Source organism: Streptomyces sp. WM6372, assembly GCF_001279655.1.
GTDB lineage: Bacteria > Actinomycetota > Actinomycetes > Streptomycetales > Streptomycetaceae > Streptomyces.
In genome coordinates, this window is the sequence record NZ_LGDB01000217.1 from 1 (window position 1) to 57,671 (window position 57,671).

Here is a 57,671-nt window from a genome sequence, read left to right on the forward strand (position 1 = left end):
GGACTACATGAACTCCCGCTACGGCAGCCCCGTCGGCGCCTGGAACTTCTGGCAGACCCACCACTGGTACTAAGCCACCAGCGGACAGCACACGCACGAAAGCGCCCGACCGGAACCTCCCGGCCGGGCGCTTTCGCGTGAGCGAGCCCGTACGACCACGTGGCCCGATCGCCTGGCGCGCCCGTGTGGCCCGGGCGTGGCCCGACGACCTGGCCCGACGGCCTGGCCCGGCCACCTGGCCCGGCCACCTGGCCCGGTCAGGCGACCAGGCGCAGCCAGGCCTCCGCGAGTGCGGCGTGACCGGCCGGCGTCGGGTGCACGCCGTCCGCGGCCCAGTGCTCGGGCCCGCTCGCCGCGGCGAGCTCGGCGAACATGCCGTCGGCGGCGAGCAGGTGCGCGCCGTACCTGCGGGCGAGCTTGCACACGACGTGGATCTTCGGGTCCAGGTCGGCGCGCCATTCCTCCCGCTCCTTCTCCCCGATGGCCACGCCTGCGACGCCGGCCTCGACGGTGCCGTGGATCGGCAGGAGGAACGGCTCGATGAGGACCAGCCGCGTACCCGCCTCGGCGAGGGGCGCGAGCAGGCGCTCGTAGCCCGCCTCGAACTCCTCCGCGGGGATCACGTACCCCTTCGGGTCCATCGTGTGCCAGCCCATGTCGTTGACCCCGACGAGGATCGACACCACGTCCGGGCGGGCGTCGAGCACGTCCGTCTGCCAGCGGGCTTCGAGATCCGTCACCTTGTTGCCGCCGATCCCGGTGTTCAGCCACGTCACGGGCCGGTCCGGGTGCCGGAGCCCCCACTCGCCCGCGACCCGCAGCGGGTAGCCGGACCCGAGGCCGTCCTCGCTCTCCAGCCGCCGGCAGTCGGTGATCGAATCGCCGGTGAACAGCACGGTGCTCCCCGGCCGGATGGTGATCGTCATACGCGCTCCTCGGATCCTGGACCCACGGCCGGACGGGCACCCGGCCGGACCCCTCGAAAGGTGTCAGCCCCCACCGACAGGGGGCCGACACCCCCGACGCCCCACCGACGAGTGCCGGATCGTCAGGCGACGGCCGCCCGATCCGGGACGTGATGGAGTCCGGGATGTCCGCCGGGGGGTGTGCGCCCGGGCGTGTGTTCGTACGCGCGCGCCCGGCGTACACCACCGCACTGCCGCGGACACCGCTCCCGACCCCGCCGCCACGGGCCGGAAACGTCAAGGGTGATTGTCACTCTATTCCCGCCTATGGATGGCTTGCGTAGGTTCACGGATCTTCGCGTGCTTATGCTTCACGCGCTATGACGGAAAGTCAGAACTCCCGCGCCTTACGGGAATCAGCCGACGTGATCGTCCTCGGTGCCGGTCCGGCCGGGCTCGTTCTCGGAATCCTGCTGCACGCAGCCGGGATCGACTGCGTTCTCCTCGAACGCGCCTCCCGCACCCATGTCCAAACCCGGGCCCGCGCCGGGTTCCTCGCCCCGAACACCGTACGGATCCTGGACCGCCACGGCCTCTCCGACGGCCTGCACCGTGACGGCCGCCGCCACGGCACGTGCGAGTTCCGTACGGAGGACGGCCGGTTCCGGATCGACTACGGCGCCCGCGGCCAGGGTGGCCGGCACCACGTCTACCCGCAGCAGAACCTGGTCACGGACCTCCTGACGCACTACCTCGACCGCGGCGGACGCATCCGCTTCCAGACCGAGGCGCTCGCCGTGCGCGATGCCGACGGCGCCGGCGGCGCCCGGCCGTACGTCATGACGCGCGAGCCCGACGGCCGTCGCACGCGGTGGAGCGCCCGCTACGTCGCCGGCTGCGACGGGCGGCACGGGGCGGCCCGCCGCTCCCTGCCGCCGGGCGCCGTCCGCCACCACCACGACCACGGCGTGACCTGGCTCGGCCTGCTCGCCGAGGCCCCGCCGAGCCTCGACGCCGTCGGTTACGCCGTCCACGACCGAGGCTTCGCCGGACACATGGCCCGCACCGCGGACGTCACCCGCTACTACCTCCAGTGGCAGCGCGGCGTCACCGCCGACGCCTGGCCCGAGCAGCGGATCTGGGACGAGCTGGACGTCCGGATGCGCGCCGCGGACCACGGACCGCTCCACCGGGGCGCGCTGCTGGAACGCGGGATCTTCGACCTCACCTGCGACGTGATCGAACCGCTGCGCCACGGCTCGCTGTTCCTGGCGGGCGACGCGGCGAGCCTGCTCGCCCCGGCCGCCGCGAAGGGCGCGAACCTCGCGGTCCTGGAGGCCGAGATCCTGGCCGCGGCCCTGACCGACGCCTTGACCCGGGGCGACACCGCGGGACTCGACGGGTACTCGGACCGGTGCCTCGCGCACATCTGGCGGGCGCAGGAATTCACCGGGTGGATGACCCGGCTGCTGCACGCGGCTCCCGACGGGGACCACCCGAGCGCCGGATCGTTCTTCCACGCCGGCCTGCGGCGCTCCCGGCTCGCTTCGCTGCGCACCTCGCGCATCCACCAGGACTGGTTCGCCGAGAACTACGTCGGCGTCTGACCGCCGCCCCACCCCGCACGCCCCACCCCGCACGACCCACCCGGCGAAAACGCGCCCTCCACCCGGCCCTGCCCGGCCCCACCTGGCCCCACCCCGCTCACCCGGCCCCACCCCGCTTCGCCCTGCCCTGCCCAGCCCGTACCGGCCCGAGGACACCCCCACGATGACGACGACGCTCCCCGACGAAACGATGCTCCTGGACGACACGGCCCGCCTGCGCGCGGCAGCCGAGTTCGTCCGCGAGCACGACAGCGCCGCCCTGTTGCCCCTCCTCCTGCCCGGCCTCGACGGACCGGACCTGCGGGATCTGGCCGGCCACTGCCGGTTCGCCCACGCGGGGCTGCTGCTCTTCCCGCCGGACGCGGACGGCCTGCGGGCCCAGCTCGCCGCGTGCGGGCTGGCCGTGGACACCCCCTCCCACCCCAGCGTGGTGGTCCGCGAACGCCTCGCCCGGCGCCACCGGCGCGATCCGGCCGAGCTCGACGTCCGCATCCTTCGCCCGCTCGTGCCCGGCTGCGCCGGAGAGCGCCGCGCGGTCGAGGTGTTCGCCCTGACCGTGCCCCCGCACTCCGGCCTGGAGCGGATCGCCGCGTACGAACGCACCCGCCGGCACGAGGCGCACCTCGCCTTCGAGATCGAGCACTCGGACCCGCTGGCGCTGCGCGGCCTGTGCGCGATCCTCGTCCGCCACGGCGCACGCCCCGACGGCGGCGGCTACAACCCGCACGAGGACGGCACGGTCCTGTACTTCCCCCCCCCCGCCGATCCGGCCTGCGGCTACCGGCGGCTGGAACTCTACGTACGCGGCGACCACCGCGCCGCCGCCCTCGCCGCCCACCTGGACCACTCCGACGGGCACCCCCATCCCGCCGAGCACCCCCACCCCCACCGCACCGCCGGGCAGCCCGCCGAAACGCTCCTTCGCCTCCTCACCGGCGCGTGGACCACACAGGCACTCGCCGCCTTCGCCCGGCTGCGCCTGCCCGACGCCATGGACACCCGTACCGCGCACCGCACCGAGGACCTCGCCCGGCTGACCGGCACCCACCCCCGGGGCCTCGCCACGCTCCTGCGCTACCTGGTCATGCTCGGCGCGGTCGCCCAAGACCACGAGGAGGACGGCTTCCGCCTGACCGAACTCGGCGCCCTGCTGCACTCGGACACGCCCGGATCGATGCGACCGCTGGCCCTGATGTACGGCGGCCCGTTCTACGGCTCCTTCGGCGAACTCGACCACGCCGTGCGGACCGGACGGCCGGCCTTCGACCGCCTCTTCGGCGAGAACCACTTCGACCACTTCGCCCGCGACCCCGAACTCGCCGCCCTCTTCGACCGCTCCATGGCCGCGAGCTCACGGATGTTCGAGCCGCTCCCCGACCACCCGGTCATCACCGCCGCCGCCCGCAAGTCCGCGGCGGCGACCGCGACAGAACCCGCGCCCGTGCCCGCGCCCGAGCCCGCGACCGTCGTCGACGTCGCCGGCGGGAACGGGGAGCTCCTCGGCCGCATCCTCACCGCGCACCCGGGCCTGCGCGGCGTCCTCCTCGAACGCCCGCACGCCGTCGAGGCAGCCCGCCGCCTGCTCGACGCCGCGGGCTGCGGCGCGCGCTGCGACTACCGCTCCGGCGACTTCGCCGACGTGCCGCCCGGCGGCGACGTCTACGTCCTCTCCCGCGTCCTGCACGACTGGGACGACGACCGCTGCCGGGAGATCCTGCGCCACTGCGCCCGCGCCATGCCCGCCCACGCGGACCTGCTCGTCGTGGAACGGCTCCTGCCCGCCGACGGTTCCCCCTCGCTGGCCACCGCCTGGGACCTGCACATGCTGTGCAACGTCGGAGGACGCGAACGCCGCGCCGACCACTACGCACGCCTGCTCGCCGACGTCGGCCTCCAGCTCATCGGCCACAGCCCCCTGCCCCTGGACGCGCACGTACTGCACGCCCGCAGGGCGGCCGTCCCGGACCCCACCGCCCGACGGAGCTGAGCCGGTACCCCCCGTACCCCTCCGTACCCCTCGTACCACGCGAACACCAGCACCCCGCCGGCTACGCCCGATCGTCGCGGCCGCCGCCCGACTCGGAGAGTTCCGCCTCTCCGGGGAGGAAGGCGACCGCCGCGGCCGCCGCGACCATCACGGCCGCGCCCACGTAGAACGCGGCCGAGACGGCGGTGGTGACCGAAGCCTTGAGGGCCGGGATCAGGTCGGCGGGGATCCCGGCGGGCAAGGGCGAACCCTGCTGTGTCGCGGCCACCGCCTTCCCGATGGACCGCTCGACCTGGTCGAAACGCTCGGGCGGGATCCGGCCGTCCCGTCCGAGGATCCGACCCAGGTGCGCGCCCTCGCGATGCGCCACGATCGCGCCCATGACCGCCAGACCCAGCGCCGCGCTGATTTCCCGGGCGGTCTGCAACAGCCCCGCCGCGCCGCCGCGCATCCCCTTGGAGGTGCCGTTGAGCGCGGTGACCCAGGCCGGGCTGACGCAGAGCCCCATGCCGATGCCCATCACGCAGTAGAAGGGCGCCAGCCAGACGTAGTCCTGCCGGTGCAGCTCCACCGCCGAACAGAGCAGTGCCCCCACGCACAGGACCATGCCGATGCCCAGGGGAACGCGCGGCCCCAGGTGGTCGTACAGCCTTCCGCCCAGCGGCGCGAACACCACCGTGGGGAGGGTGAGCGGCAGCACGGCGAGACCGGCTTCGAAGGGAGACATCCCCACGACGTCCTGAAGCCAGATGACCCCGAACACGGCGAATCCGACGAACGCGAAACGCACCGTCGAGATGACCGCCGCCCCCACCGAGAATTCCCTGCTCGCGAACAACCCGAAGGGCATGAGCGGATCCGGATGCCGCCGCTCGCGCACCACCAGGAGCGTCATCAGTACGGCTCCGGTGGCGAGCAAGGAGATGACGGCGGCCGAGGACCACCCCCAGTGGCGCGCCTGCATGAGCGGGAGCACCACGCACACCAGACCGCCCATCAACAGGGGTGCGCTCGACCAGTCGACGTGTTTGCGCCGTGGTGGCTTGCTCGTGAGCAGAAGATGCGCGAGGACCAGTGCGCCGATGCCCAGGGGCGGGTTGACGAAGAAGATCGCGCGCCAGGAGAACGCCGTCGTCAGCAGACCCCCGATCAGGGGGGCAGTGCCGTACAGCACGGTGGAGACACTGGACGAGATGCCCATCGCCCGGCCCCGCTCCCGGCGACCGAATTCCTCGATGATGAGCACCTGGCAGGCGGGCCGGAGGATCGCCGCACCGGCTCCCTGGGCCGCGCGCGCGGCGATGAGCCAGGCCTCGGACTGGGCCAGGCCCGCCGCCGCGGAGGCCACGACGAACACGAGGGCTCCGAGGCGGAAGGCGCGTTCGTACCCGAAGACGTCGCCGATGCGTCCGCCGAGCGGGCTCACACAGGCGAAACTGAGCAGATAGGCATTGATGATCCACTGCACTCCGGTGGTCGAAGCGCCCAGACTCCGCTGGATGGTGGGAAGGGCGACCAGTACCACCAGGGCATCGATGGCGATCATCGACGAGGCGCAGGTCATCACGCCCAGCACCCACCAGCGGTGACGCTCGCCCACAAACCGCTGTCGCCGTGTCACGGTGTCCCTTCCGCCGAATTCGAGCGGACGGGAGCGCATACCGCCGCCCGGTCTTCCTACACGGTTGTGTCGCCGCTCTTCCGTATTCGTGCGGGACACCCCGCAGCGTGGTGCCGCAACGGACACGACGACCGAGGAGCGGGCACGGGCATGACACGGCTGAGCGCACCACGACGGGCGGCGATGCCAGTACCGGGCGGCCGGGCGGCGGCCACCGCCGACGGCGTCGACGCCGAACGGGCCGGGCTCGGCGGCAGCCCGCCCGCGACGGCGACCGGGCCGTACGGGACCTCGCCACCACGCTGCTCGGTGACCTCCCGCACGCCCTCGACCGCTTCGCGCGCGGCGACACGGGCCCCTGCTACGTCTGTTCTGGGGGCTGGGGGCCGGGGGGCGGGAGGCGGGAGGCGGAGGGAACTACGCCTCGGTGCGCGGCAGCGCCGAACCGCTGCAACGCGCCCGGGGACGGCTCGCCCCGAGGACGAGGAGCAGATCCTCAGCACGCTCGTCACCGAGACCGTCGGCCTCGACGACCTCGTCCGCGAGCTGGTCGAGCTCGCCGCCGACCGTTACACCGGCGAGGAGGCCGAGGCGGTCGAACTGACGGCCGCCGCCGTGGACGCCGCCCACCGCTGCCGGCAGCGCACCGGCCGGCCCTACTGCGGCTTCGGGCCCTTCATCAGCTTGCTGAGCTCTTCCAGCTGGCCTTCCTTCATGCCCCGGACGTAGTCCCAGCCGTTGTGGTCGCCGCCCTGGATCTCGTGGATCGTGACCTTGATCGGGCCCTTGCCGAACTGCTGCTGGAACTTCTCCATCCGGTCGCGGCCGCCCTCCTTGGTGCCGTACTGGAAGAAGACGTTCACCTCGGGGCCCTTGGCGTTGATCAGCTTCGGGGCGAGCTTCTCGGGGTTGTTCGCGTCCATCTCCGCCTGGTGGCCCTTCCAGAGCGGGGAGTCCGGGACGATCTCACCGCCGTTGGCGATGACGGCCCGGAAGCGGTCCGGCTTCTGCAGGAGCTGCTTGAGGCCGACGAAGGCGCCGGAGGAGTTGCCCATGAAGGCCCAGCCGTCGCGGGACTTGTAGGTGCGGAAGTTGGCCCGGGCGAGATCGGGCACGTCCTCGCCGATCCAGGTGCCCATCTTGGCCTGGCCGGGGATGTCGGAGCCGTCGTAGTAGTACTTGGCGTCCGGGTTGAGGATCGGCATGACGACGATGAAGGGGAGACTCTTGCCGGCCGCGGCGCCCTCGGAGATGGCTGCCTGGAGGCCCAGCTTCGGCAGGGTCGCCCAGTAGTTGTCGGCGTTCCCGTTGCCCCCGGGCAGCGCGATCATGACGGGGAAGGCGCTCTTCGCGTACTCCGGGCGGTCGTACTCCTTCGGCGTCCACACCCAGACGCTGCCGTCGAAGCCGGACTTGGCGCCCTTCACCTTGGCCTTGGATATGCGGGTGCCGTCGTCCAGCTTGACCGTCTGCTTGAACTCGGTGAACGGGCCGGTGGGCAGGGACACGTCCGGGTCCGCGCTCGGCGCGGAAGCCGGCTTCCCGTCGCCGGTCTCCTTGCCCTTGTCCTTGTCCTTGTCCGCACCCGCGGAGGGCTTCGCGTAGCTGACGGACTCCCCGTTCCCGTCGAACCAGTCCGTCTTCCAGTAGACCAACCCGGAGCCGGCCCCGGCGAGCAGGGCCACGGCCACTGCGGAGCCGATCCACACCTTCTTGCGGGATCGCCTGGGCTGCTGCGGCTGCGGGTACTCGTGCACGAACTTCGCTCCGAACAGTTGTGGCTGCCCTCAGGGGCAGAGCGGTTGGGTCCTCTTCTCGGTTGATGCATTTACCGACCCTGGAGGTTGCAAAAAAGGGCAACAAATGTCGTTTAGCTTTCAAATGGGACCCCTGCGTCGGCGCCGGAGACCCCGAAGGCGGACCGAGTGGTTCCGGACAGGTTTTGCGCACCGTGCGTGATGTTCCGGCCGATGATCGGGGCGCCGGGAGGTGCCACGGCCGGGCGTTGGCGAAATGCGGTCCATGGGATGCCTGGCTGGTAATCGCCCCATCTGCACCCTTCACATCCTTTTGCGGGCCAGGTGGAGTGATCCCTACGCTACGGTAACTTCGCTTTCTGTTACGGGGATGTCCATGGAGAACGCGGAGCATGAACACCAGCACACTGAATCGCCACAGCCGGTTAGAGGCACTGGGGGCCCACGTCCCCGAGACCGTGATGACCACCCGGGAGCTGACCGAGGGGATACCCGCCGTCCGTGACGCGGACCTCCAGCGGATCACCGGAGTCGCCGAGCGCCGGGTGTACGACCCGGATCCGGCGGCCGCCGAGAACTCCTTCTCGATGGCCCTGTCCGCCGCACGGGACTGCCTGGAGGCCTCCCGCTACGAGGCCGCCGACCTCGACGTCGTCATATCGGCCTCGATCACCCGCTTCACGGACGGCGGCCGCTTCACCTTCGAACCGTCCTTCGCCTCGATGCTGGCCCGCGAGCTGGGCGCGCGACGGGCCGTCCACTTCGACGTGTCCAACGCCTGCGCCGGCATGATGACCGGCGTCTACCTGCTCGACCGCATGATCCGCTCCGGCGCGGTACGCAACGGCCTGGTCGTCAGCGGCGAGCAGGCCACCGCGGTCGCCGAGACGGCGGCCCGCGAGGTCACCGACTCCTACGACCCGCAGTTCGCCTCGCTCTCCGTCGGCGACTCGGCGGCCGCCGTCGTCCTGGACGCCTCCACCGACGAGGCCGACCGGATCCACTACGTGGAACTGATGACCTGCTCGGAGTACTCGCACCTGTGCATGGGCATGCCGAGCGACCGCAGCGAGGGCATCGCCCTCTACACGGACAACAAGAAGATGCACAACCGCGACCGGCTCAAACTGTGGCCGCGGTTCCATCAGGACCTCCTGGCCAAGCAGGGACGGGAGTTCGCCGACGAGGACTTCGACTACGTCATCCAGCACCAGGTCGGCACCCGTTTCATCGACTACGTGAACCAGACGGCCGAGGCCGAGTTCGCGGCCCCGATGCCCACCTCCCTCGCGGTCGTCGAGAAGTACGGCAACACCGCCACCACCTCCCACTTCCTGACGCTGCGTGAGCACATGCGGGCCGGCACCGCCCGCCCCGGATCCCGGTTCCTCATGGTCCCCGCCGCCTCCGGCGTGGTGACCGGCGCCCTGTCTGCCACGATCACGAACATGGGGGTCTGAGCCATGGGAATGGTCATCGCCGCAGCCCACACCGCCACGCCCCACGGCACTGCCACGCACCGGAGCACCGGCCCCGGCACGCACCCCGGCACCGGCACCGGCCCCGGCACGCACCCCGGCCCCGGCCCCGGACCCGCCTCCGCCGTCGAACTCGCGAGCCGCGCCGCCCGCGCCTGCCTGTCGCAGGCGCAGGTCTCCCCGTCGTCCGTCGGCGTCCTCATCAACGTCGGCGTCTACCGGGAGTCCAACACCTTCGAGCCCGCCCTCGCGGCCCTCGTCCAGAAGGAGGTCGGTATCAACCTGGACTACATCGCCGACCCGAACCCCGCCGCCGGCTTCTCCTTCGACCTCATGAACGGCGCCTGCGGTGTCCTCAACGCCGTACAGCTCGCCCAGAGCCTCCTCGACACCGGCAGCGCCGAACGCGTCCTGATCACGGCCGCCGACGTGCACCCCGGCGGCGACGCCCGCCGCGACCCCGACTACCCGTACGCGGACCTGGCCGGCGCCTTCCTCCTCCAGCGCAGCGCCGACCCCGACGCCGGGTTCGGCCCCGTGTCCGTGTACGCGGGCGACGGGCCCACCGACACCGAGGGGTACCTCGACACCGCGGCCATGGGCAGCGGCGGCCGCTCCCGGATCACGGTGTGCCGTACGGAGGGACACGGGGCGCGGCGCAGCGCACTCGCCGCCGCCTGCACCGTCGGGTACGCCCGCCAGCACGGCATCGACCTGGACCGCGCCCTCGTGGTCGGCCCGCACGCCGGAGCGGACACGCGGGCCGCGCAGGACGAGGACGGCGCCGGCGAGCCCCACACCGCGGCGCCGATCCTCGGCTACCTCCAGGCCCTGGCCGCCCCGCGCCCGAAGGACCGCGACCGGCTCCTCATGGTCGCCGCCGGCGCCGGCCCCAGCGCCGCCTGCGTCTCCTACCGGCCCGAAGGCTGGTGAGGTGACGCCATGAGCACCGTTCCCCATGCCGCGACCACCGCGGGCCTGGCCGACTGCCTGGAGCGCAACGCCGCCGCGTTCCCGCACAAGGCGGCCGTCATCCACCCCGACGGCCGCGAGCCCGGCGGCGGCCCGCGCTACCGCGAAGTCACCTACGGGGAGTTGCAGGACTCGGTCGAGGAGATCGCCCACGGTCTCGCCCGCGCCGGGATCACCCGCGGGACCAAGACCGTACTGATGGCACCGCCCGGCCCCGAGCTGTTCGCCCTCGCCTTCGCGCTCTTCCGGCTCGGCGCCGTCCCCGTCGTCGTCGACCCGGGCATGGGCGTGCGCCGGATGCTCCACTGCTACCGCGCCGTCGGCGCCGAGGCGTTCATCGGGCCACCCCTCGCCCACCTCGTACGCGTCCTCGGCCGGCGCACCTTCGGCCGCGTACGCGTCCCCGTCACCCTGGGCCGCCACCGGCTGTGGGGCGGCCACACCCTCGCCGCGCTGCGGACCGCGGCGGGCCCGCGGACCCCCGCCGCCGACGTCGGCGGCGACGACCTCCTGATGATCGGGTTCACCACCGGAAGCACCGGCCCCGCCAAGGGAGTCGAGTACACCCACCGCATGGCGCTCGCCATCGCCCGCCAGATCGAGGCCGCCCACGGGCGCACCCGCGACGACACCTCACTGGTGACCCTGCCGTTCTACGGCATCCTCGACCTCGTCTACGGCTCCACCACCGTCCTCGCCCCCCTGGCACCGGCCAAGGTCGCCCAGGCCGACCCCGCCCTGCTCGTGGACGCGCTGGAACGATTCGGCGCGACCACCATGTTCGCCTCGCCCGCCCTCCTGCGGAACCTCGCCGACCACCTCACCGCCCTGGGCCGCCCCCCGCGGGACCTGCGCTGCGTCGTCTCCGGCGGCGCGCCCGTCCCCGACTCCGTCGTCGCCGCCCTGCGCACCGTCCTCGACGAGAAGACGTCCGTCCACGTCACGTACGGGGCCACCGAGGTCCTGCCGATCACCTCGATCGAATCCGAGGAGATCCTCGGCGAGACCTCCGCCGGCAGCGCCCGCGGAGCCGGGACCTGCATCGGCCGCCCCGTCCCCGGCACCCGCGTCCGCATCGTCCCCGTCACCGACGGCCCGCGCCCCCGCCTGTACCCGGAGACCGCCCTGCCCGTCGGCCGCGTCGGCGAGATACTCGTCGAGGGCGAGTCCGTCAGCCCCCGCTACCACGACGCGCCCCGCTCCGACGCCCTGCACAAGGTGCACGAGACCCGGCCCGACGGCACCGCGCTCACCTGGCACCGCACCGGCGACCTCGGCTACCTCGACGACCGCGGCCGCCTCTGGTTCTGCGGCCGCACCTCCCAACGGGTGCGCGCCGCCGGCCGGGACCTGCACACCGTGCGCTGCGAGGGCGTCTTCAACTCCCACCCCCTGGTGCGCCGCAGCGCCCTCGTCGGCATCGGCCCGGCCGGCGCCCAGCGCCCCGTCGTCTGCGTGGAGAGCGACGTCCCGGCCGACAGCGCCGCCTGGCAGGACCTGGTCGCCGACCTGCGCGCCCTCGCGGCCGAACACGCCCCCACCCGGGGGCTGGAGGAGTTCCTGCACCACCCCGCCTTCCCGGTCGACGTCCGCCACAACGCCAAGATCGGCCGCGAGCAACTGGCCCGATGGGCGCAGCGGCGCCTCGCCCCGCCCCCGCCCCCGTTCTCACGGGCCCGGGCGGCCCGCCTCGTACCGCTCGCGGGCTGGGCCTACCTCCTCGGCGGCGCGATCTGGGCCGCCGCCGCCGACGTGCCCGACGTACCGCTGCTGCGCTGGCTCTGGTGGGCCGACGCCTTCCTCAGCATCCCGGTGCACGCCGCGCAGATCCCCCTCGCACTGCCACGGGGCAGGGCCGCGGGCCACGGCGGCGCGGCCACCGCCGCACTGACCATGCTCTACGGCGCGACCTGGTGGCGGGCACTGTGAACATCCTGATCACCGGGGCCACCGGCTTCCTCGGCGGCCACCTCGCCGACGCCTGCCTGCGCGACGGCCACCGGGTCCGCGCCCTGGTCCGGCCGGGCAGCGACACCGCCCGCCTGAGCGCCCTCGGTCCGGGACTCGACCTCGTGCCCGGCGACCTCGCCGACACCGCCTCGCTGGCCCGCGCCGCCGTGGGCTGCGACACCGTGCTGCACAGCGCCGCCCGCGTCGTCGACCACGGCAGCCGCGCCCAGTTCGAGGAGGCCAACGTCACCGGAACGCAGCGGCTGCTGGCGGCGGCCCGTGCGGCGGGCGCCACCCGCTTCGTCTTCGTCAGCAGCCCGAGCGCGCTGATGCACCTGCGCGAGGGCGACCGGCTCCGGATCGACGAGAGCACCCCGTACCCCACCCGGTTCTTCAACCACTACTGCGCGACGAAGGCCGCCGCCGAACAGTACGTACTGTCCGCGAACACACCGGACTTCACCACCTGCGCGCTGCGTCCGCGCGCCATCTGGGGCCCGCGCGACCACGCGGGCTTCCTGCCCCGCATGATCGCCTCGATGCGGGCGGGCCGGCTGCCCGACCTGTCCGGCGGCAAACGGGTACGGGTCTCGCTGTGCCACGTCGACAACGCCGTCGACGCCTGCCTGCGCGCGACGGCCGCCCCCGCCGAACGCATCGGCGGCAAGGCGTACTTCGTGGCCGACCGCGAGGAGACCGACCTGTGGGCCTTCCTCACCCGCGTCGGCTCCCTCCTCGGCTGCCCGCCGCCCCGCCCGCGCGTCCCCGTCGCGGCCACCCGCGTCCTCGCCGAGGCCGTCGAGGCGGCGTGGCGGCTGCGCCCGTCGGCCGGTACGGGCCCGCCGCTGAGCCGCTACACGGCGGCCCTCCTCACCCGCTCCACCACGTACGACACGGGCGCCGCCCGCCGCGACCTCGGCTACGACCCGCCGCGCGCGCAGGAGGACGGCGTGAGCGGGCTGCTCCGCTGGATCCACGGCATCGGCGGCGTCGACGCCTGGACACGCCCGGAGCACCCGCCCGCGTCCCCTCGTACCGACGAAGGAACCACCCCACGATGACACCCCCTCACAGCACGTACCGGCGGGCGGGATCGCCGACGGAACACCTCTACCTGGCCGCCGGGCACGCGCGCGGCGCCATGGCCCTGCGCATCGTCGTCGAAGGGCACACCGCCCCCGGACCGGCGGCCCTGCGGGCGGCGGTCGCCCGGGCCGCCGAAACCTGCCCCGGCTCCCGCCTGGTACGGCGCGGGCCCGTCTGGACCGCCGAGGGCCCGCTGCCCACGATCCGGTACGCCGCTCCCGCCGCCGGCGCCGTCGACGTGTCGGACCCGGCCACGGCGGCGCTCCTCACCGGCCGCGCGCGCCGGAACGACCCGCCGGGGTGCGAGGTCCTGGTGATCCCCGCCGACACTCCCGCCGGCACCGCCACCGGCACCGCCACCGGCACCGCCACGCTCGTGTTCAGCGCCTCGCACGCCCTGATGGACGGTCACGGCGCGCTGATCTGGGTACGGGAGGTCTTCCGCGCCCTGCGCGGGGAGCCCGGCCGCCCCGCCCTCGCCCCGGACACCGACCGCGGGCTGCTGCGCCGGCTCGGCGGCTCCGCCCGCCGCCCGGCCCTCGTCCCGGACCGCCCGTCCCCCCTGGGTCGCCCGGGCACGGGCCCCGAGCAGACGCTGTGGCTCCGCCGCACCCTCCCGGGCCACCATCCGGCCCTCACGCCCCGGCTGGCCCAGGCCCTGACGGACGGCGCGGCCACGGACGGCGGCGCCACCCGGGTCATGATCCCGGTCGACCTGCGGCGCCACCGCCCCGGCATCGCCTCGACCGGCAACCTCACCCTGCCGGTGTTCCTGGACCTGAGCCCCGGGCAGGAGTGGCCGAGGGCACAGGTCACCCTGCTCCGGGCCCTCGCCGAGAAGCGGGAGCTCGCCGAGGGCTTCGAGTCGGCCCTCCTCCCGCTGCCCCCGGCGGCCGCCCGCCTCATGCTGCGGGCCGCCCAGGCAGGCACCGTACGGGCCGACCGCCACCTCGCCTCGGCCGTCGTCTCCCACCTGGGGCGCCTGGACCCGGCCGAGTTCTCCGGCGGGGGCTTCACCGCGACCACCGTGTACGCGCTGCCCGTCCACGCCCCCCTGGTCCCCGTCTCGGTGGCCGCCAACGAGACGGACACCGCCACGGAGCTCACGATGGGCGTCCGCGGCGGCCCCGGTCTGGCCGAACGCGCCACCCGCCTCCTGGACGAAGTCCTGACCCGACTGCCGGCCTCCGCCGCACCGCTGCCGCCACCGGCACCCGCACCCGCACCCGTGTCCGTATCGGCACCCGCATCCGCGCCCGCATCCGCGCCCGCATCCGCGCCCGCATCCGCGCCCGGGGCCGCGCCCGCGCCCGGGGCCGCGCCCGCATCCGCATCCGCATCCGCACCCGGGTCCGTACCGTCCCCCGCCACCGTCGTGGAACTGTTCCGTGCCCGGGCCGCCCGTACGCCCGCGGCACCCGCGCTCGACGGCCCCGACGGCGTGGTCACGTACGCCGAACTGGACCGCCGTTCCGACGCCGTGGCCGCCGGGCTGCTGCGCCGGGGGATCGGCCGTGAGGACCTCGTGGGCCTGGTCGTCGACCGCACCCCGGCCGGGGTCTGCGCCCTGTGGGGGATCCTCAAGGCGGGCGCCGCCTACGTGCCGCTGGACCCCGCCCACCCCGCCGCGCGGACCGCCGAGATCCTCCGCGCCTGCGGCGCCCGGCTCTGCCTGACCCAGCGTCACCTCGCCGAAGCCCTCGGCGCGCTCGCGCCCTGCCCCCTGCTCGCCGCCGAGGACCTCCTCACCGGCCCGCCGCCCCGGCCGCTGCCCCCGGCCCCCGCGCCCGGGGACCTCGCGTACGTCACCCACACCTCCGGCTCCACCGGCCGCCCCAAGGGCGTGCAGATCGAACACCGCGGCCTCGCGGGCTTCGTCCGCTGGATGACGCAGGTCTGCCGCGTGGACGCCCGGACCCGCTTCGGCTTCGCGTCCTCCTACGGCTTCGACATCTCCTGCTTCCCCCTCTTCCTGCCCCTCCTGGCCGGCGGCACGGTCGTCCTCGAGCCCGACGCGCCCTCGCGCGCCACCCTGCGCCGTCTCGTCACCGACCACCGGGCCGACACCCTCGCCCTCACCCCCTCCCACCTGGCCCTGCTGCCCGACCACGGCGACGTACGCACCCTGCTGCTCGGCGGCGAACCGCTGACCCCGGCCGCCGTACGCACCGCCCGTACCGCCTTCGGCCCCGACTGCCGCATCATCAACGGCTACGGCCCCACCGAGGCGACCGTCGCCTGCCTCGCCCACGTCGTGGACGACGCGCGGCCCACGACCGCCGCCACCCTCCCGATCGGCACCCCCGGCCCCTACGCCCACATCCACCTCGTCACGGAGGACGGCGGGCGCATCGGCACCGGGGCCGAGGACACCGGCCGCACGGGAGAGATCGTCGTCACCGGCCCCCAGGTGGCCCGCGGCTACCTCGGCCCGCCGGACGGCCGCCCCTCCCCGTTCACCGAGCACGAGGACGGCACCCGCAGCTACCGCACGGGCGACCTCGGCCGGCGACTTCCCGGCGGTGCGGTCGAGTTCGCCGGGCGCATCGACGGCCAGCTCAAGATCGCCGGGCACCGCATCGAGCCCGCGGAGATCGTCGCCGCGCTCGAAGCCCGGCCCGAGGTGAGCCGCGCCGTCGTGGCCGCCCGCCACCGCCCGCACACCACCACGCCGGTCCTGTGCGCGTACGTGGTCCCGCGCGCCGGGGGTGCGTACGGTACGGGCGACGGCCCGGAGAACCGGAACGATCCGGGCGATCCCGGTGACCTCCCCGCCACCCTGCGCTCCGCGCTCACCGCCCTGCTGCCCGCCGCCATGGTCCCGGCCCACGTCATCACCGTGGACGCCATCCCCAGCACGGTCGCGGGCAAGGCCGACCTGGACGCCCTGCCCGACCCCTTCGCCGTCGCCCACGACACCCCGGAACCGGCCACCACCCTCCAGGCACGGGTGGCCGCCCACTGGTCCGCGATCCTCGCGGTCGATTCCACACGACTCTCCGCGGAATCCGACTTCCAGGCCCTCGGCGGAGACTCCCTCGCCCTGGTGGAAATGCTCACCGCCGTCTCCGAAGACCTGCTGGAACCCGCCCAGGCCCGCCGTTTCATGGCCGGCCTCGACTGCCTGGTACGGAACCTGACGCTCGCGCAGGTCTGCGCCCACCTGACATCCGCCCGAGAGGAGCCGCCCGCATGATCTTCGTCGGAGACGGCGCACTGCTGCGCCGGGCCGTCGCACACGCCGCGGCGCAGGGCCACCCCGTGGACCTCGTCTGCTGCGAGGACCCCCAGGACGCCGCAGGCGCCCGGCACTTGCACCTGCCCGCCCCCGAGGACATCAACGCCCACGCCGACGTCCTCGCGCGCGCCTGCACCGACGGCGTCGTCTGGTCCCTCAACAACCGCCGGATCTTCCGCGCACCACTGCTCTCCCGGGGCCTGCGCATCCTCAACATCCACAACGGCCTGCTGCCCCGCCACCGCGGACTGCCCTCCGTGGCCGTCCTCTTCGCCCTGCTGAACGGCGAGCACGAGTACGGGGCCACCCTCCACGAGGTCGACGCGGGCATCGACACCGGCCGCGTCCTGGCCGAGCACCGCTTCCCGATCGCCCCCGACTCCCGCCACTTCCAGGTCATGCTCCGCGGTGTGCGCGCCTGCCAGGCCCTGTTCGAGGAGACCCTGCCGGCGATCGCCGCGGGCAGGCCCCTCCCGCCCCCGCCCGCCCCCGCGGGCCCGCCCGCGTACTACGGAACCCGCGCCCTGACCCGCCTGGCGGCCCACCGCGACCACCCGGCCTACCCCGCCGCCACGGACCTGGGGCCCTTCGCCACCCACGCCCCCGAACTCGCCGCAGCGATCAGCCCGGAGCCGACAATGGATCCGACCTCCCTGCCGCCCGGACCCATCGATCCCCAGAACAGGACCCCGCCATGACCGAAGCCCTCGCACGTCTCGCCGAAATCGCCCCGGCGCCGGGCGAGTCCCGCCGGAAGGACTGGGGCGAGGTCGAGCGCCGCCTCGGGGTCGAGCTCCCCGCGGACTACAAGGAGCTGATCCACCTCTACGGAGGAAGCAACTGGGACGACTACCTCTACGTCCTGGAGCCCGGCTGCCCCAATGAAAACTACGACCTCATCGCATGGGCGGCGCACCAGGCCGAAGACCTGGAAGGTCTGTGGGAACACGAGCGGAAGCCGGCCGAACTGGAGGTCGAGGGATCCCGGGTCGTCCCGTGGGCGACCACGGACAACGGGGAATGCCTCTACTGGCTCGTTCGGCCCGGCCTTGAGCCGGACCGATGGACCGTCATGGTGAACGAGGCGCGCGGCGACCGGTGGGAGCATTTCCCCGTATCCTGCACGCGATTCCTCGCGTCTTCCCTGGACGGAGAGCTGGAGTCGAACCTCCTCTCGTCCTTGTTCCCCCGCGCCGCACATGAATTCCGCCGGCTCGGTCCGGTATGACGGCGCGGCGATTTCGCGCTATGACTCCGGGCCCATCCAGGCCGGGGACTCGATGCCCCATGCCTCGTTCCAGACCAGGCAGTGCTCGCGCGAACGCGGGCCGACGAGCGGCCGACGAAGCCGAGCATCTCTCCTGCACCCCGCCGACCAGGCAAGATGCCGCTCCCGGAGCCTTGTGCGCGGGTCCGGCTGCCGGGGCCGCGCGCGCGTGGTCCGCGTGGTCGGGAGCGCCTCGGGGCGAGTGGTTCAGAGGCGGACGATGACGAGGGCGGAGTCGTCGGTGGCGCCGCCGGGTGGGAGGAGGTCGAGGAGGATCGCGTCGGCGAGGGTCTCGGGGTCGGTGTCCTGGTGGCGGGTGAGGGCGCGGGCGAGGCGGGCGAGGCTCGTGTCGATGTCTTCGCGGCGGCGTTCGACGAGCCCGTCGGTGTAGAGGACGAGGGTGTCGCCTTCGGCGAAGCCGGTGGCCGCCTGGGGACGCGGGACGTGTTCCGGGCGGGCGCCGAGAGGGGGGTCGGTGGCCCGGTCGAGGAACTCGACACCGCCGTGGGCGCGGAGCAGGGCGGGAGGGAGGTGGCCGGCGCTGCTGTAGGTGAGGGTGCGGGTGTCCCAGTCGATGTAGGTCTCGACCGCGGTGGTGTTCTCGGCGCCTTCGACGGAGCGGGCGTACAGCCCGAGGACCTCCAGGGCCTGGGCGGGGCCGTCGGAGACGAGGGAGGCGGCGCTGAGGGCGCTGCGGAGCAGGCCCATGATGCCGGCTGCGTGCAGGCCGTGCCCGACGACGTCGCCGACGGCCACCGCGATGCGGTCACCGGGCAGGTCGACGAGGTCGTACCAGTCGCCGCAGACGTTGAGGGCGCCGACCGCGGGCCGGTAGCGGACGGCGGCACGGTGGTGGCCGATGTTGGCGGGGGTGGGCAGCATCGCCTCTTGCAGGGCGAGGGCGATCTCGCGCTCGCGGGCATGGGCCTGACGCAGGCGTTCGTTGACCTCCTGGAGCTCCCGGGCACGGGTGTAGAGCTCGGCTTCCAGGACCCGGGCCCGGCTGCCGTCGGGGGAGCCGCGGGCCGCGATGAGCTCGGTGACCTCCTCGACCCGGTGCACGATCAGGATGACCCGCCCGTCGGGGCCGAGCACGGGGGCGTTGACCGGGCTCCAGTACCGTTCCTCCCACTCGCCGGGCCGCAGCATGGACTGGACGTCGTAGCGTTGTAGGGCCATGGTGTCGCGCTCGCCGGTGGCCAGCACCCGCTGGAGCGAGGCGTGCAGGTTGCGGGCGCCGCTGGCGGTGGGATCGTTCGGGTTGTCGGGGAAGACGTCGAACAGGTAGCGGCCGATCACCTGCTCGCGGGTGCGCCCGGAGGCGCGCAGGAACTCTGCGTTCGCGTCCGCGTACACCAGCTCAGGGGTCAGCAGCGCCACCATGCCCGGCAGCGTCTGGAACACCGCCGGGTAGTCGATCTCCAGATCCGTCATGCCAGCTCGCTTCGGCGCCTGCCGTCCCCGCTCATCCACGATAGGGTCCCGCCGGTGTTCGCGCCGCCCGAGACCACGCGCCGGCCGCCCGGGACCGAGCCTCCGCGGCCTCCGACGCCCCGGGGCCGGGGCACCCGCCACCGGCACCCGGCACCGGCACCCGGCACCGGCACCCGCGCACCCCGGCACCCCGCCACCGGCACCCCGGCACCCTGGCGAGTGACCGCGGGGGCCGTGCCGCGACCCCCGCGGAGACGTGCGTCAGGACACCACGGGAGCGGCGTCCACCTCGGTCAGCCGGACCGTGCACAGCCCGCCGCGCTCGCTCTTCACGTCCGTCACCTTGAGCTGCGTGCCCGGCGTGAGGATGTACTCCTCCTCCCCGGTGAAGGCGGAGAACCTCCTGATCCCGACCGCATGGGCGGGCGTCACCTCGAAGAGCGTCCGCTTGCCGCGGCTCCCCAGGAAGGACCGGGCCACGCTCAGCTGGGAGGTGCACGAGGAGACGCCCCACCACGTGACCGTCCGGCCCACCGGGTACTGCGCCCGCAGGTCCAGCGACACACCCCGCCACAGCGGCTGCGTGTGTGCGGGCAGCCCCGACACCGCCGAGAACAGCAGCCGCAGGTACGGCAGATAGGGAGCGACCCTGGTCCGGTCGGGGGAGCGGAGGACCGCGTTGATCTCGCGGTAGAAGGCGGACTCGCAGGTGTAGAGGTAGAGCGCGGCGATCGCGTCGGCGGACAGGCCGGCGGACGTCTCGTCCGCCCGCCGCTTGCCGAAGTCGCGTGACCGGTCGATGTGTCCGGCGAGCCCGGACAGGGTCTTGGCGACCGGAGCGACGGCGTCCTGGAAATCCATCAGCGGGGTGTCGAACACGCCGGTGATCGCGGGGAGGACCAGGCCCTCGTCCTTGACGCTGGTGAGGCGCTCCAGGTACAGCTGGTGCAGGTTCATGGTCGACTCGATGAAGGCGCCCATCCGCGCAGCGACACCCCCGTCCGCACCGGCCGCCGCCCCCTCGTTCCACCCCTTGCTCGGCAGCCAGTCGATCACGTCGGCACCCAGCGACGCGAGAGCCTCGTTCACCAGGGCGAAGTGGTCGCCCTCGCAGAAGACGTCGCCCTGCGCCGCCGGGTTCACGTGGTCGATGTGCCGCACCTCGACGTCCGGGTACTTCTCCTGGAGTCGCAGGACGACCCTCTTCAGGTTGCGGGCGTGCGCCCCCCACCAGGCGAAGACGATCCCGCGGTCCTCCTCGTCGGCGTCCTGCTTGGCCTTGAGGATCTCCTCGACGATCCGTTCGGCGACGGGCCGCCAGAACGCCGTGTGCCGGTCGGTACCCATCGCTCCGTCGCCGCTGGCGGTGAGCGAGGCGTTCAGCAGCAGCACGCCCTGGGTGAGCATCGCCTGGAACCACTCCGGCGGCTGGACGGTGTCCCGCTCCTTCAGCAACACGCGTACGTCGGCGATGGGCGTCTTCTTGGCCATGCCGTACTTCCACATCGCCGCGGCCTTGATGAGGCAGCGGATGCTGACGACCCTGCCGAACTGGCTGTCCTTCCAGTCGCTGAAGGTGTTGTCGAACATGGCGATGCCGGTCGCGCTCTCCGGCCGCGGGTAGGGGTTCTGGCCGAAGGCGACGACCTTCCACTTGTGCGGCGGGTTGGGCTTGAGGGCCTGGAAGGTCAGCTCGCGCACCGGGACGACCTCCGGGCTGCGGCCCTTCCCGATGAACCGGGCGGCGTCCGGCTGCGCCTCGATGACGGGCTTCAGGAGCGGAAGCCAGGGCTCACCGCCGCCGTCGAAGAGTTCGGTGAGGGCCAGGGGGTCGTTCGCGTCGGTCATGGGGGAGGGGCTTTCGTTCGTCGTGGACGGGGGAGGGACGTGGCCGGCCGGATCGCCGGCCGGATCGCTGCCGCCGGGGACGGGCGGGACGGCCTTCGGCGCGACGATGCGTACCCGCTCCTCGACGGGGGCGTCCTCGATGCCGCTCAGCTGCGTGAGGATGGTGGCGCGCAACTCGTCGTCGTCCTCGAACCAGTGGTCGTGGAAGAGCGTGTAGCCGGTCCACATGAGGTTGGCGCACACCCTGGCCGGGACCCGCCCGGTCTGCGCGCCCATCCCGACCAGCGCCACGGAGCGGATGCTGCCCGGGACCTGCCGGTTCTGCCGGTGGACGGCCTGGAACGCGGCGGCGCACGCCAGCGCCACGTTCAGCGTGGCGCTCACGTTCTGCGAGGAGCCCACCATGGTCGGCGTCGATATCAGGTAGCGGGGGAAGGTGGCCCCCGACGGGACGCAGACCGCGCTGCCCACCGGGAGGGCGCCGGCGAACCGGTCGCGGATCGCGCGCTGCACGCGCAGCTGGATGCCGGATCCGAGGTGACGCTTGATGGCGGCGTCGACCCCGCCGTCCATCCGGCCCCGGGAGTTGGTCGGGGTGACCCAGGCGTCGACGTCCTCGTCGAGGATCGAACCCCTGCGGATCTCGATGCCGGGCGTGTCCGCGAACGCCGCTCGCCATGCCTCCACGACGCGCTCGTTCACGTCCGTCAGCACCACCCTCAGCGTGGGCTGAGCACTGCTCTCGGTCATCGTCCACTCCTGTCGGGAAACGGCTCCTCGCAACACCCCGAACGTAACCGGCGCCACTGACAACGGCGCTCCGGGAAGGGGCTGATGACCAGCCGTCATGACACCAAGCTGCCAGGCAGCACGGTGCCAGCCCGAACCCCTTCCGGGTCGCCCGCCCCGGGCAGCAAGATGTTGATCACCGGGACGGCGGGGCAGGAAGCCCCACCCCAGGCCAGGGCCGAAAGGCCGGACCGGAGCAGCGCGCACCACCGCTACCGCACCGCACCGGATCGCCTTCACGCTCGGGGGAACGTCATGTCTCGCACCACGCACTTCATCGCTGCCGCCGGCCTCACCGCCCTGTTCTCGATCGGCGCCGCCTCCGCCGCCGTCGCCGCACCCGCCGCGGGCCCCGGCGTGATCGGCTGGGACTCGTACCCCGCGGTCTCCGCCTCCGCCTCCGCCTCCGCTTCCGCTTCTGCTTCCGCTCCTGTCATCGGGTGGGACTCCGCGGCCGCGGACAAGCGCGTCATCGGCTGGGACTGACGACACGTGCGGGTGATCCAAGCCTCCCTGCACCGCACCCTCCCCGGCCCGGCCCCCGCAGGGTCCTCGCACCTCATCCACGACCTGCTCTGGGCGCACGCCACCCAGGCCGAGGGCCTGGAACACATCCGGCCCCGCCCCACCGAGCACGGCCTGGACCTCTTCCTCTTCGTACGGGCCCACAGCGACGCCTCGGCCCTCCAGCAGATGCGCACCCTGCTCACCCGGGTCGACACCCCCATCGCCGCACACGGCTACACGGTCGCCGGCGCCTGAGCCGACGGTCCCTCACCAGCCGTACCGGCACGCCGCTTCGCCGCTTCGCCGCTTCGCCGCCGGGCCGTTCCGGGCTGCCCCGACGCGCCCTCGCCCGCCCGGCCCACCGCCTTCTTCAACTCACCACTCCGGAGTTCTTCGATGTCTCGCTCCCTGCGCCGTTCGTCCGCCGCCGCCCTGCTTGCCGCGGGCCTCGCCTCCGTCGTCCTGACCACCACGGTCCCGGCGCAGGCCGCAGACGTTCCCACGGCGCCGGCCGGCTCGCAGTCGGCTCAGGCCGACACCGGCACGATCACGCCGTTCACCCCGACCGTGCCCAACCCGACCACCGCCACGAAGGCCGAGCTGGACGCGGCCGCCGCCAAGGCTGCCAAGACCGCCAAGACCGGCCGGATGTTCCTGGCCCCGCAGGCACAGTCCGCCGCCGACTCGAGCGTGGGCGGCCAGATCAGCCGGAGCGAGGTCATAGCGCGGGCCAAGACCTGGGTGGCCGCGGGCGTCCCCTACAGCATGACCAGCTACCGCACCGACGCCAACGGCCGCTACCGCACCGACTGCTCCGGCTTCGTCTCGATGGCCTGGCACCTCGCCTCCTCCTCGGCCAACAACTACGGGGAGACGACGGGCACGCTGCTGGACTTCACGTCGTCCATCGGCAAGGACTCCCTCAAGCCGGGCGACATCATGCTCAACCCGGACCCGGGTGCCAGCGGTCACGTGGTCATCTTCAACGGCTGGGCCAACGCCGAGCACACCCGGTACGACGCCTACGAGCAGGCGGGCAGCGTGGGCGCGGTCCACCGCGAGATCCCGTACCCGTACTTCTCCGGTCACGGCACCTTCAGCCCCCGCCGCTACGACAAGATCGTCGAGGACGTCCAGCTGAACAACTCCCAGACGGCCGGTGCCGATTTCAACGGTGACGGTCAGGCGGACATCATCGCCCGCGACGGCTCCGGCAACCTGAAGATGTGGACCCACAACGCCGGCGGCTACTTCAACGCCCCGGTGCAGGTGACGGCCGGCTGGAACTTCACGCAGACGGTGGCGGCGGACTTCGATGGTGACGGCAAGGCCGACCTGATCGCCCGTGACGGTTCGGGGAACCTGAAGCGGTGGAGCGGCCGTGGCGACGGTACGTTCGGTGCGGCGGTCCAGGTGACGGGCGGCTGGGAGTTCACGCAGACCGCGGCCGCGGACTTCGACGGTGACGGCAAGGCGGACCTGGTCGCCCGCGACGCCTCCGGGAACCTGAAGATCTGGGCCGGTCACGGTGACGGTACGTTCGGCTCGGCCGCGCAGCTGAGTTCCGGCTGGGACTGAAGATGTGGACGCACAACGCCGGCGGCTACTTCAACGCCCCCGTGCAGGTGACGGGCGGCTGGGACTTCACGCAGACGGTGGCGGCGGACTTCGACGGCAACGGCAAGGCCGACCTGATCGCCCGTGACGACAACACCGGCAACCTCAACATCTGGGCCGGTCACGGCGACACCACCTTCGGCGCCGCCGCCAAGCTCACCGGCGGCTGGTAACCCCCGCCCCACGCTGCCGCCCGGGAGCACCCACCCGGGCGGCGGCCCCGAGACAGCCCGATCCCACCCCATCTCTGCCTTCAAGGGGATTTCCAGCATGTCGCTCCGACCCTTCTCCTCCCGCATGGCCGTCGCGTCCGCCGCCGCGCTCGCCGCCTGCACCACCGTCCTCGGCCTCGTCGCCACGGCCGGCACCGCTCAGGCCGCCGCCGTCAGTACCTGGGACAAGGTCGCCCAGTGCGAGTCCGGCGGGAACTGGGCCATCAACACGGGCAACGGCTTCTACGGCGGAGTGCAGTTCACGCAGTCCACCTGGCAGGCCTTCGGGGGCACCACGTACGCCGCCCGGGCCGATCTGGCCACGAAGAAGCAGCAGATCCTGATAGCCGAGAAGGTCCTGAAGGTCCAGGGCCAGGGCGCCTGGCCGAACTGCGGGCCGGCGGCCGGTCTCGGGGCGGACCACGCCGATCCGTACCCCGAGGACAGCCTGCCCGCCCCGGTCAACTCCCAGACGGCCGGTGCCGATTTCAACGGTGACGGTCAGGCGGACATCATCGCCCGCGACGGCTCCGGCAACCTGAAGATGTGGACCCACAACGCTGGCGGCTACTTCAACGCCCCGGTGCAGGTGACGGGCGGCTGGAACTTCACGCAGACGGTGGCGGCGGACTTCGATGGTGACGGCAAGGCCGACCTGATCGCCCGTGACGCCTCCGGCAACCTGAAGCTCTGGAACGGCCGTGGCGACGGTACGTTCGGCGCGGGCGTCACGGTGACGGGCGGCTGGAACTTCACGCAGACGGTGGCGGCGGACTTCGACGGCGACGGCAAGGCCGACCTGGTCGCCCGCGACGCCTCCGGGAACCTGAAGATCTGGGCCGGTCACGGTGACGGTACGTTCGGCTCGGCCGCGCAGCTGAGTTCCGGCTGGGACGCCGACTTCAACGGCGACCACCAGGCCGACCTCATCGCCCGCGACGGCTCCGGCAACCTCAAGATGTGGACGCACAACGCCGGCGGGTACTTCAACGCCCCGGTCGCCGTCACCGGCGGCTGGGACTTCACCCAGACGACCGCGGCCGACTTCGACGGCAACGGCAAGGCCGACCTCATCGGCCGCGACACCGCCACCGGCAACCTCAACATCTGGGCCGGCCACGGCGACACCACCTTCGGCGCCGCCGCCAAGCTCACCGGCGGCTGGTAACCCACCGCCCCAGCCCCCGCCCCCTACCCGCTGCCGCCCGGTGCCACGACGCCCGGGCGGCAGTGCCGTCCCCGACCCGAGGAACCCTCCGATGTCCTTCCCGAGACGCACACTCCGCCGGATGCGGACCACGGCCGTGCCGCTGGTCCTCTCCCTGGCCGCCGGCGGGCTGGTCACCGCCACCACCGCCCCCGCGCACGCCGCGACGTACGGCACCGTGCGCGAGGCGTTCAACAACACGGCGATCAGCCCGGACGGCGAACCCGGCGCGGCCGACTTCGACGCCGCGGGGCGCAGCCTGTCGGCCACCGACCTGGACAGGGCCGGCTGGCTGCGGGGCACGCGCGTCACGCTCAACGGAACGACCTACACGCGGGCGGACGTCGCCCCCGGCCGGCCGGACAACGTGCTGGCGACGGGCCAGACCCTCGCCGTACGGGGCTCCGGCAACGCCCTCGGGTTTCTGGCCTCGGCGACCTCCGGCTCCGTCGCCGCTCCCGTCACCGTGACCTACGGCGACGGCACTTCGGCGCAGCAGACCCTGGAGGTCGGCGACTGGAGCGCGGGAGGGACGGCGACCGCAGCGCTCAGCCTGGACCACCGGAACACCGCATCCGGACAGCAGGCGGGCCCGGCCCGCCTCTACGCGGTCACCGTGCCCCTCGATCCGGGGAAGACCGTCACGTCGGTGACGCTGCCGAAGACCGGCAGCGCCGCCGCCCCGGGAACCCCGGCCCCGGCCGCGGCCCTGCACGTGTTCGACATCGCGGTACGCAGCACGCCCGCGGCTCCGGGCGGAAAGTTCTGGGCGGGCAGCTGGGGCGCGGCCTTCGGCTCGGCCCCGCAGACGGCCCCGCAGGGCTGGTCCCAGCAGACCCTGCGCATGGTCGTGAACCCGCACACCAGCGGCGGCACGGCGCGCGTCCGGTTCGCCAACACCTTCTCGCCGCAGCCGATCCGGCTCGGCCACGTGACCGTGGCCGCCCAGGCCCAGGCGGGCGGCGCGGCCGCAGCGCAGGCACCCGTCTCCCTGACGTTCGGGGGCGGCCAGGAGACGACCCTCCCGGCCGGCGGCGAGATCTACAGCGACCCCGTCACCTTCCCCGTGACCGCCGGGAAGAACCTCCTGGTCAGCATCTACCTCCCCGACCCGGTCACCGTCGTCCCCACGCACGACTACGCCCTGACGACCTCCTTCATCAGCGGCCGCCAGGCGGGCGACCACACCGCGGACACCGGCGCGACCGCCTTCCCGGGCACCCTCCCGAACTGGGCCCTGGTCAGCGGTGTCGACGTCGCCGCGGCCGAGAACATCGGAACGGTCGTCGCCCTGGGCGACTCCCAGACCGACGGGGCGCACTCCACCCCGGACAAGAACCAGCGCTGGCCCGACCACTACGCGGCGGCCCTGAACGGCACCTCCCAGACGGCCGGCGTCGTCAATTCCGGCATCAGCGCGAACCGTCTGCTGAGCGACCGCGCAGACGCCGCGGGACCCGGCGCACTGAGCAGGCTGGACCGCGACGTCTTCGCCCAGAGCAACGTCCGTACGCTCGTCCTCTACGAAGGCATCAACGACCTCGCCCACGACAGCGCGTCCGCGGAGTCGGTGAAGGACGCCATCCGCCGCATCTGCGCCCAGGCGAAGGCGCGCGGCATCCGCGTGGTCGTCGCCACCATCCCGGCCTTCGGCGGCTACTCGGCCTACAGCGATGCCAAGGAGAACGCCCGCCAGCAGGTCAACGCCTTCATCAGGACGATGACCGAGGCCGACGCCCGCACCGACTTCGACCTCGCCACCCGGGACCCCGACATGCCCTCGCAGCTCCTCGCCGGGACGCTGAAGCCGGGCGGCGACGACCATCTCCACTTCGGCGACGCGGGCACCAAGGTCCTCGCCGACACCCTGCTCCGGGGGACCGACGGCCCCAGCGTGAACATGTCCCAGACCGCGGCGGCGGACTTCAACGGGGACGGGGTCCAGGACCTCGTCGCGCGACAGGACTCCACGGGCATCCTCAAGATGTGGCTCGGGCGCGGCAACGGCACCTTCGCCTCCGCCGCCGACGTGACCGGCGGCTGGCGCCCGTTCTCCCAGACCGTGGCGGCGGACTTCACCGGCGACGGCAAGGCCGACCTGATCGCCCGTGACGCCTCCGGCAACCTGAAGCTCTGGAACGGCCGCGGTGACGGTACGTTCGGCGCGGGCGTCACGGTGACGGGCGGCTGGGACTTCACCCAGACCGCGGCCGCCGACTTCGACGGCGACGGCAAGGCCGACCTGATCGCCCGCGACACCTCCGGGAACCTGAAGATCTGGGCCGGTCACGGCAACGGCACCTTCGGCTCCGCCGCGCAGCTGAGTTCCGGCTGGGACTTCACCCAGACCGCCGCGGCCGACTTCAACGGCGACCACCAGGCCGACATCATCGCCCGCGACGGCTCCGGCACCGTGGCGGCCGACTTCACCGGCGACGGCAGGACCGACCTGATCGCCCGCGACGACACCACAGGCGACCTCCGCAGCTGGGCCGGCCACGCAGACACCTCCTTCGCGAGCCCCACCACCCTGACGGGCGGCTGGTGACCGACCAAAAGGACACGCGCTGGCCAGGAGACCCCGGCCGGCTGCTCCCACGGGGCAGCCGGGCCCTGGTCAGATCGTGACCGGGCCGTGGGCGGTGGCGAACTCGACCGAGACCAGGCCCGGTTCCTCATCCTCGGCCCAGGTGACGTCGATCTGGTCGAGGGGGTGGTCGGCCGGTTCGCCGAGGAATTCGGCGATGGAGGCGGCGTCGCCGGCGATGGAGACCCCGTGGATGGTGGTGGACGTGCGCGGGTCGGCGCTCGGGCGCTCCTCATGGGGGACCAACCACTGCAGGAAGTAGGGCAGCTGCGGGTCCTCCAGCAGTTCCAGCAGGCCGATCTGCTTCCACCTCAGGTCGAACCCGTCGGGGCGGACACGGTGGCCCTCGGCCGAGGTGCGGCCGAGGCGGGCCTCGACCGGGGCGATGTCGTCGACCGAGACCACCCAACCGAGCCAGCCGCCGCCCTCGGCGGCGCGGCGCGCGACCGCCCGGCCGAAGGGTGCGCGGTCGGCGGCGGGGTGGTCGAGCGTGGTGACGACCTCGACGTAGGTGCCGCCGCTCAGCGGGAGAATGAAATTGCGGGTGCCGAATCGCGGGTGCACGCCGCCGTCGACGAACCCGGCGCCCAGGGCGGATCCGATCCACTGGACGGTCGAGACGAAGCTGTCGCGGGCCACCGCATAGGACACGTGATCAAGTCGCACCGCGCCATCATCACCCGACAACCCGCACACATCCCGACGCCACGCCCGCCGCCCCGGCCGCGTCCGCCGTGGACTCAGCCGTGGAGCGGATCGATCACCGTCATCCCGGCGGGGGAGGCCCGGTCGAAGCCGGGCAGCGGCGCTGCCGCCCCGTCGAGGCCCACGACCCGCTCGATCAGCCGCTGCGGGGCGAGCGCTGCTGACGCAGGATTTCCATCCGGCATGCAGCACCATGCGCACCGCACTTCCAAGAGACGGGCTCTGAGCTTGCCGTTCAACGTCTCCGCTGGGGAGTCAACGGTGCTGGGGCAGCGATCGACGTAGGTCTATCCCCAACAGCGCCCTACCCACCATCCGTCGTCGGGCGAGGCGAAGGGGTCGGGCCAGGTTTTGGCGATGTAGAGGTCGTCGAGCGGTTTCACCAGACGCCGTAGTTCACGCGCCGCCTGTGGTGGAAGAGCGTGCATTGCCGCTTCCAGAAGTCCTCGCTCGTCGGTCGTGTAGAAGGGGTTGCACAAGGGACAACCACAACCGCCGGAGAGAGCACGGCTGGGGCGGTGGGCTGTTCGTGACCACTCCTGTAGGGCCTGGGCTATCGCCCCAGGCCAGAGCCGATCGTGTTCGAGGCGGGAAACCGCTCCGGCAAGCTTGCCGGAGCCACGCGGCAACCCAGGCGTTGGTGTTTCATGCGTCTGCCGCCTCGGGTGACGTCCGGCGGCGCGGACTTGGGACGGCCGATTACGCGGCATCGTCCTTTCTGAGCTTGTTGTTCACGGGGCCAGCATGCCAGATCCGGGGACGGCTTCGCGCCCCGGATCAGGCGTCGGACGGGTCGTCTCGCCAGTGCCCCGGGGCTTGGTTCCTTGCTTGTGGTGCGCGGGTCGGGTGTAGGACTCGCCGGTGGCGAGGACTCGTCCGACGTCGCAGCGGGTGGCGGGTTGTCGGTTCTTCGAGCCAAGCGGGCGCGCCGGGGCAGGGCCGGCCCGGGTCGGTGCCCGGCTGGCCCTACTCGATCGTCGCCGCCCTGGAGACCGGCCGGACCTCGTGGACCGCGTTGCTGGACACGATCCGGCTGGAGCCCGGCGCAGACTTCGCCGCGGTCACCGCTGGCCAGGTCCGCGACGTCGTCCAACGCCTCATGGACGCCGGCCAGTGGCAGGCAGGGCCTCGATCAGGGCGTCGCTCCGCGCGGTCAGGCACGCGAATGGCAAGCCAAAAGCGTGTCCCGTATGGCCGTGATCCGCGTCTGGCGTTGCCGTTGTCCCGTCCGGCTGGACGTTCTCCCTGGCACGCTTGGTCTTGGGGGTCCGGCTGCCCTGGCACTTCACCACCGGGAGCGGCCGCTTGTTACGCCTTCCGGCCATGCGAGCCCTCTTCCCAGGATCCTTCGACCCGGTCACTCAAGGGCACCAGGACGTACTCCGGGGCGCTGCCCTCCTGTTCGACGCGGACAAGACGGGCCGCTTCCCCATCGCGGAACGGCTGGACCGGCTCCGCGCGGCGGCAACTGACCTGAGCAACGTCACGGTCGACGCGCACACGGGCGGCCTGCTGGTCGACTACTGCCGCCGAGTCGGGATCGACGTCGTCGTCCGCGGAGTCCGCGGCGTTCCCGACCTGGACTACGAAATGCCGATGGCCCGCATGAACCACGAACTGGCCGGAGTCGAAACGTTCTTCATCGCCGCGGACCCCGCCCTGGCCCACATCTCCTCCACCCTCGTCACCGCGATGAGCCAACAGCAGCGTGTCCCCGAACGATGACGCGAGGGTGAACCGGAGTGCCGAGTCGGTTCGCACCCGGGCCAGCCAGAGGAACCCGCAGGCGGCGAGGAGGAAGCCGCCGCCCATGACGTACGCGCGGTCCACGCAGTCGCAGCGCTCATCGGGTGATCCAGAGGCCAAGACGCAGCTGCGCGCCCTGCGAATCTGCCGTACCCCTGTAACGCCTTTCGGGGACCGGGAGGAAGGCGCCGGAAGGTAGTGACTTTAACGCGGCTTTCCCATGAGAGAACCTATTTCACGTGAGCGGCGGTCGGAACGGAAAAGAAACCACCGGCCACCGGAAACCTGAAGAAGGAATGGGGAAATTCCATGAGCAACATCTCTGACAACGAGCTCGTCCGCGTCGACACCATCGTCGAGGACCTGCGCGCCCTGGACGCCACCGAGACGGGCCAGGAGGCCCTCTCGATGACCCAGGCGCTCGCCAGCCCGGGTGAGCACGGCGAGTTCTGATCTCAGGTCAGCAAGCCGCGTGCCGGGGTCAGCGTCAAGCTGACCCCGGCACGGCCGTCTCACCGTCAGTGAAGGGTTGTATGCCATGGGGCTGAGCAGCGCGGAGCACCCGTTGCTCGCGCGGTACGCGGAAGTCCGCTCAGAGGTTTCCGCGCAGTACGGACCCGACTCGCAGGCCGTCGTCTTCATCCTGTACGAAGAATTGCTGTCCCTGCGGACCGTACTCGCCCAGGATCGTTCGAACCGTCAGATCGCGGAACGCGTCCGCGATGTGAGCGTGGAAATTCAGCGTCGTTATGACATCGGTGGAATGGTCGACAAGGGCCGCCATCATCGGCTGATCAGTGACCGTCCGGTGCTCATCGAGTACGACCGGGCGGTTTTTGACCGTATGTACGGGAATCTGCGCCAGGCCTGCGCTCTGAGGCCGGTGCACGTCACCAGCGCCGCGGTGGCGTTCGACGCCCTGCAGGCGGGTCCCACGCACATCTACGTCGTGGACGACTCCTATCGCCTGCTGGTGTGGCCCGAGCCGTTCACGCTGGCGGAAATGGTCTTCGGCCGGACTCCCGACCGGCGCGTGGGCGGTACGCGGGTGGTGCATCCGATGCTGGTTCCGGAGCGGCTGCGCGTGCGCGCGGCCGGAGAGCTGTCCATCGTGGGCGGACCGGACGACTGCATGGTCATCGCCAATATGAAATCGGGGCATTTCAGGCCTCCGCCGTCCTGTGCGGATGTCCTGCGTGACGTCCTGCGCGGCGTCTTCCCCCTGACCGACGAGGACATCGACGTCTTCACGGTCCCGCAGCCGCGGGCCTGATCCGACCGGCCCCGGCCCCACCCACACGCTTGGAGAACAGTCATGCCCGAGACACCTGCGCCGGCGGGAGAAGCCCGGGACCCGTCACGTGGCCGAGGGCCATCATCCACCCGCGGCGCGACCGCCTCGGTGGGGGTCGAGCATGAGTGCAAGTGGGACCTCACGCGCGAGGAATACGACGCGATCGACGAACCCGAGAGGTTCTTCGAGGGGAGCGTCCTGTCGACGTCGCTCACCGCGCTGCGCCCGCCCCTGACGTTCGTGTCGTCCACCCTCTACGTGGACGACGCGCACCGCTCCCTGATCGGGGCCGGCCACTCCCTGGGCGTGGTCGTCAACGTGGGCAGCGCGTCGGACGTGTGCTGGATGACCTTCAAGCAGGCGGTGCGGCGGCACGCCTGGCGCGACGGGCTGGAACTGGCCGAGCGCCTGGCCCCGGCGCAGGTGTCGGAGGCGATCAACGATCCGGGGCTGCTGCCCGTCGGACACGTACGCGACTGCCGGCTGGCGGAGGGGGACCTGGCTCCGGTGGCCATCGCCAGCCAGAAGCGGGTCAAGGGCCTGGGCCGCGACGCCCACGGCATCGAGGTCGCGTACAGCCTGGACCTGGTCACGTTCCGCGCCCCGGCCGACGGTTGCCCGCCGGTCGGGACGTACGCGTGCGTGGAGGTGGAGGTCAACTCCTCCGCCCCCCGTGCGCTGCGGCTGCTCGAGGAGCTCGCCGACGGGATGGACCGGTGGCTGGGCCGTCCGCGGGCCGAGCGCACCAAAGCCCAGCACGCCCTTGCGGCGGTGGAGGGCGGCGGCCGGGCCCTGGGGCGTGTCGCGTGAGCGCGTCCGGGTCGCGGAGCGAGGCAGCCGGTACGCCGCGGGGCGAGGCGGCTCGTACGTCGCGGGGCGAGGCATCCCGTACGTCGAAGGCCGAGGCGGTCCGTACGCCGCTGGGCGGGGTGTTCTGGACGTTGTGGGCCGGGCGGAGCCTGTCGACGCTGGGCGGATACCTCCAGTTCCTGGCCCTGCCGCTGTGGGTGCAGCAGACCACGGGGTCCTCCCCGGCCGGTGTGCTGGCCTTCGTGGTGTTCCATCTGCCGAAGGTCGTGGTGTCGCCGTTCGCGGGACTCATAGCCGACCGGCTCGACCGGCGGGGCGTGGCCATCGCCACGGACGTGGCCTCCGCGTTGGTCACGGTGGCCATGGCCGCCGCCGCCGCGGGCCGCCACGTGGTCACCGTGGTCGTGCTCCTCGGAGTGCTCCAGGTACTGGCGGCCGTACGGGTGCCGGCGCTGTCGAGCATCCTGCCCGACGCGATTCCCGCGGGCCGGCTGATGGCAGCCAACTCCTTGCTGGACGCCGCCACCGGAGCGGCGATGACCCTGGGGCCGCTGCTGGGTACGGCGATGCTCACCGGCTGGGGCATCGAGTGGGTGCTGCTGCTGAACGGGCTGACCTTCATCGTGGCCGCCCTGTGCCTCGTACCGCTTTCGCCCACGCCGGCGGACGGCCGCACCACGCAGACCGGAGTCGCCGCGCTGGCCGGCGGTCTGCGTGCGCTGTGGGGCGACCGGATCGTGCGGTACGCGGTGGCGGCGGAGAGCGTGATGTACCTGTGCGTGGGAGCGGCCACCGAGCAACTGGCCATCTGGCTCGGGCAGGTGCACGCGGCGAGCGCCGAGCGCCTGATCGGTGCGTTCGGAGTGGGCTGCGGTCTGGGATGGCTCGCGGTCACCGTGGTGCTGGGACGGGCACGGGAGTCCGTGGCCCCGACCCGGATGCTGTGGTGGAGCGCGCTGGCGGCGGCTCCGGTGAGTGCGGCCGCGGTGTTCCTCCTGCGCGGCGGCTCGGGCGTGCTGCCGGCGGCTGCGGCCGGGCTGTTGGTGAGCGTGCACCAGTTCCTTTACGGGCTCGGGCCGGTGATGGTGTGCCAGCAGCGGGCCGCGAACAGCCATCGGGGACGGGTCCTGGCCTTCCGCCGCATGGCGACGACGCTGAGCCAGCTGACGTCGCTGGCCGCGGGAGCACTGCTCGCCGGATGGCTCGACCTGGGGTCGGTCCTCCTCGTCTGCGGCGTCCTCGCCACGGCCACGACCGCGCCGCTGGCGCGCCTGGCCTACCGGACCGAGCGGACCGAGTGGACCGAGCGGGCGCAGCAGGAGCAGCGGGCGGAGCAGCAGCGGACGCAGCAGGAAGAGCGGGCGGAGCGCGCGGAGCAGGTCGAGCAGGCCGCTGTGGCAGCGGCCCCGCATGAGGTACCGGCCGCCCCCGCACCCTCCCCGGCGGGCATCCGATGACGGCGGAGCGCCCCGGCCACGCCGTCATCGTCGATCTTCCGCGGGGCCACGAAGACGACGCCCCCGACCTGCGCGGACTCGCCGCACTGGCGGCGCGCGTGTTGGCGGACCCCAGCCGTCCCGGGGCGGCCCGGCTGGCCGCGGACCGCGGTTGGCGCACCCGGCACCAGCTCGAAGCGCGTGCTTCGTCCTTCGCCTTCTGGTCCGTGGACGACGACGTGCTGGAGGCCGGTGCCGCGCTGGCCGCCGGAGCCCGCCGGTGGACGCGGGCGGACACCGAGCGCCTCGCCCGGTCCCGCGCCGCCCAGCGCGTACTCGCCGGGCAGCGGGCCGGGCAGGTCCTCACGCAGCTCAACCAAGCCTCCCACCAGGCAGCCTGGGGCTGGACGCCTCCTTCACCGCTGGGCGGGGCGGAGACCATCGAGAACCTGTCGGGGGAGGTGGTGCGCGAGGAACTGGCCCGCCTGGGCTCGGCCCTCCGCGTCCACAGCGCACCCCCGTACGGCGGCCCTCCCGGTCCGCGACCCGACGGGCCCGCCCTGCCGGCCGCCGGCCGGCGAGCAGCACCCGCGGCCGATGACCGCCTGTGGCAGGGCGGCGTCGTGCACGTGCGGACCACGGCCGAATCGGCGCGCCTGTCCGTACGGCTCCCCTGTCACAGCGACCGGCCCGGAGCCCTGGAAGTGCTCGTGGAGGTACTCGGCTCGGGTCCCGAGGGACGCCTGCACCAGGCCCTGCGCGGTGAGCGGGGGATCGCCTACGGGTTCTCCGCCGGGCACTGGTCCCAGGACAGCACCAACAGCGTCGCGGCCACCGCGTTCGTGCGTGCCCCGGACGTGGCGGACACCGTCCGGATCCTCCTGGACGCCGTGGGCGGCCTCCTCGAGAGTCCGCCGGGGGAGCGGGAGTTCGAGGCGGCCCGGCAGCGGTGCCTGGCCAGACTCCTCACCTCACTGGACGATCCCTTCGCCGCGGCCGACGAGGTGCGGCGCGCCGCCCGCGGCCAGACACCGGTCGACGAACTGATGCGGTCCGTCGCCGCCCTGACCTCGTTGGAGGGCCTGCGCGCCGTGCCCGGGCGGCGTCCGGCCGTTGCGGTCGTCGGGCCCGATCCGTGCGGCCGCGCGGTGGAAGAAGCACTCAGGAGTCACGGATGACCCAGACGAGCAGCCCGCCCGACGGCCTGCCCGACGCTCTGTCCGACGGCCCGTCCGACAACCCGACCGGGCCGGGGCACGAGGTGCGCGTGGCGGGGCTGCGCGTGCGCCTGGTGCCCATGCCCTGGGCCCGGTCGGTCGGCGGCTGCCTGGCCGTGGCCTGCGGATCCCGTGATGACGCCCCGGGCACGGCGTCCACCGCCCATCTGGCCGAGCACGTACGGGCGATCGCGGGCACCGGAGCTGCGCGGCAGACCGTACCGGTCTTCGCCCAGACCGACATCGCCCGTACGCTCTTCCGCGCCACCGCCGCGCCCCACGGAGCAGCCGACCTCGCGGCCCGGCTGGTCGACGTCCTCGGTGACGCGACCGTCGACGAACGGCTCCTGGAGTCCGAACGCATGGCCGTGGAGCTGGAGACCGCGCGCATGGACTCCGGCCCGCTGCTGCGCGCGGGCGGCCTCTTCGCCGCGGCCGCCTGCGACGAACCGGGCATGGACGCGGTCGCCCGTACGCGGCGCGCCGACATCCCCGCCGTGACGCACCGCGAGGTGGCCGACCTGGTCGCCTGGGGCTATCGGCCGGGCCGCGCCGTCCTGTCCGTGGCCGGTCCCCCCGAGGCTCTCGAAACCGTGGCCGAGACGGTGGAGCGCCGCTTGCACCGCCTCGCCGAGGGGACCGGCCCGGATGCGGCCGAGTCCCACCGGGTGCTCACCCGGGCGCCACGGATGTGCCTGCCCGCACTCGACGGCCTGGTCGCGGTCACCCTCACGCGTCCCCGCCAGGACGAGGGTCTGTGGGCGCGTGCCCTGCTCAGCGACCCGGGACCGGTGGTGGCCGCGGGCGTACGGGCCGGAGTGCCGCTGGTGGGCAGGACCACAGTGGAGAACGCGCACCAGGCCGTGGACGTCCTGTGCTGGAAGCCGGCCCCGCGAAGCCGGGCCGCTCTCACCGAACGGCTGCGCGCGGCCTGCGCGGCGGCGGAGGTGGACCAGGACGTGCTCACGCGCGTGGCCCGCGAAGCCCGCCAGGAACGTGCCTTCGCCGGCTTCACGCCGATGGCACGGGCCCTGAGGGCCGCGCTCGCGGATTCCGCCGCGCCCGCCGCGCCCGCCGCCACCTCCGCGCCCCCCACCGCCGCCGGTGCGCTCCGGCTGTCGGTGTGGCACGTGGCCGGCGGAGTGCCCGTCGAGGCCGGCTGAACCCGCACCCCGTCGCCGCCGCCCGGCACTGCGGCCGCCCGGCGGAGTTCCGGTACCCGGGTGCTGGTACCCGCGGCCCGGGTCACGCGATGTCGTGGCTTTCGGGCGGCGGCGATCCCGAAGGAGGCTGGACGGCGTCCAGCCTCCTTCGTCCTCCCCGTCCAGAAGAGGAACCACCTGATGCACGACACCACCACGGCCGAACTGCAGCGGGTTGACTCGCTCGTCGAGACCCTGCGCGCCCTCGACGCGACCGACGCGGGCAAGGAGGCGCTCGCGATGGCGCAGGCGCTCACCAGCCCCCTCGACGACGAGGTCGACCTCGACCTCCACCTCGACGTCGACCTCGACTGACGTCCCGGGCCGGCGGCACCGGCAGCGCCCGCTCCGCCACTCGGCTCGCACATCCCACCACGACGGAAAGGTACGGTCATGGATCTCCGCTTCGTCCAGGACCTGGCACGGACACTGCACCGCCCGGACCAGCGGACGCTCGGCTCGCACTTCACCCGCGCCGAGCTGCCCGGCTGGGGTGAGCGCCTGCTGACTCCGACCGGGCTGCTCGACCTGCTGACCTATCGGACGTTCTCCCGCCCGGGTCAGGTTCTGTGCCTGAGCAAGGGCGTGTTCCTCCCGCCCCGCGACTACATGGTCGCCCGTACCACGCGCGGCGACGAGCACGAGATGATCGACACGCACCGCCTCGGAGCCCTGCTCAAGGAGGGGTGCCAGATCGTGGTCGGCGGTCTGGAGAAGATCGACCCCCGCTTCGACCTCGCCTGCCGCGCCCTGCAGTGGCTGACGGGGGCCAAGGTATACGCCACCGCCTTCCTGGCGACCGGAGACGCGGGCGGCTTCAACCTCCACGTCGACACGTCCGACTCGGTGATCCTCCAACTGGCGGGCACCAAGAGCTGGGAGGTGCGCGGCGAGACGCTCAAGGCGCCGCTGAACGAAGTCCGCCGCACCGCGACTCCCAGCGAGGAAGTCCTGTGGCGCGGCTCCCTCGAGGCCGGTGACCTGATGTGCGTGCCGCGCGGCTACTGGCACACCGCCACCCGCACCGACCAGGCACCCGGCGGGTACTCCCTCCACGTCACCTTCGGGATCGTGGAACGCACGGGCATGGACTGGCTGCGCGCCTTGACCGAGCGGGCCAACCACGTCGAGCTGTTCCGCCGCGACGTGTCCCGGGAGACCGATCCCCGCGACTACGTCCGCCTCCTGACCGCGCTGGCCGAGCAGTACCCGCCGGCCGCGTTCGCGCAGGCGCAGCCGATGTTCCTGGACCGCGGCGGTCTCGGGCTGCGGGAGAACCAACGCGTGATCACCCGGGGAGTGTTCGGGCCGGCCACCGCCGTCGCCTGCCTCACCGAGTTCCGGCCGCAGGTGGCGGCCGCCGGTGACACGGTCACCGTCACCTCGGCGGGACGGACCCTCACCTTCCCCGCACAGGCCCGCCCCGCTCTGGACGCCCTGCTGTCCGGGCTCCCGGTCCAGGTCGCCGCCCTCGGCGCACGGACGGGCCTCGACGTCGCGGCGTACGCGCAGACCCTCCTCGACGCCGGCCTGTGCGTCGAGGTGACCGACGCGCTGGCCTCGGCCTACTCCGCGCTCTCCTGAACGGGCTCCCTCCGCGCTGACGCGCGCAGCACCACGGCCGGCCGGTTGTCCTACGACAACCGGCCGGCCGCATGTGCTGGCGCCGCATGCCGTGGCCGCATGCCGTGGCCGCATGGCGTGCCCGCATGGCGTGGCCGCATACCGCGGCCGCATGGCGTGCCCGGATGCGGGCCACTGCGGCCGCCGCCCGGTCGGGGCTTTCAGCATGCTTCAGCTCCCTAAAGTCCATTTCGTCCACCCGGTTTCAAGCTGCCATTGCAACTTGGTGAGGCACCGGATCCGTTGCATGCGCCTCGGGCGGCCCGGCAGGCTTCAGTTGTAGCCGAACAACACGTTGACCTGCGAAAACTCCCCGCCCCAGGAGGCACCATGACGGACATCGCGCCCGCCCTCACCGGCCGCGAACGGCAAGTCCTGTGCATGCTCAGCTCCGGCGACACCGTCTCTTCCATCGCCCGTCAGCTCAGCCTGAGCCCGCACACGGTCGACACGTACCTGCGCCGGCTCCGTACGAAGACCCGTACGGCCAACCGCACCCAGCTGACGGTCTTCGCCGTCCAGAACGGGTACGTGGGCCAGCCGGTGCACGGCGCCCCGGTCCGGAACGTCGAGCAGGGGCGCGAGGTCCGCTCACGCTTGATCTGAAACGCCGCAGACGACAGTGCTGCCCGGCCGGCCCGGCCGGCGTGCAGCCACCCCGAAACCCAGGGCCCCGCACGCTTCCCGTTGCGGGGCCCTGGCGTTTCCGGCCCCGCCCGGCCGCACTCCTACCGCGTCCTGCCGCGCCGTCGCCCCTGCGCGGCGACCGCCGCCGCGCGACGCGGCTCACGTACCGCACCGCACCGCACCGAACCGAACCGCACCGCACCTGTAAGGCCGCAGCATGCCCCTCCCTCCTCCTGCCGGCGGACTTCGATCCGGCCGGCACTCCACACCACTCGCCCCCGCCACCCGGGACTCCGGGCCCGTCCTGCGGCTGCCGCCGAACAACCCCTTCCAGCTTTCGAAGCCGATGCGCGCACGCCTACTGGCCGCGGTGCGGGCCCTGGTGACGGATCCCGCGCTGGTGTCCCTGTCCGACGGCGCCCGGCTGGCCTGTGTCGTGCTGACCGCGAAGGCGAACATCGCCAACGGGTGCCGGACGACCACATGGGCGGCAGAGCTGGGCAAGTGGCTGGGAGTGTCCCAGTCGCAGACGGCGCACACCGTGCTCCCCCAACTGCGCCGGGCCGGCGCCCTCGCCACCAGGCCCATGACGAACGCGACCGGGCAGACGACCGGGCTGGAGTGCTGGATCATCCCCTTCTACCGGGCCCGGACGGCCGGAGACCCGCGCCACCCCCTCACCCTGTCGCGGGTGGAGCTCGTCGTACTGCTGCGCCTGGTCGAGGCGCTCTTCGGACCGGGATGGACCCACCGGGACGGGTCGGTCACCCCCGCCGGGCTGCTCGCGGGCCGTACGGGCCGCGGGGCCGCGACGGACCGGCTCGGGCTGCTGCTCATGGTGCTCTCCTCGAACACGGAGGGCTGGCTGCGACTGTGCCCGGGGAAGGTGGACCCCGCCCGCGGGCGGCCGGCGGCAACGGTCGCCCGGCTTCTCGGCTGCTCCCCGGCGGCGGGAGCGAAGGTGCTCAAGCGGCTGGCGGAACACGGCCCCGTCCAAGTCGAACGACGCCCGACCGCTTCGGGGCTGCACGCCCGCAGCCGGGTGCGGCTGGTGCCGGTCGGCGAGGCGCACCGCCGGGCCGCCGCGGCCCGCGGGTCCGCCCGTGAGAACCGTGAGGAGGGCAAGGACGCCGAGGGCGGCAAGAACCGTGAAGGCCGGATCGCGGCGGACCGTTTCCTCGCCTCCCCAGACCTCGCCCCTCCTGCATCCGGTGATCACGTGACGAGCGGTGACACCCGAGCCCTTGCGGGGCCCGGCCGCTCGGGCACGTACGGGGGAGACGCACTCGGCGCCGCAGGCCGCCCCGCAACTGCACACCACCACGCTCTCCACGCTCGTGGGGTCACTCCCGTCGGCCATCCCGTCCGTGATCTGTGCTTGTCCGGCGAAGGCCGTCCGGGGCCAGGTGGTCTTCCGGAGCGCGCGGGCGGCCGCGAGGAGCCGGCCCCGGCCGGTGGGGCCGCTGCCCGGCCCACGCCGACCGGCACGGAGCACGGCGGCCCGCTGCGCGGGGAGAAGCCGCAGGAGCATCAGGGGGTACCGGTCCCGCTGCCGCCGGCGGACCTGTTGGCCGTGCTCGCTCCGGTCCGGGCGCTGTGGCAGCGCCTCGGCCGCCCGTACGCACGCCGCCTGGTGCAGGCCGCGGCGCGCAGGGAACTCTCGGCGGTGGCCGGCTTCGCGGGCCTGACGGACGCCCCCGCGGTGCTGGCCGAGCGGCTGACGCGGCGCCTGGCGGCGCAGGGAGGCCCGGCCGCCGTGACGGACCCGGTGGGCTGGCTGATCGGCCGGGGCTTGCCGCAGCAGCGTGGTTGCGGTGACGTGCGGTGCGACGAGGGTCTTCGGCTGGACGGTGGCACCTGCGCCACCTGTGCCTACCTGCTCGGTGACCGCCGCACCATGCGCCACGCCATCGCGGCCGAGGTCGATGCGCAGATGCCCGGGGTTTCCCCGGACGACCGCTGTACGGAGGTGCGACGCCGCATGCACGCGGCCGTCACCGCCGAGGGCTGGGCCAGAGTGCTCCACCGGGAGCGGGTGGAGGCGGCGCGAGCCGAGCGCCGCGCCGGGGCCGGAGCCACCGCTGTCGTACCGGCACCACCGCTGCCACCGCTGCCACCGCTGCCGCCACGGCCACCGCTGCCGCCACGGCCGCCACTGCCGCCGCTGCCGCCCGCGCCGGCGGTCGTGCCCACCGCCCGCCGTACGGCGGCGGCAGCCCAGCCCGAGGCCGGCGCCCACGTACCCCTCGTCCTGGAGGCGCTGACCCGCGACGAGGTCATCACCTGGCGCGCCCGCGCCGAATACGACCACCACGTCGTCCTGGAGCACATCGAAGCGCACGGCGAGACCTCTGCCCGCCGTCTGTTCACCCACCGGCTCGTCGACCGGATCCAGCGCCTCGCCACCACCAGCCGCTTGGTACTGGGCCACACGACCTGGGGACAAGCCTGAGTGCGCGGCGGTTTCGCCAGGAGTTTCGGGAAGGGACGTCGAGAACCCGCGTGCGGCGTCGCCGCCCGGCTCGCCGCGGGAGCCCGCGGAACGGGTGAGCACCCCGCCGCGGCGAACGGACACAGCCCCGCAGGCGGGTGCCGGCGGGGCTGTGTCCTTCAGTCGCGTACTCAACGGCAAGGCGGGCGTGGCGTACGGAGCCCCGCTCAGGATGCGGGCGGGCGGCGGTAGCGGGCGCGCCCGTGCGGCGCGCGGTGTGCGTCTTCCGGCCGGAGCCGGTGGCCCGGGAGTCCACGGAACGTCCGCACGCTCGAAGCGTTCAGCGGCGCAGGCAGGCGACGTATCCGGGGCCGGCCGGGTCGCGCTCCACGGACTCCAGGGTCCACGGCGACTCGGCGACGGAAGCGGCGAGTTCGTCCGGCGTCGCGAACCAGTAGTCGAACCAGGGCGTCGTCGTCGCCCCGTCCCGCACCCGCAGGCGCAGCTGCCCGGGGGCACGTCCGCGGCGGAGGTTCCAGGCGTGGTATTCGGCGTGGGCGGCGCCGCCGTCACCGGGGTCCATGCCCGTGCCGATCAGCCGTGCGCCGGGACGGGCCACCGCGGCGAGCGCCGTCAGGACCTCGGGTGCCTGTTCGGGGCCGCCCAGGAGGCCGAGGTTGTTGCCGAACAGGGCGATCGTGTCGAACGTTCCGAGCCCCTCGGGCAGGGAGGGCACCGAGCCGATCACCGTGTCGACCCCGCGCCCGCGCGAGACGCGCGCCGCCTCGGGCGACGGTTCCAGCCCCACGACCTCACGGCCGAGGGCCAGCCACGGGACGGAGTGCCGCCCGCCGCCGCTCCCCACGTCGAGGATCCGGCCCGCGGGCTGTTCCCACCCCCAGCGCTCCAGGTCCGACCATTGCCCGGGCTCGGCGAAGTATCGGGAGGCGTCATTGGCCTCGATCAGGCCGTCGTCGCGCTCGATCACCTCCACCGCGGACCAGGGCGCGGCGTCGGCGTCCCAGCAGCGGGCCAGGATGTGGCCGAAGGCGTCATCGATACGGGGTTGTTGAGGGCCGGAGTTCGTGGCCGGATCTGTGTCCATGGCCGTAATCCTGGCAGCCGGACACGGCGACGCGCACGTGCAAATATAGCGGCGCCCGCGCCATCGTGGTGCCTGGCCACGGCTATTCGATACCGGATCGCCCGGGTAATTCTCGTGCGAGATTTTGCCGGTTCATTGCCCTGTGAAAATGAACCGCGGGCGGCGAGGGGTCCTCGTCGCCCGCGGGGCGGCGGCCGCGGCGCCGGGAGGCGCGGCCGCGGCGCGTGCGGCGGTCCGACCGGTGCGGGTCCCGCCCGCTTCGAGGGGCCTCCGGCGAGAGCGGCTGCCCCTTTCGAGCCCCCGGTCGTGGCTGTTCAGATGGGGTATGAGACGTCGTGGCCCCTACTGGAGCTTGGGGTTGACGCCGCCCCAGCCCCAGGAGGTGTCGGTCGGCTCGTCGGCCACGACCACGCGCGTCGACGCGTGGGCGGTCGCCTGGTACGCCTCGACCGCGACCGGCGACAGCAGGGCGGCGACGGAGGCCGCGATGGTCACTATGCGGGCAATGCGCTTCATGGACTTCTCCAAGGGGATGTATTGAGCGAACGCGGTGCGAGGTAACTCTGACGGCTCGCCGTGTTCCTGCTTTCGGAAGAAGTCTTTCCCGGCGCCTATCCTGGCCGCAATTGGTCACCCCCTTCATCAAGGTGCGTGGCAGCAAGGCGAGGAGGGGACATCAATGGACATTAGCCGTGATTACGGTCTATCGGCGGTCCCGGACGGCTGGCGGAAGGCCGACACGGCCGTCTACGGGTGGGTCCTGGAGCAGGGATGTCTGGACGAACCGGTGGTGGCGGCCGCCCTCGGCCTGCGGGAAGAGGAGGTGCGGGAAGCCCTCGCCCGGCTCACCGCCTCCCGGCTGATCCGGAGCGACCCCCAGGACCCGGCGGAGGGCTTCGCCGTCTCGCCCGATGTCGCCCGCGCGGAGCTGGCCGCCTCCGTACGGTCGCGGATCCGCCAGGCCGAGGAGGAGCTCGACCGCGCCCAGAACGAGTTGGACCACTTCTCCGTCGAGTACCTCCGGCACGCCAAGCGCGGCAACGGCCAGTTCCGGCTGATCGCCAACATGCTGGAGGTCCGGGTCGCCCTCACCCAGGCCTCCGAACGGTGTACCGAGGAAGTCCTCTCCAGCCAGCCCGGCGGCGGCAGCCGGGTGGTCGAGGCGATGGGCGAGGCCCTGGCCCGCGACCGGGCGATCCTCGAACGCGGCGTACGGATGCGCACCCTCTACCACCACACCGCGCGCTTTAACGGCCCGAGCCAGGCGTACGTAGCGGCGGCCTCGGAGTTCGGCGCCCAGTACCGGACCGCGCACGAGCTCTTCGGCCGGCTCATCGTCTTCGACCGGGAGCTGGCCTTCATCCCGCTGAACGACGGCTCGCGCGGCGCGGTGGCCATCAGCGAGCCCTCGGTGGCGTCCTACCTCGCCGACGTCTTCGAGCAGACCTGGACGCACGCCACTCCGTTCGCCGACGCGGCCAGCCAGGGCCTCGGCGAGGTCGCCCAGGAGATCGACCGCACCATCCTGCGGCTGCTCGCCGCGGGGCTGAAGGACGAGGCGATCGCCCGCCGTCTCGGCATGTCGCTGCGCACGGCGCGGCGTCACATCGCCGACATCATGGAGCAGTTGGGGGCGGAGAGCCGCTTCCAGGCGGGCGTGGCCGCCGTGCAGCGCGGCCTGCTGGACGCGGAAGAACTGCTCGCCCCCGCGGCGGCCGGTCCCGAACCCGCCGCCCCGTCCACGCGCGCCCTGGCGGCACGTACAGCAGCTCTCCCGCCCGCAGGCGGCAGTGGAACGGCTGCGCCGGGACGCTCCCCGTCCCGGGACCGAGCGTCCAGCCGCCGCCACCCGCGACCTGCCGGACGAGGGTGCGGGCGGAGTCGGGGCCTGCGCTGACCTGCCGCGGCGCGTCCGGCGCGCCTCGGGTGACCCGCACCCCGGCGCCGAGCACGGCGGACAACTCGGCTCCCAGCGCCGCGAGATCGGCGTCGGTCGCGTGCGCGCGGCAGCCCGGGTGGTCGTGGTCGGGCCAGAGGATCCCCGGGCCCCCTCCCCGGTGGACCGAGAGGAAGAGCGCCAGCTCCTCCAGGTGACGGGCTCCGCTGTCACTGGTCTGCACGTGTCTCCTCCTGTCTTGGCTGTACGAAAACTCCCGGCCCGCACGTCGGATCGCGCAGGCCGTACCGCGCAGGCCGTACCGCGCACGCCGCATCCCGGGCCCGCGACCAGACTGGTGCACCGGCAGGGTCCGCAACAGTCACGTGATCCCGGTGCCCCGTGCCCTCTCGCCGGGGTCACATCACACGACTTGTCCGGTCCGTCCCCACCTCGCTTTGCTGCCAGGCACCTTGCTGAGGCCCGCGAGGGGTGGAGGGCGGACACCGCACCGGCCAGGCTGGGTGACGGAGCCAGCACCGTCCCCCTCCCCAGGAGCCCGCCATGCCGCACGACACCGTCCTCCAGCACTCGTTCACCCCGCGCGAGCGCGAGATCCTCTCCCACCTGCCCGACGGCGCCACGTACCAAGCGATCGCCCGCCGGCTGGGGCTGAGCCCGCACACCGTCGACACCTACATCCGGCGGCTGCGCGGCAAGACCGGCACCACCAACCGCACCCAGCTCGCCGTCCTGGCCACCCGGCTCGGCTTCTCCCCGTACGGTCTGGCCCACCACGCCCCGGCAGCCGACGCCCCCGGCCGGGGTGCCGGGCTGTAGCGGGCCGGGGAAGACCGGAAGGCCGGGGAGGGCCGGGGTCAGCGCACCACCGGGAGCAGTCCGAGCCGGTGGCGGCGGGCCGTCTCGGCCGTCCGGACCTTCCCGCTCGTCGTCACCGGAAGACCTCCCGCGGGCAGCAGCACCACCTCCGACACGTACAGCCCGAGCGAGCGCGCCAGCCGCCGCCGGACCTCCGCCGCCGGGTGCGCCTCCGGCCCGGCCGCACCGGCGGTCTCGGCCACCAGGCAGACCCGGTCGGCCTCGGCGTGCGGGACCAGGAAGACCGCGCACCGCCCGGCCCGCAGCCCGGGAACCCCGGCGCACACGGCCTGGACGTCCGCCGGATGGAAGTTCCGCCCCTGGTGCACCAGTACGTCGTCCGCCCGCCCGACCACGAACAGCTGGCCCCGGTGCAGGAACCCGAGGTCGCCGGTCCGGTGCCAGTCCGGGGCGCGCCGCCCGGGCCAGTAGCCGGTGAACAGCTGTGGCCCGCGGATGAAGACCTCTCCCACCCGCCCCGGCCCGGCGGCGCGGACCCGCACCTCCGTCCCGGGCACCGGGACGCCGCTGGAGAGCAGCCGGACGGCCGCCTCCCCGGGCCGGGCGGGTGCCACGGTGCCCCGCGCGTACAGCTCCCGGTCGACCTGGAGGGTCACCGGCGGCACGGCGGGCGTGCAGGCGGTGACGGTCAGGGTGGCCTCCGCCATTCCGTACGAGGGGCAGAGCGTTCCGGGGCGCAGGCCCGCCGGGGCGAACCGGGCCGCGAACCGCTCGGCCGTGGCCGCCCGCACCACCTCGCCCGCGTTGCGGGCCACCCGCCAGGACGACAGATCGAATCCGAGCAGCTCCTCCGCCGGGATCCGGCGCAGGCACAGCTCGTACCCGAAGTCCGGTGCGCTGGAGAGCGTGCCGCGGTGCGCGGTGACGGCGGCGAGCCAGGAGCCCGGCGAGCGGACGAACTCGCGCGGGGTCAGCAGGACGGAGCGGTACCCGCCGAAGAGCGGTCGCAGCACGCCGGTGACGAGCCCCATGTCGTGGTGGAGCGGCACCCAGGTGACCGCGACGTCCGTCGGGCGCTCCCGGTACACCCGGGCCGCCTGCGCGCAACTCGCGAGCACCGCCTCGTGGGTGACGCTGACGCCCTTGGGGCGGCCGGTCGAGCCGGAGGTGTACTGGAGGAAGGCGAATTCCGTACGGGCTCGCGCCACCGGTCCGTACGAGGGGCCCTCGGCCAGTTCCTCCCAGGCCAGGCAGCGCGGTCCGGACGGCCCGAGCAGGGCACGCAGCTCCCGCGTCCAGCGGGCGAGCGTGACGACCAGCGCGGGGCGGCAGTCCGCGACGATGCCGAGCAGCCGTTCCCGGAGGGCGTCCACGCGGGCCGCCTCCGGTGGCGGGGCGGGGACGGGTACCAGACCGGCGCCGACGGCCGCCACCAGGGCGGCCGGGAAGGCCCCGTCGTTCGGCAGCACCAGCACCACGCGGTCGCCCGTCCCGGCACCGGCCGCCCGCAGGGCCGCCCCCGCGCGGTCGGCGAGCGCGTCCAGTTGCCGGTACGTCAGCCGTTCCGTGGTCCGCCCGCCGCGCAGCGCGCTCACCGCCACCGCCTGGGGACGCTCCCGGGCGTGCCTGCGTACGCGCTCGCGCACGGTTTCCGCGGGCCCGGCCGGAACCGGCACGCTGCCGGACCACGGGAAGGGCCCGTCGGACGGCCCGTCCAGCCGTCCCGCCAGCGGTCCCTCCGACGGTCCCTCCAGCGGCCCGTACGACGTCATCCGTGGTCCCCGGCCGCGTGGTCGGCCAGCTCCGCGCGGCGGATCTTGCCGCTCGGGGTACGGGGCAGCGTTCCGGACGGGTGGCACCGCACCACCGGTACGCCGAGCCCGAGCCGGGCCGCCACCGCGCGGACGGCCGGTGCCGGGTCGGCCTCGTGGCCGCCGCGGGTCTCGATGAAGCAGACGGGCGCGGCTCCGGCCAGTACGGCCGCGTCGCAGACGCCGGGGAGGAGCCGGATCTCGTGTTCCAGCCGGGCCAGGTCGAGCAGATCCGGCCGCTCCGCCCGGCCGATCACGGTGAGGTACCCCTGCGGGTCGAGGAAGCCGATGTCGCCGGTGGGGATGACCGTGCCCTCGTCGGCGGCCCGCAGCCGGACGGTGATCTCGCCCGGCTCGCCCGCCGCCACCGGGCGGCCGTCCCGGAGGATCTCCACCCTGATGCCGGGGAGCGGACGGCCCACCGAGCCGGGGTGGCGCAGCCACTCCTCGGTGGTGATCTCCGTGATGACGCTCTGCGAGGTGCCGTAGTACTCGTGGAGTACCGGCCCGAGCAGCTCGATCGCCTCCCGTTTGACCGCCGGCGGGCAGGCGTCCCCGCCGTGGAAGACCACCGCGGGCCGGTGCCGGGGGGCGATCCCGGCCTGGACCACTTCGAGCAGCCGGTCGGGGCTGAGGAAGGCGCTGTCCGCCCGGTGCCGGTCGACGAGTTCGGCGAAGAGCCCGGGCGACCAGTCGCGCTGGACGACCACGGCACTGCCCGCCTGGAGGGCGTAGAGCGCGGGTCCGAGCGTGCCGAGGTGGTACGTCGGATTGGCCATCAGGTGCGGTCCGCGGTCCGGGCCGGCTCCGCTGCGCGGGTCGACCGCGACGCCCTTGTAGGAACGCGGCGGGCGCGCCCGGGCCACCGCCTGCGGGGCGCCGGTGGTCCCGGAGGTGGTGAACGCCAGGTACCCGGCCCGCAGGGGAGCCGAAGCCGCGGGCGCCGCGGACTCCGTGGCCGACCCGGCGCCCGCGGGGCCACCGGCGCCCGCCCGGGTCAGCCGGTCCGGGCGCACCACCGGGCAGGGCAGCCCGGCCGCAGCGCGATCGGAGACGTGGACCGCCGCGGCCAGGCCGGACAGCAGACCGGCGGCCACGGTGGACTCGAACAGCCAGGGGTGGACCGGGAACAGTCCGTAGCCGTGGCGCAGCGCGGCGAGTGCCAAGGCGAAGAAGGCCGGGCCGGTGGGTACGTCGGTGGCGACCACCGCGCCGTCCGCGAGCCCGAGTGCGCGCAGGCCCCGTCCGAAGGCGTCGGCCCGCTCGACCAGTTCACCGAAGGTGCAGGACTCCCCGTCGGCGATCACGGCGATCCGGCCGGGATCGGCCGCGGCGGTCGCCCAGGGGCTCCACAGGTACGGCCTCACCGCCCGCCTCCCACGCAAGCGCCGGCCAGCGCCGCCGCGAGGGCGGCGAAGTCCGGGGAGTCCAGGATCAGTTCGGTCTCCACCGGCACGTCCAGCGCCTCCTCCAGGCGGACCGAGAGCTCGACGGCCGCGATCGAGTCGCCGCCGAGGGCGAAGAAGTCGTCTTCGGCGCGGGCCGGGTGCGCGAAGACCTCGCTCGCGGCGGCCAGTACCAGCTCCAGCACGGTTTCGGGCACGGTGTCTCCCTGGGGATCGGTCGGAAGGGGTCGGCGCGGGGCCGTCACGGCCGCGGCTCACGGTGTCCGCGGACCGGGCCGCGGACCGGGCCGTGGACCGCGCCGTTGACCGGGCCGTTGACCGGGCCGTGGTCCAGCCCGTGGACCAGGCCGTGGACCAGCCCGTCGAGTACGGTCCGCGCCAGCGGGCGGCCGACCCGCCCGCCGTCGTACAGCAGGTCGAGCACGATCCGGTCCCGGTGTTCGTCGCAGCGCAGCTGGAGCGCGGCCGGGCTGCGGAAGGTGATCCGGCGCAACGGGTAGGCGTCGGGGGTGATCCGCAGGGCTCCGTCCTGCGCGGTCCGGCCCGACGGGCCGTCGAAGCGGCGCAGGTTGAGCTCGATGTCCCGCCCGTACGGGCGCCCCGCCCCGGCCTCCGCCCCGCCGGTCAGTTCGGCGACGTCCGCCGAGGTCACCCGCTGGTGGCGCAGCGCCTCCAGGAACTGTCCCCGTACCTCGCCGAGTACGGCCTCCGGCGCGGCGCCGGGATCGCGCACCACCACCGGGCAGGAGGCGGCGAACATGCCGACCAGGTCCTGCTGCCGGGTGAGCCGCGAGTCCATCGACGTCCACAGCGCGACCCGGCGCTGCCCGGCGTGCTCGGCGAGCGCCCGGACGAACGCGGCCACCACCCGTTGCAGGGGCGTGCAGCGCTCCCGCTCGCAGGCGGCGCGCAGGGCGTCGACGGCCGGGCCGGAGAGCTCCGCCCGGCAGCGGCCGTCCTCCGTGGCCACGGCGCCGGAGGGGCGCTCCCAGGGGCTGCGGACGGCCTGGTCGAGCCGGTCCCGCCAGCTGGCGCGGGCGCGTTCGTGGAGGAGCGGGCCGGTGCGGGAGCGCTGGTCGAGCGCGGCGGCGGCGAAGGACGGCGCCCGCTCCGGCACCGGCTCGCCGCGCAGCAGCGCCCGGTAGTCGCGCCAGATCTCCCGGGCGAACAGCTGGTGTGCCCGGCCGTCGAAGACGAGATTGGGGAAATTCGCGAGGAACGCGTGGTGGTCGGCGTCCCGGCGCAGCAGCCGCAGGGCGAAGGGACGCCGCTCGCCGTCCCAGGGGTCGACGAAGTCACGCGAAAGCAGGGCCGCGGCGTAGCGGGAGAACTGCTCGGTGGAGGCCGCGCTGACGGCCTGCCGCTCCACCACCGGTTCGTCGGAGCCGAGCGGGTGCACCTCCTGGGCCCGCTCGCCGGCTCCGGCGCCGCCGCCGTCTGCGGTCAGGCGCAGCCGGAGCGCGTCGTGGCGGGCCACGAAGGCGCGGACCGCCTCGGTGAAGAGCTCCGAGTCGAAGGGGCCGAGGATCTCGTACGAGAGCCGGACGTTCTTCGTCGTCCAGTCGCCCGCCCGGGTCTTGGCGAGGTAGCGCTCCTGCTCGAAGGTGAGCGGCACGGGCCCGGTCGGTCCGGTCAGGACAGGCACAGGTACTCCCCTCCGAGGGAGGCCAGTTCGGCCGGTGTGCCGGTCTCGACGATCCGGCCGTCGCGCAGCACGACGACCTGGTCGGCGCGGTCCAGCACGGTGAGCCGGTGGGCGATGACGACGACGGTGACGCCCGCGGTGAGCAGGCCGTCGAGGATCTCCTGCTCCAGCGCCGGATCGAGCGCGCTGGTCGCTTCGTCGAGGACGAGCAGCCGGGGCTTGCGGGCCAGCGCCCGGGCCAGCACGATCCGCTGCCGCTGGCCGCCGGACAGGCCGTGCCCGCCCGGTCCGACCAGGGTGTTGTAGCCCATCGGCAGGGCTTCGATCTCCTCGTGCACGTGCGCCAGCCGGACGGCCTCGACGAGCTCGGCGGCGTCGATGTCCTCGGCCCCGAAGGCGATGTTGTCGCGGATGGAGCCGCCGAAGAGGTGGGCGTTCTGGTTGACGTAGCCGATCTGCGCGCGGTAGGTGGGCCGGTCGAGCGCGGCGAGGTCGACCCCGTCCACCGTGACGGTGCCGGAGGTGGGCAGGTGGAGCCCGGCGAGCAGCATCCCGAGGGTGGACTTGCCCGAGCCCGAGCGGCCGATGACGACGACGAACTCGCCCGGGGCGGTCTCCAGCGAGATCCCGCTGAGGGTGGGACGCCGGGCGCCGGGGTAGCGGAACGCGACGTCCGTGGCGGTGATCCGGCCCGGCTCGGTGACGCCGGTGCCTGCCAGCACGCCGCGCGGTTCGGGCGCGGAGCGCAGTACGTCGTCCAGGCGGGCCAGGGTCGGCCTGATCGTGGCGAGTTGGGAAGCCGCCTCGAACATGCCGCCCAGCGGAGCGAACAGGGCGATGGTGAGGGCCATGAAGCCGAGCGCGGAGCCCAGCGAGTCGTGCCCTTCCAGCACCCTCCAGGCACCGGCCAGGACGACGGCCACCGGGGCGCCGAACTGCAGGGTGCGGCTGAGCGAGGTGGAGACGGCGAGGCTGCGGCGGGCGGCCAGCCGCTTGTTGACCTCGCGGACCAGGGAGTGGGACCAGCGCTCGGCGGCCTTGCCCTCCACACCGCTCGCCTTGAGCGTGGTGATGCTCTCCAGCAGTTCGACCAGTTCCGTCTGCGTCTTGGTCTGCCGCTCCAGCACTTCTTGGCTCATCGTGGTCTGCCGTCGCCAGGTGGCCGCCATGAGGACGACCTGGAGCCCTATCAGCAAGATCACCAGGCAGGCCAGCACGGGGTTGGCGAAGACGATCGCGGTCAGGTAGACGGCGATCAGCAGGCTGTCGAAGACGGCGCCGACGGCACCGAGACTGAGTACCTGGTTCAGCGCGGTGCTGGTGCGCACCCGCATCGCGAGGTCGCCGGAGCTGCGGACGGTGAACCAGTCGTAGGGCAGCGAGGCCAGGTGCTCGACCACGCCCCAGGTGAGCTGTTTCTCGACCATGGCCTGGCGCCGGGTGACGAGGAAGGAGCGGATCAGCTGGAGCGCGAGGAAGAGGAGTACGAGCACGCCGAGGCCCGTCGCGGCGATCCCGAGCGTGCCCGCGGCGCCGCCCGGCTCGATGTTCTCGACCAGGTAGCCGGTGGTCAGGGGCAGGACGAGCTCGAAGGCCATCAGCGCCGCCGACACGGCGGCCAGGCGGTACAGCTCCCGGCCGCGGGGCAGGAAGCGGCGCAGCTGTTCCCAGGGCCCGAAGCGGTCGGCGCCGACGCGTCCCGCCCGCGCGGTGCGGGCGGCGGCGAGCGGCGGCTCGAACTCCAGGGCCACGCCGGTGAAGGACTCGGCGACCGAGGCGCGGCTGAGCCGGCGCCGCCCGAACGCGGGGTCGATGACGTCGACGTGGTCCTTGGCGGCCGACTCCAGGACCACGAAGTGGTTGAAGTTCCAGAAGAGGATGGTGCCGGGCGCCAGGTGTGCCAGCCCGTCCAGCTCCGCCCGTACCCCGCGGCCCTGGAGGCCGAAGCTGCGGGCGACTTCCAGCAGCGTGCGGGCCGAGGACCCGTTGCGGCCGGAGTCGGCGCGGGCACGGACGGTGTCGAGCTCGGCCTCGATGCCGTGGTGGCGCAGGGTCATCACCAGGGCGGCCGGGCCGCAGTCGCTGACCTGGGTCTGGAAGCAGACGGGGACGCGCGCGGCGCGCGTACCGGTGCGCAGCCGCTCGCGCAGGAGGCCGGCCCGTTCGGTCAGCCCTGCGGGCCGGTGGGCCGGCGCACCGGCGCCGACGATCGCCCCGAGACCGTCACGGCTCTGGTGGTGGTCGAGCGCCTCGGTGCGGAAGCGCGGTCTGTCGGTCATGGCTCCTGCCTCCTGCCTCCGGGACCCCTGCCCGCGAGACGACGACGGCCGGGTGGGCCGGGGGAGACCCCCGGCCCACGCCGACTCACTGCACGGTGATTCAGGAAACGCAGCCGGCGCTCACCGAGAGGGTGCCGCCGACGATGTCGTCCAGCTCCTCGTCGGACAGGGCGACGATGTCAACCTGGGTTTCCATGACCTTCTCCATGACATTCTCCATTCCGTAATTCGGCTCTCGCGCTTTTCGGGTGAACCCCGGCGCCTGCCGATGGCCAAACGATATGGAGACCTCTCCCGGAATTACAAGCGCACATTCCCGAGGTCTCTTCAAAAACGCTCGGCATAGGCCGACAAAACCGGACGGACCACCCTGGAATTCGGGTGTTCACTGTCCCGCCCGGCGAGACTCCGGCCGTGCCGGCCGTCGTATCGGTGAATCTCCGCGCCATATTCTCGGTATATTTCGAAAATCCGTGACTGGATCACCGGGAGAACGTTTCGTAGAATTCCCGCGGGCACCCGGAACCGCCTCGCGCGACGCGTACGTGCCCCGTGCGGGATCCTTTACCGGGCGACCCGGACGCACCGGGGCAGTTCATTTCCCCGCGGGCCGGTCCACGGAATCCCGTAGCGCTGCCCTGCCCTGCCCTGCCCTGCCCCGTCTCGTCCCGTCCCGTCCCGTCCGCCCGGTCACGGGAAGGGGGACGCGTCGACCCGTGACTGTCCGCCCCGGCCGCCCCGTTCCACGATGGGACCCAGTCCGGGCGGGCCAGCCAGCCCCCCGGTGCCGAGGGACCAGGGGAAGGGCGAGGGCCGTGCGTTCAGCCGAGCTGCGGGACCACCTGCGAGGCGATCAGCTCCAGGTGGTCCAGGTCGTCGAGGTCGGCGAGCTGGAGGTAGAAGCGGCGCGAGCCGGCCTCCTGGAAACGGCCGATCCGCTCGACCACCTCGGCCGGCGAGCCGACCAGCCCGTCCGCCCGCAGTGCCGCAACGTCGCGCCCGGTCCGCTCCGCACGCCGGGCGAACTCCCCTCCGTCGCGCCCCACGCACGTGAACACCGCGTTCGAGCAGAGCAGGTCACCCGCCGGCCGCCCGATCGCGGCTGCCGCCGCCCGGGCCCGGTCTCCCAGCTGCCGGGTGCGCTCCACCGAGACGAACGGCACGTTGAACTCGGTCGCGTAGCGCGCCGCGAGCGCGGGAGTGCGCCGCGCCCCCGTCCCGCCGATGATCACGGGCATCCGCGCCTGCACCGGCTTCGGCAGCCCCGGGCAGTCCGTCAGCCGGTAGTGCTCACCGGCGAAGTCGAAGGCCCCGCCCGGCGGCGTCGCCCATATCCCGGTGATCACGGCCAGCTGCTCCTCCAGCCGGTCGAAGCGCCGTTCGGGGAACGGGATCCCGTACGCCGAGTGTTCCTCCTCGTACCAGCCGGCCCCGAGCCCCAGCTCGATCCGGCCGCCGCTCATCGCGTCGACCTGGGCCACTAGGACCGCCAGCACACCGGGCAGCCGGAAGGTCGCCGAGGTCATCAGCGTGCCGAGCCGGATGCGCTCGGTCTCCCTGGCCAGCCCCGCCAGCGTCGTCCAGGCGTCGGTGGGCCCCGGCAGCCCGTCCCCGCGGCCCATCCGCAGGTAGTGGTCGGAGCGGAAGAAGCCCGAGAAGCCGAGCTCCTCCGCGGCCCGGGCGAACCGCAGCTGAGTCTCGTAGGAGGCGCCCTCCTGGGGCTCCACGAAGATCCGAAATTCCGTACGCGTCCTCATGCCGGACCTGGCCTGCCTTTCGTTGAACACCGAAGAACGGGGAACAGCAATGGAATTCACCCTTCTGGGGCCGCTGACCGCGGTGCACGAAGGCACCGAACTGGGGCTCGGCGGCAACAAGCAGCAGATGCTGCTCGCCTACCTGCTGCTGCACGCCAACCGTCAGGTGACGGTCGACGAGATCGTGGACGTGCTGTGGGGCGACCGCCCGCCGGCCTCCGCGGTGAAGAACATCCACCTCTACATCGGACGGCTGCGCCGGGTGTTCGCCGCGGTCGAGCCCGGCCGTCGGCTCCAGACCGTCGGCCGGGGTTACCTCCTGGCCGCCGAGCCCGAGGAGCTGGACCTCGCGCGGACCCGGAGCCTCGCCCGGGACGGCCGGATCGCCCGCCGGGCGGACGACCCCGAGCGGGCCGCCCGGCTGTTCCGGGAAGCGCTGGGGCTGTGGCGCGGCCGGCCGCTCGCGGCGCTGGCCGGCTCGGACGCGCTGGCCGGCGAGGTCCGCTGCCTGGAGGAGCTGTGGCTGATGCTGCACGAGGACTACTTCCAGGCCCGGCTGGACACCGGCCGGCACCGGGAGATCCTGCCCGAACTGCACCGCCTGGTCGCCGCCCATCCGCGGCAGGAGCGCTTCCGTTTCCAGCTGATGCTGGCCTTCAGCCGGTCCGGGGACCGTGCGGCGGCCCTGGGCGTCTACCGCAGCGGCTACCGCCTGCTGGTCGACGACCTGGGCATCGAGCCCTGTCGCGAACTGCGCGAACTGCACGACCGGATCCTGGCCGACACCGTGACGGCCCACCCGGCGTCGGCCGGACCGGCCGGACCGCTCTCCCGGCACACCGGCCATCACCGCGCCGTCCTCTCGGCCTCCCGCTGAACCACCGCACCGCGCAACCCCCTTCCTAGACCGAACACACCCGTCCCCCTGAGACAGGAGCAGAGAAATGCGGTTCATCTTCGTCGGCGGCTCGGCCCGCTCCGGCACCTCGCTGGTCCAGAAGCTGCTGGTCAGCCACTCGGCGATCGCCGGCGGCCCGGAGTTCGACCACACGGCCACGATCTTCCGGACCTACCGGGACATGACGGTCCCGTGGCGGCTGGCCCGGCAGTCCCACTACTACGACGCGGCCGGGCTCGCCGACTCCTTCAAGCAGTTCTACGAGGGGTTCTTCACCGACGTCGCGGCCCGAAAGCCGGGCGCCGCCTTCGTCTCCGAGAAGACCCCGAGCAACCTCGCCGTCGCCGAGACGCTGCTGACGCTCTGGCCCGACGCCGTCTTCGTCGCCGTCGTCCGGGACGGGCGCGACGTCCTGCTCTCCCACCAGGACGTGAACCGGCGCTACCGGGAGCTCGGCGAGCGCAACCCCGAACGGGACACCCTGCTCACCGTCTCCCGCTACTGGAACGCCAGCGCCGAGCAGTACTTCGCCCTGACCGCCCGCCCCGAACTGCGGGACCGGGTGCACCTGGTGGAGTTCGAGAAGCTGGTCTCCGACCCGGAGCCGGAACTCCACCGGCTGTTCGAGTTCCTCGGCCTCTCCGTGGAGGAGCGCCAGCACCACCCGGAGACGATCACCGAGCACGAGACCGGGGTCGCCCTGGAGGGTGCGTACTTCACCGAGCAGCTCTACCGCCAGCCGTTCAACCCGGGCAAGACCGGCCGCTGGCGCCAGGAGATGAAGCCCGCCGAGCGGCTGGTGTCGACCCTGCTGATGCGTGACAACCTGCGCCGGTTCGGCTACCACGACTGAGCCGCGGAGCCCACCGGGTCCCGTGACGCGGACCGGGCCGGCACGGGCCGGCGACGCCTACTGGGCCGGCGTCGCCTACTGGGCCGGCGACGCCTACCGGGCCGGTGTCGCCTACCGGGCCGGCACGGGCCGGCGACGCCTACCGGGCCCGCAGCGGTACGGCCCGGTACGCGGCCAGGCCGAAGAACTCACCGCGCACCACCGCCGCGCGGTCGATCCGGGCCGGGACCCCCGCCTCGCGCAGCGCCGACAGCGCGGCCCGCAGGTGCAGCCGCGCCAGCGGCGCGCCCAGGCAGTAGTGGCGGCCCCGGCCGAAGGCCAGGTGCGGCTCGGATCCGCGCCCGGCGCCGGTCACCGGGCAGCCGCCGCGGCCCCGGGTGCCGGAGTCGTCCTGTCCGGCCGAGGCCAGCAGCAGCACCACCCGCTGGCCCGCGGTGAAGCGGTGCCCGCGATGGTCGAACGAGGTCTTCGCCTCCCGCACCGCGATCTGGAACGGCGGGTCGGCCCGCAGCGCCTCCTCGATCTCGATCTCGGTCTCGATCTCGGTCTCGGTCTCGGCGCTCTCCTGACCGCCCCCGGCGCCGGTCGTCCGCAGCGCCGCCACGCAGGTGGCCGTCGCCGTCGGCTCGATGCCGCCGGTGACCAGCTGGGCGACCATCGCGACGACGTCCTCCGGTTCGACCTCCGGGTCCCGCGTGGCCCGGGCCAGCGCCACGGCGGCCGGTGTCGACGCCCGGGGCAGCAGCTCCTCGTGGACGAACCCGGTCAGCGCGGCGACGGCCGGGGCCGCGCCGAGCGCCGCCGCCACGTCCATCCCGGGGGTGCCCACGTAGTCGATCAGCGGATCGGACCACTCCTCCAGCTGCCGCCCCGCCTCCTCCGGCAGGCCCAGCAGCCGTGCGACGGTCCAACGGGCGGCCGGACGGGCGAAGTCGGCCAGCAGGTCGGCCGGTCCCGCGGGCAGCGCCGCGGCCACGCGCCGGGCCGTCCGTGTGATCTCGGGCTCCAGTTCCTGGACGGCCGAGCGGGTCAGGGCCGGCTGGAGCAGCCGTCGCAGCCGGACCTGGGCGGGGCGGTCGGAGAAGACCGGCCACCGCGCCAGATGCTCCTCGACGGGCACGATGACGGACCGGTCGGGCTCGGGGAGCCCGTGGATCCACTCCGGGAAGTCGTGCGCCCCGAGCCGCGGGTCGAGCAGCAGCTCGGCCACGTCGGTGTACCGGCTGACGTACCAGGAAGAGGTGGCCTCGTCGAAGTGCACCGGCGAGTGCTCGCGCAACTGCCGGAAGAGCGGATACGGATCCCGTCGGCTCTCCGGGGTGACGATCGGCGGAATGGGCGGGCCGTCCGCCCTGCCCATTCCGGCCGGGACGAGAGAATCATTCATACCGGCGATGCTAGAAGGCGCCGGAACAGTTCCGGTATACGGGCGCCGGTATATCCGGGCCATATTTCCCGCAGTATATTTCCGGCATATTTGAGCGCCCGGCAATTGACATCGCCTGTAGTTCTCCGTGAAGAATTCCATGGCATACGGACCGGGCATCAGGCGAGGTCCGAAAGACGCACACAGGAGAACCGACATGCGTTTCAACATTTCCGAGGTGCCGCCGGCCGCCGATTTCGAGGTCATCGAGCGCAAGGGCATCGGTCACCCCGACTCGCTGTCCGACGGGCTGGCCGAGGCGCTGTCGGTGGCGTACTCGAACTACACCCTCAAGGAGTTCGGGGCGGTCCTGCACCACAACTTCGACAAGGTCGGCCTGCTCGGGGGCCGCAGCGAGGTCAACTTCGGCAGCGGGCGGATGACCTCGCCGATCCGGGTACTGGTCAACGGCCGCGCCTCGGACCGCTTCGGTGACCGCGAGATCCCCGTCGAGGAGCTGATCGTCGAGACCACGAAGCAGTTCCTCGGCGAGCGGCTGCCCAAGATCGACGCGTCCCAGGACCTCACCTTCCTGTGGAACCTCAGCAGCGGCAGCAGCCCGGGCCAGGTCGACGCCAGCACCGAGAAGGAGTCCTACCGCCGCCACTGGTTCTC

At 73.2% G+C, this 57,671-nt stretch carries 48 protein-coding genes and 1 pseudogene (1 of these 49 running past the window's edge); 32 read left to right on the forward strand and 17 right to left on the reverse strand.

Translation table 11 applies throughout. The features are described from left to right. Window positions 1-257 precede the first annotated feature (257 nt). Window positions 258-926, reverse strand: coding sequence for an SGNH/GDSL hydrolase family protein (locus ADK52_RS30480; RefSeq protein WP_053693083.1), 669 nt, complete (start codon window positions 924-926; stop codon window positions 258-260). 359 nt (window positions 927-1,285) lie between these two features. Between ADK52_RS30480 and ADK52_RS30485 the strand changes: the two genes are divergently transcribed. Further along, entirely contained in the window at window positions 1,286-2,512 is a 1,227-nt protein-coding gene (locus ADK52_RS30485; protein WP_199828568.1) for a 4-hydroxybenzoate 3-monooxygenase, read from the forward strand. A gap of 163 nt (window positions 2,513-2,675) precedes the next feature. Further along, entirely contained in the window at window positions 2,676-4,499 is a 1,824-nt protein-coding gene (locus tag ADK52_RS30490) for a methyltransferase (protein WP_053693085.1), read from the forward strand. Window positions 4,500-4,560: 61 nt separating this feature from the next. Here ADK52_RS30490 and ADK52_RS30495 read toward each other — a convergent pair whose 3' ends face one another. From ADK52_RS30495 to ADK52_RS30505, 3 genes are all read right to left on the reverse strand, one after another. Continuing rightward, entirely contained in the window at window positions 4,561-6,099 is a 1,539-nt protein-coding gene (locus tag ADK52_RS30495) for an MFS transporter (protein WP_053693086.1), read from the reverse strand. Window positions 6,100-6,537: 438 nt separating this feature from the next. Further along, window positions 6,538-6,750: a hypothetical protein gene (locus ADK52_RS30500; protein ID WP_053693087.1), complete on the reverse strand. Its 213-nt coding sequence runs from the start codon at window positions 6,748-6,750 to the stop codon at window positions 6,538-6,540. 26 nt (window positions 6,751-6,776) lie between these two features. After that, a complete protein-coding gene (locus tag ADK52_RS30505) occupies window positions 6,777-7,877 on the reverse strand; it encodes an alpha/beta hydrolase (protein ID WP_053693088.1) in 1,101 nt (366 codons plus the stop codon). A 392-nt stretch (window positions 7,878-8,269) separates the two neighbouring features. On the opposite strand from ADK52_RS30505, the gene ADK52_RS30510 reads away from it, so the two are divergent. Genes ADK52_RS30510 through ADK52_RS30540 form a run of 7 tightly spaced genes read left to right on the forward strand, consistent with a single transcriptional unit; the run spans window position 8,270 to window position 17,829 of the window. Beyond that, entirely contained in the window at window positions 8,270-9,337 is a 1,068-nt protein-coding gene (locus ADK52_RS30510) for a 3-oxoacyl-ACP synthase III family protein (RefSeq protein ID WP_053693089.1), read from the forward strand. Between the two features lie 3 nt (window positions 9,338-9,340). Further along, on the forward strand, window positions 9,341-10,288 hold the full coding sequence (locus ADK52_RS30515) for a hypothetical protein (RefSeq protein WP_199828569.1): 948 nt from the start codon (window positions 9,341-9,343) through the stop codon (window positions 10,286-10,288). A 9-nt stretch (window positions 10,289-10,297) separates the two neighbouring features. Continuing rightward, window positions 10,298-12,256, forward strand: a complete 1,959-nt coding sequence (locus ADK52_RS30520; protein WP_053693091.1) for a fatty acid CoA ligase family protein — start codon at window positions 10,298-10,300, stop codon at window positions 12,254-12,256. Then, entirely contained in the window at window positions 12,241-13,338 is a 1,098-nt protein-coding gene (locus ADK52_RS30525; protein WP_234344321.1) for an NAD-dependent epimerase/dehydratase family protein, read from the forward strand. Before ADK52_RS30520 ends, ADK52_RS30525 begins: the two co-directional genes overlap by 16 nt. Next, window positions 13,335-16,559, forward strand: a complete 3,225-nt coding sequence (locus ADK52_RS30530; RefSeq protein WP_053693092.1) for a non-ribosomal peptide synthetase — start codon at window positions 13,335-13,337, stop codon at window positions 16,557-16,559. The genes ADK52_RS30525 and ADK52_RS30530 overlap by 4 nt, the downstream gene beginning before the upstream one ends. Then, window positions 16,556-17,299: a formyltransferase family protein gene (locus ADK52_RS30535; protein WP_063783975.1), complete on the forward strand. Its 744-nt coding sequence runs from the start codon at window positions 16,556-16,558 to the stop codon at window positions 17,297-17,299. The genes ADK52_RS30530 and ADK52_RS30535 overlap by 4 nt, the downstream gene beginning before the upstream one ends. Beyond that, on the forward strand, window positions 17,296-17,829 hold the full coding sequence (locus ADK52_RS30540; RefSeq protein WP_053693093.1) for an SMI1/KNR4 family protein: 534 nt from the start codon (window positions 17,296-17,298) through the stop codon (window positions 17,827-17,829). The genes ADK52_RS30535 and ADK52_RS30540 overlap by 4 nt, the downstream gene beginning before the upstream one ends. 246 nt (window positions 17,830-18,075) lie before the next feature. On the opposite strand, the gene ADK52_RS30545 is transcribed toward ADK52_RS30540, so the two are convergent. Beyond that, window positions 18,076-19,302, reverse strand: coding sequence for a PP2C family protein-serine/threonine phosphatase (locus ADK52_RS30545; RefSeq protein ID WP_053693094.1), 1,227 nt, complete (start codon window positions 19,300-19,302; stop codon window positions 18,076-18,078). A 261-nt stretch (window positions 19,303-19,563) separates the two neighbouring features. Then, window positions 19,564-21,900, reverse strand: a complete 2,337-nt coding sequence (locus ADK52_RS30550; protein WP_234344322.1) for an ADP-ribosyltransferase domain-containing protein — start codon at window positions 21,898-21,900, stop codon at window positions 19,564-19,566. A 294-nt stretch (window positions 21,901-22,194) separates the two neighbouring features. Between ADK52_RS30550 and ADK52_RS30560 the strand changes: the two genes are divergently transcribed. From ADK52_RS30560 to ADK52_RS30585, 6 genes are all read left to right on the forward strand, one after another. Next, window positions 22,195-22,425 (forward strand): hypothetical protein, encoded by a 231-nt coding sequence (locus ADK52_RS30560; RefSeq protein ID WP_053693095.1) that lies wholly within the window; start codon window positions 22,195-22,197, stop codon window positions 22,423-22,425. Between the two features lie 6 nt (window positions 22,426-22,431). Next, the gene (locus tag ADK52_RS30565) at window positions 22,432-22,701 is read left to right on the forward strand and encodes a hypothetical protein (protein ID WP_053693096.1); all 270 of its coding nucleotides are present in this window, start codon (window positions 22,432-22,434) and stop codon (window positions 22,699-22,701) included. 141 nt (window positions 22,702-22,842) lie between these two features. Next, window positions 22,843-24,024, forward strand: a complete 1,182-nt coding sequence (locus ADK52_RS30570) for an FG-GAP-like repeat-containing protein (protein ID WP_053693097.1) — start codon at window positions 22,843-22,845, stop codon at window positions 24,022-24,024. 2 nt (window positions 24,025-24,026) lie between these two features. Then, the gene (locus ADK52_RS30575) at window positions 24,027-24,236 is read left to right on the forward strand and encodes a hypothetical protein (RefSeq protein ID WP_053693098.1); all 210 of its coding nucleotides are present in this window, start codon (window positions 24,027-24,029) and stop codon (window positions 24,234-24,236) included. 97 nt (window positions 24,237-24,333) lie between these two features. Continuing rightward, a complete protein-coding gene (locus ADK52_RS44855) occupies window positions 24,334-25,443 on the forward strand; it encodes an FG-GAP-like repeat-containing protein (protein WP_053693099.1) in 1,110 nt (369 codons plus the stop codon). Between the two features lie 121 nt (window positions 25,444-25,564). Next, window positions 25,565-28,030 (forward strand): FG-GAP-like repeat-containing protein, encoded by a 2,466-nt coding sequence (locus ADK52_RS30585; RefSeq protein ID WP_159046064.1) that lies wholly within the window; start codon window positions 25,565-25,567, stop codon window positions 28,028-28,030. Between the two features lie 69 nt (window positions 28,031-28,099). Here the strand turns inward: ADK52_RS30585 and ADK52_RS30590 are convergent, their stop codons facing one another. Both ADK52_RS30590 and ADK52_RS41830 read right to left on the reverse strand, forming a co-directional pair. After that, the gene (locus ADK52_RS30590) at window positions 28,100-28,735 is read right to left on the reverse strand and encodes a VOC family protein (protein WP_053693101.1); all 636 of its coding nucleotides are present in this window, start codon (window positions 28,733-28,735) and stop codon (window positions 28,100-28,102) included. 74 nt (window positions 28,736-28,809) lie between these two features. Further along, a complete protein-coding gene (locus tag ADK52_RS41830; protein WP_199828571.1) occupies window positions 28,810-28,959 on the reverse strand; it encodes a hypothetical protein in 150 nt (49 codons plus the stop codon). Window positions 28,960-29,726: 767 nt separating this feature from the next. Here ADK52_RS41830 and ADK52_RS44055 point away from each other — a divergent pair. The 12 genes and pseudogenes from ADK52_RS44055 to ADK52_RS30635 all read left to right on the forward strand — a co-directional run. Next, window positions 29,727-29,900, forward strand: a pseudogene (locus tag ADK52_RS44055) (transposase); the annotation flags it as partial. 197 nt (window positions 29,901-30,097) lie between these two features. After that, window positions 30,098-30,499 carry a pantetheine-phosphate adenylyltransferase gene (coaD, locus tag ADK52_RS30595; RefSeq protein ID WP_053693102.1) on the forward strand — a complete coding sequence of 134 codons (402 nt, stop codon included), beginning with the start codon at window positions 30,098-30,100 and terminating at the stop codon, window positions 30,497-30,499. Between the two features lie 330 nt (window positions 30,500-30,829). Further along, window positions 30,830-30,973: a hypothetical protein gene (locus ADK52_RS42610; RefSeq protein WP_159046065.1), complete on the forward strand. Its 144-nt coding sequence runs from the start codon at window positions 30,830-30,832 to the stop codon at window positions 30,971-30,973. Window positions 30,974-31,058: 85 nt separating this feature from the next. Then, complete coding sequence (locus tag ADK52_RS30600; RefSeq protein ID WP_053693103.1) at window positions 31,059-31,793, forward strand: hypothetical protein; 735 nt, start codon at window positions 31,059-31,061, stop codon at window positions 31,791-31,793. Window positions 31,794-31,922: 129 nt separating this feature from the next. Further along, a complete protein-coding gene (locus ADK52_RS42615) occupies window positions 31,923-32,624 on the forward strand; it encodes a hypothetical protein (protein ID WP_053693104.1) in 702 nt (233 codons plus the stop codon). After that, the gene (locus tag ADK52_RS30610; protein WP_078988719.1) at window positions 32,621-34,081 is read left to right on the forward strand and encodes an MFS transporter; all 1,461 of its coding nucleotides are present in this window, start codon (window positions 32,621-32,623) and stop codon (window positions 34,079-34,081) included. Before ADK52_RS42615 ends, ADK52_RS30610 begins: the two co-directional genes overlap by 4 nt. Next, complete coding sequence (locus tag ADK52_RS30615; protein ID WP_053693106.1) at window positions 34,078-35,238, forward strand: insulinase family protein; 1,161 nt, start codon at window positions 34,078-34,080, stop codon at window positions 35,236-35,238. Before ADK52_RS30610 ends, ADK52_RS30615 begins: the two co-directional genes overlap by 4 nt. After that, window positions 35,235-36,440: an insulinase family protein gene (locus ADK52_RS30620; protein ID WP_053693107.1), complete on the forward strand. Its 1,206-nt coding sequence runs from the start codon at window positions 35,235-35,237 to the stop codon at window positions 36,438-36,440. The genes ADK52_RS30615 and ADK52_RS30620 overlap by 4 nt, the downstream gene beginning before the upstream one ends. A 180-nt stretch (window positions 36,441-36,620) precedes the next feature. Next, window positions 36,621-36,794: a hypothetical protein gene (locus tag ADK52_RS42620; RefSeq protein ID WP_159046066.1), complete on the forward strand. Its 174-nt coding sequence runs from the start codon at window positions 36,621-36,623 to the stop codon at window positions 36,792-36,794. A gap of 78 nt (window positions 36,795-36,872) precedes the next feature. After that, window positions 36,873-38,063, forward strand: coding sequence for a JmjC domain-containing protein (locus ADK52_RS30625; RefSeq protein WP_053693108.1), 1,191 nt, complete (start codon window positions 36,873-36,875; stop codon window positions 38,061-38,063). Window positions 38,064-38,432: 369 nt separating this feature from the next. Continuing rightward, window positions 38,433-38,708 (forward strand): response regulator transcription factor, encoded by a 276-nt coding sequence (locus ADK52_RS30630; RefSeq protein WP_053693109.1) that lies wholly within the window; start codon window positions 38,433-38,435, stop codon window positions 38,706-38,708. A gap of 238 nt (window positions 38,709-38,946) precedes the next feature. Continuing rightward, the gene (locus ADK52_RS30635; RefSeq protein ID WP_159046067.1) at window positions 38,947-41,181 is read left to right on the forward strand and encodes a hypothetical protein; all 2,235 of its coding nucleotides are present in this window, start codon (window positions 38,947-38,949) and stop codon (window positions 41,179-41,181) included. A gap of 319 nt (window positions 41,182-41,500) precedes the next feature. Here ADK52_RS30635 and ADK52_RS30640 read toward each other — a convergent pair whose 3' ends face one another. Both ADK52_RS30640 and ADK52_RS42625 read right to left on the reverse strand, forming a co-directional pair. Further along, window positions 41,501-42,265, reverse strand: coding sequence for a class I SAM-dependent methyltransferase (locus tag ADK52_RS30640; protein WP_053693111.1), 765 nt, complete (start codon window positions 42,263-42,265; stop codon window positions 41,501-41,503). A gap of 342 nt (window positions 42,266-42,607) precedes the next feature. Then, entirely contained in the window at window positions 42,608-42,781 is a 174-nt protein-coding gene (locus tag ADK52_RS42625) for a hypothetical protein (protein ID WP_159046068.1), read from the reverse strand. Window positions 42,782-42,944: 163 nt separating this feature from the next. On the opposite strand from ADK52_RS42625, the gene ADK52_RS30645 reads away from it, so the two are divergent. Continuing rightward, window positions 42,945-44,162 (forward strand): helix-turn-helix transcriptional regulator, encoded by a 1,218-nt coding sequence (locus ADK52_RS30645; protein WP_063783976.1) that lies wholly within the window; start codon window positions 42,945-42,947, stop codon window positions 44,160-44,162. Between the two features lie 543 nt (window positions 44,163-44,705). Then, on the forward strand, window positions 44,706-44,981 hold the full coding sequence (locus ADK52_RS30650; RefSeq protein ID WP_053693112.1) for a response regulator transcription factor: 276 nt from the start codon (window positions 44,706-44,708) through the stop codon (window positions 44,979-44,981). Between the two features lie 38 nt (window positions 44,982-45,019). Here the strand turns inward: ADK52_RS30650 and ADK52_RS30655 are convergent, their stop codons facing one another. From ADK52_RS30655 to ADK52_RS30680, 6 genes are all read right to left on the reverse strand, one after another. Beyond that, window positions 45,020-46,753: an AMP-binding protein gene (locus tag ADK52_RS30655; RefSeq protein WP_053693113.1), complete on the reverse strand. Its 1,734-nt coding sequence runs from the start codon at window positions 46,751-46,753 to the stop codon at window positions 45,020-45,022. Beyond that, entirely contained in the window at window positions 46,750-48,159 is a 1,410-nt protein-coding gene (locus ADK52_RS30660) for a class I adenylate-forming enzyme family protein (protein ID WP_053693114.1), read from the reverse strand. The genes ADK52_RS30655 and ADK52_RS30660 overlap by 4 nt, the downstream gene beginning before the upstream one ends. After that, entirely contained in the window at window positions 48,156-48,395 is a 240-nt protein-coding gene (locus tag ADK52_RS30665; RefSeq protein ID WP_053693115.1) for an acyl carrier protein, read from the reverse strand. The genes ADK52_RS30660 and ADK52_RS30665 overlap by 4 nt, the downstream gene beginning before the upstream one ends. A gap of 44 nt (window positions 48,396-48,439) precedes the next feature. Beyond that, window positions 48,440-49,843, reverse strand: a complete 1,404-nt coding sequence (locus tag ADK52_RS30670) for a condensation domain-containing protein (RefSeq protein ID WP_053693116.1) — start codon at window positions 49,841-49,843, stop codon at window positions 48,440-48,442. Next, the gene (locus ADK52_RS30675) at window positions 49,831-52,122 is read right to left on the reverse strand and encodes a peptidase domain-containing ABC transporter (RefSeq protein ID WP_053693117.1); all 2,292 of its coding nucleotides are present in this window, start codon (window positions 52,120-52,122) and stop codon (window positions 49,831-49,833) included. The genes ADK52_RS30670 and ADK52_RS30675 overlap by 13 nt, the downstream gene beginning before the upstream one ends. An 821-nt stretch (window positions 52,123-52,943) precedes the next feature. Beyond that, window positions 52,944-53,879 carry an LLM class F420-dependent oxidoreductase gene (locus ADK52_RS30680; RefSeq protein WP_053693118.1) on the reverse strand — a complete coding sequence of 312 codons (936 nt, stop codon included), beginning with the start codon at window positions 53,877-53,879 and terminating at the stop codon, window positions 52,944-52,946. 49 nt (window positions 53,880-53,928) lie between these two features. On the opposite strand from ADK52_RS30680, the gene ADK52_RS30685 reads away from it, so the two are divergent. Both ADK52_RS30685 and ADK52_RS30690 read left to right on the forward strand, forming a co-directional pair. Then, on the forward strand, window positions 53,929-54,756 hold the full coding sequence (locus ADK52_RS30685) for an AfsR/SARP family transcriptional regulator (protein WP_053693119.1): 828 nt from the start codon (window positions 53,929-53,931) through the stop codon (window positions 54,754-54,756). A gap of 67 nt (window positions 54,757-54,823) precedes the next feature. Continuing rightward, window positions 54,824-55,630: a sulfotransferase family protein gene (locus ADK52_RS30690; protein ID WP_053693120.1), complete on the forward strand. Its 807-nt coding sequence runs from the start codon at window positions 54,824-54,826 to the stop codon at window positions 55,628-55,630. A gap of 139 nt (window positions 55,631-55,769) precedes the next feature. Here ADK52_RS30690 and ADK52_RS30695 read toward each other — a convergent pair whose 3' ends face one another. Then, complete coding sequence (locus ADK52_RS30695) at window positions 55,770-57,017, reverse strand: cytochrome P450 (RefSeq protein WP_159046069.1); 1,248 nt, start codon at window positions 57,015-57,017, stop codon at window positions 55,770-55,772. Window positions 57,018-57,213: 196 nt separating this feature from the next. Between ADK52_RS30695 and ADK52_RS30700 the strand changes: the two genes are divergently transcribed. Continuing rightward, window positions 57,214-57,671: the 5' end (the start) of a methionine adenosyltransferase gene (locus ADK52_RS30700; RefSeq protein ID WP_053693122.1), read on the forward strand. 754 nt of this gene lie beyond the right edge of the window; only the first 458 of its 1,212 coding nucleotides appear in the window; the start codon lies at window positions 57,214-57,216; the stop codon falls past the right edge of the window.

Excerpts from the sequence above, each read along its gene's own strand:
- ADK52_RS42625 (WP_159046068.1), bottom strand. The coding sequence starts at position 42,781 with ATGAAGCGCATTGCCCGCATAGTGACCATCGCGGCCTCCGTCGCCGCC.
- ADK52_RS30530 (WP_053693092.1), top strand. The coding sequence starts at position 13,335 with ATGACACCCCCTCACAGCACGTACCGGCGGGCGGGATCGCCGACGGAA.
- ADK52_RS30675 (WP_053693117.1), bottom strand. The coding sequence starts at position 52,122 with ATGACCGACAGACCGCGCTTCCGCACCGAGGCGCTCGACCACCACCAG.
- ADK52_RS30545 (WP_053693094.1), bottom strand. The coding sequence starts at position 19,302 with ATGACGGATCTGGAGATCGACTACCCGGCGGTGTTCCAGACGCTGCCG.
- ADK52_RS30615 (WP_053693106.1), top strand. The coding sequence starts at position 34,078 with ATGACGGCGGAGCGCCCCGGCCACGCCGTCATCGTCGATCTTCCGCGG.
- ADK52_RS30520 (WP_053693091.1), top strand. The coding sequence starts at position 10,298 with ATGAGCACCGTTCCCCATGCCGCGACCACCGCGGGCCTGGCCGACTGC.
- ADK52_RS30540 (WP_053693093.1), top strand. The coding sequence starts at position 17,296 with ATGACCGAAGCCCTCGCACGTCTCGCCGAAATCGCCCCGGCGCCGGGC.
- ADK52_RS30510 (WP_053693089.1), top strand. The coding sequence starts at position 8,270 with ATGAACACCAGCACACTGAATCGCCACAGCCGGTTAGAGGCACTGGGG.
- ADK52_RS30570 (WP_053693097.1), top strand. The coding sequence starts at position 22,843 with ATGTCTCGCTCCCTGCGCCGTTCGTCCGCCGCCGCCCTGCTTGCCGCG.
- ADK52_RS30655 (WP_053693113.1), bottom strand. The coding sequence starts at position 46,753 with ATGACGTCGTACGGGCCGCTGGAGGGACCGTCGGAGGGACCGCTGGCG.
- ADK52_RS30560 (WP_053693095.1), top strand. The coding sequence starts at position 22,195 with ATGTCTCGCACCACGCACTTCATCGCTGCCGCCGGCCTCACCGCCCTG.
- ADK52_RS30640 (WP_053693111.1), bottom strand. The coding sequence starts at position 42,265 with ATGGACACAGATCCGGCCACGAACTCCGGCCCTCAACAACCCCGTATC.
- ADK52_RS30625 (WP_053693108.1), top strand. The coding sequence starts at position 36,873 with ATGGATCTCCGCTTCGTCCAGGACCTGGCACGGACACTGCACCGCCCG.
- ADK52_RS30685 (WP_053693119.1), top strand. The coding sequence starts at position 53,929 with ATGGAATTCACCCTTCTGGGGCCGCTGACCGCGGTGCACGAAGGCACC.
- ADK52_RS42610 (WP_159046065.1), top strand. The coding sequence starts at position 30,830 with ATGAGCAACATCTCTGACAACGAGCTCGTCCGCGTCGACACCATCGTC.
- ADK52_RS30630 (WP_053693109.1), top strand. The coding sequence starts at position 38,433 with ATGACGGACATCGCGCCCGCCCTCACCGGCCGCGAACGGCAAGTCCTG.
- ADK52_RS44855 (WP_053693099.1), top strand. The coding sequence starts at position 24,334 with ATGTCGCTCCGACCCTTCTCCTCCCGCATGGCCGTCGCGTCCGCCGCC.
- ADK52_RS30550 (WP_234344322.1), bottom strand. The coding sequence starts at position 21,900 with ATGACCGAGAGCAGTGCTCAGCCCACGCTGAGGGTGGTGCTGACGGAC.
- ADK52_RS30600 (WP_053693103.1), top strand. The coding sequence starts at position 31,059 with ATGGGGCTGAGCAGCGCGGAGCACCCGTTGCTCGCGCGGTACGCGGAA.
- ADK52_RS30490 (WP_053693085.1), top strand. The coding sequence starts at position 2,676 with ATGACGACGACGCTCCCCGACGAAACGATGCTCCTGGACGACACGGCC.
- ADK52_RS30645 (WP_063783976.1), top strand. The coding sequence starts at position 42,945 with ATGGACATTAGCCGTGATTACGGTCTATCGGCGGTCCCGGACGGCTGG.
- ADK52_RS30535 (WP_063783975.1), top strand. The coding sequence starts at position 16,556 with ATGATCTTCGTCGGAGACGGCGCACTGCTGCGCCGGGCCGTCGCACAC.
- ADK52_RS30680 (WP_053693118.1), bottom strand. The coding sequence starts at position 53,879 with ATGAGGACGCGTACGGAATTTCGGATCTTCGTGGAGCCCCAGGAGGGC.
- ADK52_RS30690 (WP_053693120.1), top strand. The coding sequence starts at position 54,824 with ATGCGGTTCATCTTCGTCGGCGGCTCGGCCCGCTCCGGCACCTCGCTG.
- ADK52_RS42620 (WP_159046066.1), top strand. The coding sequence starts at position 36,621 with ATGCACGACACCACCACGGCCGAACTGCAGCGGGTTGACTCGCTCGTC.
- ADK52_RS30695 (WP_159046069.1), bottom strand. The coding sequence starts at position 57,017 with ATGAATGATTCTCTCGTCCCGGCCGGAATGGGCAGGGCGGACGGCCCG.
- ADK52_RS30620 (WP_053693107.1), top strand. The coding sequence starts at position 35,235 with ATGACCCAGACGAGCAGCCCGCCCGACGGCCTGCCCGACGCTCTGTCC.
- ADK52_RS41830 (WP_199828571.1), bottom strand. The coding sequence starts at position 28,959 with ATGCCGGATGGAAATCCTGCGTCAGCAGCGCTCGCCCCGCAGCGGCTG.
- ADK52_RS30585 (WP_159046064.1), top strand. The coding sequence starts at position 25,565 with ATGCGGACCACGGCCGTGCCGCTGGTCCTCTCCCTGGCCGCCGGCGGG.
- ADK52_RS30575 (WP_053693098.1), top strand. The coding sequence starts at position 24,027 with ATGTGGACGCACAACGCCGGCGGCTACTTCAACGCCCCCGTGCAGGTG.
- ADK52_RS30485 (WP_199828568.1), top strand. The coding sequence starts at position 1,286 with ATGACGGAAAGTCAGAACTCCCGCGCCTTACGGGAATCAGCCGACGTG.
- ADK52_RS30635 (WP_159046067.1), top strand. The coding sequence starts at position 38,947 with ATGCCCCTCCCTCCTCCTGCCGGCGGACTTCGATCCGGCCGGCACTCC.
- coaD (WP_053693102.1), top strand. The coding sequence starts at position 30,098 with ATGCGAGCCCTCTTCCCAGGATCCTTCGACCCGGTCACTCAAGGGCAC.
- ADK52_RS30515 (WP_199828569.1), top strand. The coding sequence starts at position 9,341 with ATGGGAATGGTCATCGCCGCAGCCCACACCGCCACGCCCCACGGCACT.
- ADK52_RS30480 (WP_053693083.1), bottom strand. The coding sequence starts at position 926 with ATGACGATCACCATCCGGCCGGGGAGCACCGTGCTGTTCACCGGCGAT.
- ADK52_RS30650 (WP_053693112.1), top strand. The coding sequence starts at position 44,706 with ATGCCGCACGACACCGTCCTCCAGCACTCGTTCACCCCGCGCGAGCGC.